45 protein-coding genes (1 of these 45 running past the window's edge) are annotated in these 46,968 nt (G+C 70.8%); 28 read left to right on the top strand and 17 right to left on the bottom strand.

The window, feature by feature from the left end:
• Positions 1 to 6: 6 nt before the first annotated feature.
• The gene (locus ACZK5N_RS06330; RefSeq protein ID WP_459018268.1) at positions 7 to 1,326 is read right to left on the bottom strand and encodes an ISL3 family transposase; all 1,320 of its coding nucleotides are present in this window, start codon (positions 1,324 to 1,326) and stop codon (positions 7 to 9) included.
• 24 nt (positions 1,327 to 1,350) lie between these two features.
• Here ACZK5N_RS06330 and ACZK5N_RS06325 point away from each other — a divergent pair, with 24 nt between their 5' ends.
• The gene (locus tag ACZK5N_RS06325; RefSeq protein WP_463624699.1) at positions 1,351 to 2,019 is read left to right on the top strand and encodes a response regulator; all 669 of its coding nucleotides are present in this window, start codon (positions 1,351 to 1,353) and stop codon (positions 2,017 to 2,019) included.
• Between the two features lie 2 nt (positions 2,020 to 2,021).
• Here the strand turns inward: ACZK5N_RS06325 and ACZK5N_RS06320 are convergent, their stop codons facing one another.
• Both ACZK5N_RS06320 and ACZK5N_RS06315 read right to left on the bottom strand, forming a co-directional pair.
• A complete protein-coding gene (locus tag ACZK5N_RS06320) occupies positions 2,022 to 2,570 on the bottom strand; it encodes a DinB family protein (protein ID WP_459019147.1) in 549 nt (182 codons plus the stop codon).
• 36 nt (positions 2,571 to 2,606) lie between these two features.
• Positions 2,607 to 5,339, bottom strand: a complete 2,733-nt coding sequence (locus tag ACZK5N_RS06315) for an exo-alpha-sialidase (RefSeq protein WP_459019148.1) — start codon at positions 5,337 to 5,339, stop codon at positions 2,607 to 2,609.
• A gap of 113 nt (positions 5,340 to 5,452) precedes the next feature.
• Between ACZK5N_RS06315 and ACZK5N_RS06310 the strand changes: the two genes are divergently transcribed.
• Both ACZK5N_RS06310 and metG read left to right on the top strand, forming a co-directional pair.
• Positions 5,453 to 6,325 (top strand): ribonuclease H family protein, encoded by an 873-nt coding sequence (locus ACZK5N_RS06310; RefSeq protein ID WP_459019149.1) that lies wholly within the window; start codon positions 5,453 to 5,455, stop codon positions 6,323 to 6,325.
• Between the two features lie 10 nt (positions 6,326 to 6,335).
• Complete coding sequence (metG, locus tag ACZK5N_RS06305; protein WP_459019150.1) at positions 6,336 to 8,120, top strand: methionine--tRNA ligase; 1,785 nt, start codon at positions 6,336 to 6,338, stop codon at positions 8,118 to 8,120.
• Positions 8,121 to 8,123: 3 nt separating this feature from the next.
• Here the strand turns inward: metG and ACZK5N_RS06300 are convergent, their stop codons facing one another.
• From ACZK5N_RS06300 to ACZK5N_RS06290, 3 genes are read right to left on the bottom strand one after another with little or no spacing between them, the layout of a single operon-like run.
• Positions 8,124 to 9,938, bottom strand: a complete 1,815-nt coding sequence (locus ACZK5N_RS06300) for a DUF2207 domain-containing protein (protein WP_459019151.1) — start codon at positions 9,936 to 9,938, stop codon at positions 8,124 to 8,126.
• A complete protein-coding gene (locus ACZK5N_RS06295) occupies positions 9,935 to 11,611 on the bottom strand; it encodes a phospho-sugar mutase (protein WP_459019152.1) in 1,677 nt (558 codons plus the stop codon). Before ACZK5N_RS06295 ends, ACZK5N_RS06300 begins: the two co-directional genes overlap by 4 nt.
• Positions 11,611 to 12,420 (bottom strand): purine-nucleoside phosphorylase, encoded by an 810-nt coding sequence (locus tag ACZK5N_RS06290; RefSeq protein ID WP_459019153.1) that lies wholly within the window; start codon positions 12,418 to 12,420, stop codon positions 11,611 to 11,613. Before ACZK5N_RS06290 ends, ACZK5N_RS06295 begins: the two co-directional genes overlap by 1 nt.
• A gap of 45 nt (positions 12,421 to 12,465) precedes the next feature.
• Between ACZK5N_RS06290 and ACZK5N_RS06285 the strand changes: the two genes are divergently transcribed.
• Positions 12,466 to 13,869: an NAD(P)H-quinone dehydrogenase gene (locus ACZK5N_RS06285; RefSeq protein ID WP_459019154.1), complete on the top strand. Its 1,404-nt coding sequence runs from the start codon at positions 12,466 to 12,468 to the stop codon at positions 13,867 to 13,869.
• Between the two features lie 105 nt (positions 13,870 to 13,974).
• Here ACZK5N_RS06285 and ACZK5N_RS06280 read toward each other — a convergent pair whose 3' ends face one another.
• Entirely contained in the window at positions 13,975 to 15,750 is a 1,776-nt protein-coding gene (locus tag ACZK5N_RS06280; protein ID WP_459019155.1) for an acetyl-CoA carboxylase biotin carboxylase subunit, read from the bottom strand.
• Between the two features lie 89 nt (positions 15,751 to 15,839).
• On the opposite strand from ACZK5N_RS06280, the gene ACZK5N_RS06275 reads away from it, so the two are divergent.
• Positions 15,840 to 16,310, top strand: coding sequence for an NUDIX hydrolase (locus ACZK5N_RS06275; protein WP_459019156.1), 471 nt, complete (start codon positions 15,840 to 15,842; stop codon positions 16,308 to 16,310).
• On the opposite strand, the gene ACZK5N_RS06270 is transcribed toward ACZK5N_RS06275, so the two are convergent.
• Genes ACZK5N_RS06270 through ACZK5N_RS06250 form a run of 5 tightly spaced genes read right to left on the bottom strand, consistent with a single transcriptional unit; the run spans position 16,307 to position 20,350 of the window.
• Entirely contained in the window at positions 16,307 to 17,527 is a 1,221-nt protein-coding gene (locus ACZK5N_RS06270) for a mechanosensitive ion channel family protein (protein ID WP_459019157.1), read from the bottom strand. The two genes, ACZK5N_RS06275 and ACZK5N_RS06270, sit on opposite strands and share 4 nt — an antisense overlap.
• A gap of 9 nt (positions 17,528 to 17,536) precedes the next feature.
• A complete protein-coding gene (locus ACZK5N_RS06265) occupies positions 17,537 to 17,950 on the bottom strand; it encodes a hypothetical protein (RefSeq protein WP_459019158.1) in 414 nt (137 codons plus the stop codon).
• A gap of 23 nt (positions 17,951 to 17,973) precedes the next feature.
• Complete coding sequence (locus tag ACZK5N_RS06260) at positions 17,974 to 18,567, bottom strand: Maf family protein (protein ID WP_459019159.1); 594 nt, start codon at positions 18,565 to 18,567, stop codon at positions 17,974 to 17,976.
• Between the two features lie 2 nt (positions 18,568 to 18,569).
• On the bottom strand, positions 18,570 to 18,779 hold the full coding sequence (locus ACZK5N_RS06255) for an acyl-CoA carboxylase subunit epsilon (RefSeq protein WP_459019160.1): 210 nt from the start codon (positions 18,777 to 18,779) through the stop codon (positions 18,570 to 18,572).
• Entirely contained in the window at positions 18,776 to 20,350 is a 1,575-nt protein-coding gene (locus tag ACZK5N_RS06250; protein WP_459019161.1) for an acyl-CoA carboxylase subunit beta, read from the bottom strand. Before ACZK5N_RS06250 ends, ACZK5N_RS06255 begins: the two co-directional genes overlap by 4 nt.
• A 168-nt stretch (positions 20,351 to 20,518) precedes the next feature.
• On the opposite strand from ACZK5N_RS06250, the gene ACZK5N_RS06245 reads away from it, so the two are divergent.
• The 6 genes from ACZK5N_RS06245 to ACZK5N_RS06220 all read left to right on the top strand — a co-directional run bounded on the left by ACZK5N_RS06245 (position 20,519) and on the right by ACZK5N_RS06220 (position 25,245).
• A complete protein-coding gene (locus tag ACZK5N_RS06245) occupies positions 20,519 to 21,307 on the top strand; it encodes a biotin--[acetyl-CoA-carboxylase] ligase (RefSeq protein ID WP_459019162.1) in 789 nt (262 codons plus the stop codon).
• A gap of 31 nt (positions 21,308 to 21,338) precedes the next feature.
• On the top strand, positions 21,339 to 21,836 hold the full coding sequence (locus tag ACZK5N_RS06240; RefSeq protein ID WP_459019163.1) for a PH domain-containing protein: 498 nt from the start codon (positions 21,339 to 21,341) through the stop codon (positions 21,834 to 21,836).
• 21 nt (positions 21,837 to 21,857) lie between these two features.
• Entirely contained in the window at positions 21,858 to 23,018 is a 1,161-nt protein-coding gene (locus tag ACZK5N_RS06235; RefSeq protein ID WP_459019164.1) for a 5-(carboxyamino)imidazole ribonucleotide synthase, read from the top strand.
• Complete coding sequence (gene purE / locus ACZK5N_RS06230) at positions 23,011 to 23,517, top strand: 5-(carboxyamino)imidazole ribonucleotide mutase (RefSeq protein ID WP_459019165.1); 507 nt, start codon at positions 23,011 to 23,013, stop codon at positions 23,515 to 23,517. The genes ACZK5N_RS06235 and purE overlap by 8 nt, the downstream gene beginning before the upstream one ends.
• A 192-nt stretch (positions 23,518 to 23,709) precedes the next feature.
• Entirely contained in the window at positions 23,710 to 24,327 is a 618-nt protein-coding gene (locus ACZK5N_RS06225) for a hypothetical protein (protein ID WP_459019166.1), read from the top strand.
• A gap of 33 nt (positions 24,328 to 24,360) precedes the next feature.
• Positions 24,361 to 25,245 carry a LysR substrate-binding domain-containing protein gene (locus ACZK5N_RS06220; RefSeq protein ID WP_459019167.1) on the top strand — a complete coding sequence of 295 codons (885 nt, stop codon included), beginning with the start codon at positions 24,361 to 24,363 and terminating at the stop codon, positions 25,243 to 25,245.
• On the opposite strand, the gene ACZK5N_RS06215 is transcribed toward ACZK5N_RS06220, so the two are convergent.
• Genes ACZK5N_RS06215 through ACZK5N_RS06205 form a run of 3 tightly spaced genes read right to left on the bottom strand, consistent with a single transcriptional unit; the run spans position 25,217 to position 27,840 of the window.
• Complete coding sequence (locus ACZK5N_RS06215) at positions 25,217 to 25,864, bottom strand: 3-oxoacid CoA-transferase subunit B (protein WP_459019168.1); 648 nt, start codon at positions 25,862 to 25,864, stop codon at positions 25,217 to 25,219. The genes ACZK5N_RS06220 and ACZK5N_RS06215 overlap by 29 nt on opposite strands.
• Before the next feature lie 3 nt (positions 25,865 to 25,867).
• Complete coding sequence (locus ACZK5N_RS06210; RefSeq protein WP_459019169.1) at positions 25,868 to 26,641, bottom strand: CoA transferase subunit A; 774 nt, start codon at positions 26,639 to 26,641, stop codon at positions 25,868 to 25,870.
• Positions 26,641 to 27,840, bottom strand: coding sequence for an acetyl-CoA C-acetyltransferase (locus tag ACZK5N_RS06205; RefSeq protein ID WP_459019170.1), 1,200 nt, complete (start codon positions 27,838 to 27,840; stop codon positions 26,641 to 26,643). Before ACZK5N_RS06205 ends, ACZK5N_RS06210 begins: the two co-directional genes overlap by 1 nt.
• A gap of 264 nt (positions 27,841 to 28,104) precedes the next feature.
• Between ACZK5N_RS06205 and ACZK5N_RS06200 the strand changes: the two genes are divergently transcribed.
• The 10 genes from ACZK5N_RS06200 to ACZK5N_RS06155 are packed head-to-tail and all read left to right on the top strand — an operon-like array spanning position 28,105 to position 38,479.
• Positions 28,105 to 29,100, top strand: a complete 996-nt coding sequence (locus tag ACZK5N_RS06200; RefSeq protein ID WP_459019171.1) for a phosphotriesterase family protein — start codon at positions 28,105 to 28,107, stop codon at positions 29,098 to 29,100.
• A 1-nt stretch (position 29,101) separates the two neighbouring features.
• Complete coding sequence (locus ACZK5N_RS06195; protein ID WP_459019172.1) at positions 29,102 to 30,055, top strand: phosphotriesterase family protein; 954 nt, start codon at positions 29,102 to 29,104, stop codon at positions 30,053 to 30,055.
• 27 nt (positions 30,056 to 30,082) lie between these two features.
• Positions 30,083 to 31,216 carry an FAD-dependent oxidoreductase gene (locus ACZK5N_RS06190; RefSeq protein ID WP_459019173.1) on the top strand — a complete coding sequence of 378 codons (1,134 nt, stop codon included), beginning with the start codon at positions 30,083 to 30,085 and terminating at the stop codon, positions 31,214 to 31,216.
• Positions 31,213 to 32,115: an alpha/beta hydrolase gene (locus ACZK5N_RS06185; protein WP_459019174.1), complete on the top strand. Its 903-nt coding sequence runs from the start codon at positions 31,213 to 31,215 to the stop codon at positions 32,113 to 32,115. Before ACZK5N_RS06190 ends, ACZK5N_RS06185 begins: the two co-directional genes overlap by 4 nt.
• Positions 32,112 to 32,927 carry an MBL fold metallo-hydrolase gene (locus tag ACZK5N_RS06180; RefSeq protein ID WP_459019175.1) on the top strand — a complete coding sequence of 272 codons (816 nt, stop codon included), beginning with the start codon at positions 32,112 to 32,114 and terminating at the stop codon, positions 32,925 to 32,927. Before ACZK5N_RS06185 ends, ACZK5N_RS06180 begins: the two co-directional genes overlap by 4 nt.
• On the top strand, positions 32,924 to 34,615 hold the full coding sequence (locus ACZK5N_RS06175) for a CocE/NonD family hydrolase (RefSeq protein ID WP_459019176.1): 1,692 nt from the start codon (positions 32,924 to 32,926) through the stop codon (positions 34,613 to 34,615). The genes ACZK5N_RS06180 and ACZK5N_RS06175 overlap by 4 nt, the downstream gene beginning before the upstream one ends.
• 2 nt (positions 34,616 to 34,617) lie before the next feature.
• Positions 34,618 to 35,751 (top strand): cupin domain-containing protein, encoded by a 1,134-nt coding sequence (locus ACZK5N_RS06170; protein ID WP_459019177.1) that lies wholly within the window; start codon positions 34,618 to 34,620, stop codon positions 35,749 to 35,751.
• The gene (locus tag ACZK5N_RS06165) at positions 35,748 to 36,575 is read left to right on the top strand and encodes a fumarylacetoacetate hydrolase family protein (RefSeq protein ID WP_459019178.1); all 828 of its coding nucleotides are present in this window, start codon (positions 35,748 to 35,750) and stop codon (positions 36,573 to 36,575) included. The genes ACZK5N_RS06170 and ACZK5N_RS06165 overlap by 4 nt, the downstream gene beginning before the upstream one ends.
• On the top strand, positions 36,572 to 37,231 hold the full coding sequence (locus tag ACZK5N_RS06160) for a maleylpyruvate isomerase family mycothiol-dependent enzyme (RefSeq protein WP_459019179.1): 660 nt from the start codon (positions 36,572 to 36,574) through the stop codon (positions 37,229 to 37,231). Before ACZK5N_RS06165 ends, ACZK5N_RS06160 begins: the two co-directional genes overlap by 4 nt.
• Before the next feature lie 18 nt (positions 37,232 to 37,249).
• The gene (locus tag ACZK5N_RS06155) at positions 37,250 to 38,479 is read left to right on the top strand and encodes an FAD-dependent oxidoreductase (RefSeq protein ID WP_459019180.1); all 1,230 of its coding nucleotides are present in this window, start codon (positions 37,250 to 37,252) and stop codon (positions 38,477 to 38,479) included.
• A 4-nt stretch (positions 38,480 to 38,483) separates the two neighbouring features.
• Here ACZK5N_RS06155 and ACZK5N_RS06150 read toward each other — a convergent pair whose 3' ends face one another.
• Positions 38,484 to 39,590 carry an LCP family protein gene (locus tag ACZK5N_RS06150; RefSeq protein WP_459019181.1) on the bottom strand — a complete coding sequence of 369 codons (1,107 nt, stop codon included), beginning with the start codon at positions 39,588 to 39,590 and terminating at the stop codon, positions 38,484 to 38,486.
• Between the two features lie 119 nt (positions 39,591 to 39,709).
• Between ACZK5N_RS06150 and ACZK5N_RS06145 the strand changes: the two genes are divergently transcribed.
• Genes ACZK5N_RS06145 through ACZK5N_RS06130 form a run of 4 tightly spaced genes read left to right on the top strand, consistent with a single transcriptional unit; the run spans position 39,710 to position 44,480 of the window.
• Positions 39,710 to 41,158 carry an LCP family protein gene (locus ACZK5N_RS06145; RefSeq protein WP_459019182.1) on the top strand — a complete coding sequence of 483 codons (1,449 nt, stop codon included), beginning with the start codon at positions 39,710 to 39,712 and terminating at the stop codon, positions 41,156 to 41,158.
• A gap of 25 nt (positions 41,159 to 41,183) precedes the next feature.
• Positions 41,184 to 42,158, top strand: a complete 975-nt coding sequence (locus ACZK5N_RS06140) for a glycosyltransferase family 2 protein (RefSeq protein ID WP_459019183.1) — start codon at positions 41,184 to 41,186, stop codon at positions 42,156 to 42,158.
• 1 nt (position 42,159) lies between these two features.
• Positions 42,160 to 43,500: a coiled-coil domain-containing protein gene (locus ACZK5N_RS06135; protein WP_459019184.1), complete on the top strand. Its 1,341-nt coding sequence runs from the start codon at positions 42,160 to 42,162 to the stop codon at positions 43,498 to 43,500.
• Positions 43,497 to 44,480 (top strand): DivIVA domain-containing protein, encoded by a 984-nt coding sequence (locus ACZK5N_RS06130; protein ID WP_459019185.1) that lies wholly within the window; start codon positions 43,497 to 43,499, stop codon positions 44,478 to 44,480. Before ACZK5N_RS06135 ends, ACZK5N_RS06130 begins: the two co-directional genes overlap by 4 nt.
• A 3-nt stretch (positions 44,481 to 44,483) precedes the next feature.
• On the opposite strand, the gene ACZK5N_RS06125 is transcribed toward ACZK5N_RS06130, so the two are convergent.
• Positions 44,484 to 45,137 carry a TIGR03089 family protein gene (locus tag ACZK5N_RS06125; protein ID WP_459019186.1) on the bottom strand — a complete coding sequence of 218 codons (654 nt, stop codon included), beginning with the start codon at positions 45,135 to 45,137 and terminating at the stop codon, positions 44,484 to 44,486.
• A gap of 52 nt (positions 45,138 to 45,189) precedes the next feature.
• On the opposite strand from ACZK5N_RS06125, the gene ACZK5N_RS06120 reads away from it, so the two are divergent.
• The 3 genes from ACZK5N_RS06120 to ACZK5N_RS06110 form a co-directional block, all read left to right on the top strand.
• Positions 45,190 to 46,269 carry a mannose-1-phosphate guanylyltransferase gene (locus ACZK5N_RS06120; RefSeq protein ID WP_459019187.1) on the top strand — a complete coding sequence of 360 codons (1,080 nt, stop codon included), beginning with the start codon at positions 45,190 to 45,192 and terminating at the stop codon, positions 46,267 to 46,269.
• Between the two features lie 70 nt (positions 46,270 to 46,339).
• On the top strand, positions 46,340 to 46,585 hold the full coding sequence (locus tag ACZK5N_RS06115) for a WhiB family transcriptional regulator (protein ID WP_459020360.1): 246 nt from the start codon (positions 46,340 to 46,342) through the stop codon (positions 46,583 to 46,585).
• 26 nt (positions 46,586 to 46,611) lie between these two features.
• Positions 46,612 to 46,968: the start of a glycosyltransferase family 2 protein gene (locus ACZK5N_RS06110; RefSeq protein WP_459019188.1), read on the top strand. It continues 2,595 nt past the right edge of the window; only the first 357 of its 2,952 coding nucleotides appear in the window; its start codon is at positions 46,612 to 46,614; its stop codon lies off the right edge, out of view.

Raw genomic sequence — 46,968 nt, 5'->3', positions numbered from 1 at the left:
GGCTCATCACAATCCAGGGTGTAGTCGGGGTCTGAATCCGCCGGTCTCGAGCAGTGATCTGGCGATGTAGTTGGTGAGGTTCCGGAAGCCGAGTGCTGATCCGCGGAGATGTTCCAGGCGGCCGTTGAGGGCCTCGGTGGGACCGTTCGAGGTGCCGGGCCGGTCGAAATAGGCCAGCACGTCGTCGGCTCGCTTCTTCAGCGTTCGGCCGAGTGTGATCACCTCGCTCAACGCGGCGGGGACGCCCTGGCTGACCGAGGCGATCAGGCTGGTCATCAGGGCCCGGCCTCTGGTCCGATCGGGTTCGCGGTAGGCGGCGATCATGCGTTGGTAGATGCCCCAGGTGGCTTCGACCTCGACATGGTCATCGCCGGCGAACAGGGCGGTGAGCCGGTCCTTCTGTCGGTCGGTGAGGAGGTCGGTGCCGGTGTGGAGGGTGCGGCGCGCCGAGTAGAGCGGGTCGCTGGTGCGGCCTCGGTGTCCGTGGATGGCTTGTTGGACGCGTCGGCGGCATCGGTCGAGGGCGTCGCCGGCGAGGCGGACCACGTGGAAGGGATCCATGACGGCGGTCGCGTCGGGCAGCTCTTCGGCGGTGGCGGTCTTGAACCCGGTGAACCCGTCCATCGCGACGACCTCAACTCTGTCGCGCCATGCCTGGTCGCGTTCGGACAGCCACTGCTTGAACGCCTGCTTGGAGCGCCCTTCGACCATGTCGAGCAGCCTGGCAGGCCCTGTCCGGGTGCGGATGCCGGTCAGGTCGATGATGACGGTGACGTACTTGTCACCGCGGCGGGTGTGGCGCCACACGTGCTCGTCCACGCCGATGGCCGTCACCCCGTCGAACCTGGTCGGGTCGTCGATCAGGACCCGCTTGCCTTCGGCCAGGACCGCCGTGTTGGCGGTGTTCCACGACACCCCCAGCCCTTCGGCGACCCGGGCGACGGTGAGGTGCTGCACGACCAGACCCTCCAACGCCCACCGCAGCCCGCGGCGTGACAGCTTCGCCCGCGGCTCCGCGGCGAGGCTGGTGTCTTGCCGCCACACATGCCCGCAGCCGGTGCAGCGGTAGCGACGGATCGTGACCAGCAACGTGGTCGGCCGCCAGCCGAACGGCTCGTGCGCCAACGCCCGCGTCACGGTGTCACGGGCCACGCCTTCGCAGCCGCAGCGTCGGCACCACTGATCCGGCTCCACCACCCGGCAGGCGAGCACCGCACGGCCAGGCTCCAGCAGTTGGCCGGTGACCTCCAGGCCGAGCTCATCGAGCCGACAGAACGAGGTCAGGTCAGGGCAGGCGAACCCCGCCCCAGGGGTAGCATCAGACACGTCGAGGTCTTCCAGATGGGCAGCGTGAGAACTTCCATCATCGGGAGACCTCGACCCCTACCCGGCCCGACGCGCCGAACAGCCTCCTACACCCTCATCTGTGATGAGCCGCGTTCCGGGCTCGAGGCGCTGTTGGGGGGCGCCGCGGGTATCGATGTGGTGGGGGCGGCCGCCTCGGGCGAGGAGGCACTCACCATGGTGGTGGAGACCGCGCCGGACGTGGTGCTGTGCGATCTGCGGCTCGGCCCCGGCCTCGACGGCGTGGGCGTCACGACTGCGCTCCGCTCGCGCCAGGGCGGCCCGGCTGTGCTCATCCTCACCACCTACGACAACGATTCCGACATCGCGCGTGCCGTGCTCGCCGGTGCCGCGGGCTACCTGCTCAAGGATGCGGAGCCCGAGGAGATCATCCGGGGCATCGGTGATGCGGCGCAGGGACGGCTCGTGCTCTCGAGCGACCTCGAAGGCCGCGTGGTGGACCGCATGGCCCAGGGGGTGCCCACGCTCAGCGCACGGGAACTCGACGTGCTCCGGTTGGTTGCCGAAGGCGTGACGAACCGGGGGATCGCCAAGGGCCTGTTCATCTCAGAGGGAACGGTCAAGACCCACCTGGTGCACGCGTTCGCGAAGCTGGGGGCCGAGTCGCGCACCGCCGCGGTCGCGGCCGCGCGCCGGCATGGCCTGCTGCACTGAGGTCAGGCTCCCACGTCGTGCAGGTGGTGCACGAGGTCGTGGGCGAAGTACCTGCCGAGCGAGAGCGTGGTGAACCGCGACCCATTGCTGCGCAGCCCGGTCCACTCCCACTCCGCCCCCTGGGGCTCGGCCCACGCCTTGGCGGCGGCCTGGGCGCGCTCGGCTATGAGGATGCGGGTGGCGTTGGCGTCAGAGAGCCAGTACTCCTCCTCCGCGGCGGCCGCGTCCTGATCCCAGTCCGCGAACTCAGCGCCCGCGCCGTCGCTGTCGAGGATGAGGTGGAGGCGCGCCGTCATCACCTCGAACACGTCGGCCACATGCCGGCCGTACTCGATCACCGACCACGTGGTGGGTTCCGGCCGTGCCTCGGCACCTCGTCGATCTACGGCCTTCTGGAAGCGGGCCGAGGCATCGAGGATCAGGGACGGCAGGTTCTGCGGCGTCACCGTCGTCGCGTCGAACCCGCACTCGGGGCACGGCCGCTCGGTGACCCAGGTCCAGTCCTTGGTGTCCGGAACGGGGGGCTGGGGCGGGATCGGCGACTCGCTCATCGTCCGAGCCTAACCGATCCCGCCCCAGTGCTCGGCTCAGCGGCGGCCCGGCTCGTCGTCCGGCACGGCGCGCGTCACGGACAGCTCGGCCAGGGACACCCAGCGGTCGGCGGGGTTGCCGTAGGTGCTGAGCACACGCAGCCGCACGACCCCTGCCCGTCCGGTCAGCGGGATGACCTGGACGTCGGCGGAGTCCGGAAGGACACCCTCGGCCACCCTGACCAGCGAGTCGACGTCCGAGCCGGCGTGGACCTCGTAGCCGCGGATCCGCCCGTTGGTGCCCGCCTGGCGCGGCAGGAGGGCCAGAGACGCCAGATCCACGGGGTCGCCGCCGACCGCCAGGTCGACATCGAGCGGCAGCGACACGGTGCCGGACCACGGGGTGTGCCACAGCGTGGCCGGGTCGCCGTCGAGCATCCGTCCAGCCTCTTCGCCTTGCTGCGCCTGCACGTCCCCGAGCAGCGTGAGGCTCACCGGTTGGGAGGCGTTCTCGTGGGGCCGCAGCCGGAGCTCCGGCGCGATGCTCCCCGAGGCGGTGCGGTCACCGTCGGTGACCGTCGCCGTGATCCGGTGCGACGCCGGGTCCGCGGTCGCTGGTACCACCATCGACACCTCGACGTCGGCGGACTCGCCTGCCGGCAGGTCCACGGTTGCGGGGGAGACCGCCTTCAGCTCCCAGCCCGTCGGGAGGTGCGGCTCGACGCCGAGCCCGGCGAGGTCGCGGTCCCCGACGTTGGTGAGGGTGTAGGTGAGCGACGTCGTGCCGCGGTGCACCACCGGATCGGCGCCGTTGCCGAGCGTCACGGGCAGTGCGCCGATCCAGTCGAGTGAGATCTGCATGTAGCGCATGGCGTAGCCCGCGCCCTCGTAGAACAGCCCGTAGGTCCCGGGGGCGCTGAGCGGCGTCAGCGTGGAATAGGACATGGCGCCCGGTTCGAACACCTTCGACGCCGACCACGTCTGCCCGTCGTCGAAGGACAGCCGCACGGTGCCGTTCACGCGGCCGGCCGTGCTGGCGGCGTTGGAGAACAGCAGCATCCGCGACCTCGCAGACCCGGCGGGTGCGTCCGGGAAGGCCCGGATGATCGAGGCGTTGTTTCGGGGGTCGATGAGGGTGTGGTCCACGGCCATGTCGCCGTAGGTGACGCCGCCGTCGGCAGAGATCGCGACCTTGCGCGCGAGCGTGGAGTCCGAGGACCGCGAGTTGAGCATCACGTCCCCGTTCGACAGCTCCACCACCTTGTTCTCGTCCATGCCGGAGCCGACGGGGACGCCGGCCCGCCAGGTCAGGCCGTGGTCGTCGGAGTAGACGCTCACCGCTCGCATGACACCGCCGTCGCGCACGGTGTACTGCTGGATCAGGCGGCCGGAATGCGGCCCGTACCGCAGTTGGATGCCTTCGCCGGACGCGGCGAAACGGCTCGTCCAGTCGGGTTCGTCGGTGATGTCGGCCGTGATGACCGCCGGCTCGCTCCAGGTGAGGCCGTTGTCCGTGGACCGCACGACCGCGGCGTGCAGGACGTTACGGTCGTCCGGATCCGTGCCGGCCCGGGACCCGCCCCAGCCCTGGTCGTAGGACTTGACGAAGAAGTTGAAGATGGTGCCGGTCTCCCGGTCGACGACATAGGACGGGTCCGAGTAGCCGTACTTCGGCGCGGCCGTGCGGCCCCCGGCGATGACCGTCAGTGGTCCCCAGGTGGCGCCACCGTCGGTGGAGATGCGCTGCACGATGCTGTTGGCCTGGGGGGCGTCCCCGCATCCGCCGGGGCGGCCGTCCCAGGAGGCCAGCAGCCATCCGTTCGGAGCCTCGGTCAGGGCAGGGATCCGGTGGCACGTGAAGCCGAACGATCCGGCCACTGCCAGGGTCGTCGCGACGCCCTCCCGGAACTCGGGGGCCCCGGGCGCTGTCGTCACCGCGTCGCCCGTGACGACGATGCCGTCCTGCAGGATGACCGTTCCCGCGCGGTCGGCCGTCGCCTGCCAGAGGGTCGTGGGGGTGAAGGAGCCGGCGGCCACATCGTCGGCTGTGACCAGGTGCCATCCTGAGGTGCACGTGGCCGACTGCCCGGGCCGGAGGTCCGCCCACCGGCAGGCGCCGCCGGCGGGGCTCACGGCGACTCCGTCGATGCTGGAGCTCCGCGGGAAGGCCGTGATGGCGACCGGGCCGGTGTTGGTGTACGTGAAGCTGTAGGTCAGGAGCTGGCCCTCGTACACGGGGGCGCCCAGGGTGTCGGTGCGGCTCATCGTCACGGAGAGGTACGCGCCGGGCGTCGGATCGGCGTCGGTGACCGCGATGGCCTTGGTGTGGACGATGCGGCCGGTGGTGCCACCGGTGGCAGGGTCGGTGGTGGTCCAGACGGTCGTGATGTCGGCGCGTCCGGCCGCCGCGTCGTCGGCCGTGACCGTGTAGCTGGGCCGTGGATCGACGGTGCAGTTGTACTTCCCCGTCAGCTGTCCGGGGAGGTTGCGCCAGCTGCACCGCGACGCGTCGGCGACGGTCTCGGAGGTGACGACCACGTTCTGGGTGGCGTCGATCTTCGACTCGAAGCGGTACTGCAGTGAGATGACGTCCCCGGCCGCGTAGGTGGCCCTCGGGCTGATGAGGTCGAGCAGAACTCGACCGGTGGGGCCCTCCGCGACGACGCGCTGGGCCGGGTCCGTGACAGGAGTGGGCTCCTGAGCGCGTGCGGTGGGCATCGTGATGCCGACGAGGGCGAGCACCGCGACCAGCGCGAGCAGCAGAGGATGAGTGGATCTGGACAAGGACATATCTGGACTCCTGGTGGCAACGGCAGTGTTTCCACGACCCATCTCACTGAGAGATTGGATGTCTGACAACCGTTCGGGCAATGGACGTGAGCGATTCGACTAGGCTCGGGCGCGTGATTGTCGCCGCCGCGGATGGCTCCGCCCTGTCGAACCCCGGACCGGCGGGGTGGGCGTGGTACGTCAGCGACGACATCTGGGCGGCCGGCGGTTGGGACCACGGCACCAACAACATGGGCGAGCTCATGGCGGTGCTGGACCTGCTGCGTTCGACGGCGCACCTGGATGAGCCGCTGAGAATCCTGTGCGACTCCCAATACGTCATCAACTCGTTGACGAAGTGGTTGCCGGGATGGAAGCGCAAGGGCTGGAAGAAGGGTGACGGCAAGCCCGTCCTCAACGTCGAGCTCATGAAGGAACTCGATCTGGCCCTCCAGGGAAGATCGGTCCAGTTCGAGTGGGTGAAGGGCCACGCCGGCCACGCCATGAACGAGGCGGCAGACGTTCGGGCCAGGGCCGCGGCCACCGCCTTCCAGCGAGGTGAGCCCGTCGACGCGGGCCCGGGCTTCCCGGCGACGGCACGCCCGGCCGGCCGCAGTGACTTCTCCGTGGGACAGAAGGAGCCGGAGCCGGACCTGTTCTCCCTGGACGCGGAGGCACCCGGTGCGCCCAGGCCAGTGCCGGGTTCCGCCCCGCCGCGCACCAAGGCCGCGCTCATCAGACTCACCCGCGCCGCCGTCGCCGATCCCCCTGCCGCCCCCCTCCACCACGAGTTCGTCGCGCACACCGTCGACGGGACCGTGTCCGCGCGAGCGCCGTGGCCGCCCGGCGACAGCCTCGACCTCCTCGGCGTCGACACCCTGGGCGCAGGGGCCGGGCTGACCCGCTGGCAGGCAGACGGCATCCTGTACGCCGCGCTCTGGTTGGAGCTCCCGGTGGGCTGGCGCCTGCGATTCGCCCAGGCGAGCGGGGTGTCGCCGCGCCGATAGGATGGCGCGCATGAGTCACGTTCTTGCCGCCGTCGCCTGGCCCTACGCCAACGGCCCCCGTCACATCGGACACGTCTCGGGCTTCGGTGTCCCCTCGGATGTGTTCGCACGGTACATGCGGATGGCCGGCCACGACGTGCTCATGGTCTCCGGTTCGGACGAGCACGGCACCGCCATCCAGGTGAAGGCTGACGCCGAAGGTCTCACCCCGCGACAGACGGCCGACAAGTACCACCGGCAGATCGTCGAGGATCTGCAGGGACTCGGCCTGTCCTACGACCTGTACACCCGCACCACGACCCCCAACCACTACCGGGTGGTGCAGGAACTGTTCACCGCTCTGCACGACAACGGCTACGTGACGGCCAAGACGCAGATGGGCGCCATCTCGCCGTCGACCGGACGCACCCTGCCGGACCGGTTCATCGAGGGCACCTGCCCGTTGTGCGGCTACGACAACGCCCGCGGCGACCAGTGCGACCAGTGCGGCAACCAGCTCGACCCCGCGGACCTGATCAACCCGAAGTCGAAGATGAACGGCGAGACGCCGCAGTTCGTCGAGACGGAGCACTTCTTCTTGGACCTGCCCGCCCTGGCGCCGATGTTGGGTCAGTGGATCGACAGCCGTGAGGACTGGCGCCCCAACGTGCTGAAGTTCTCCCACAACCTGCTCGCCGAGATCCGGCCGCGGGCCATCACCCGCGACCTCGACTGGGGCGTCCCCGTGCCGCTCGACGGCTGGCGCGACGCGCCCATGAAGCGGATCTACGTGTGGTTCGACGCCGTCATCGGCTACCTCTCCGCGTCCGTGGAGTGGGCCAGGCGCACCGGGGACCCGGATGCGTGGCGCGCCTTCTGGAACTCACCCGCGGCACGCTCCTACTACTTCATGGGCAAGGACAACATCGTCTTCCACTCCGTGATCTGGCCGGGCATCCTGCTGGGCGCCAACGGTCAGGGCGTGCACGGCGGCACGATCCGCGACACTCTGGGGGAGCTGCAGCTACCCACGGAGGTGGTGAGCTCGGAGTTCATGACCATGAAGGGATCGAAGGTGTCCAGCTCGCGGGGCGCCTCGATCTTCGTCGGCGACTTCCTGGCCGAGTTCGGCCCGGATGCGCTGCGGTACTACATCGCGGTGGCGGGCCCGGAGAACCAGGACACGGACTTCACCTGGGACGAGTTCGTGCGGCGGATCAACTTCGAACTGGCCAACGAGTGGGGCAACCTGGTCAACCGGTCACTGTCCATGGCGCACAAGAACGTCGGGGCCATCCCGGCGGCGGGCGAGCTGACAGAGGCGGATCACGCACTTCTCAGCGGGTCGGCTGCCGCCTTCGAGGTGGTGGGGGAGCACATCGCCGCTCGCCGCTTCAAGGCCGGCATCACGGAGGCCATGCGGATCGTGGGGCTGGCCAACAAGTACCTCTCGGACCAGGAGCCCTGGAAGCTCAAGGAGGACGTGGCCCGCCGCGACACCGTCCTCCACGTCGCGCTCCAGGTGGTCTCGGACTGCAACACGCTCCTGACGCCCTACCTTCCGCACTCGGCGCAGAAGGTGTTCGAGGCGCTCGGCGGCGAGGGGGTGTGGGCGGCGCAGCCGCAGATCGTCGACGTGACGGAGGAGGATCTCACCTATCCCACGCTGCAGGGCGAGTACGGCGCTCAACAGGCCGTCTGGGAGTCTCGTCCGATCGTGGCGGGAACGCCCCTGGCCAAGCCGTCGCCGCTGTTCACCAAGCTGGACGAGGCGCTCGGCTCCACCGGGCCGAGCTGGGCGCCGATCGCAGGCTGATCCTCACCAGGAGCCGCCGCCACCGCCGCCGAAGCCGCCGCCACCGCTGAACCCCGAGAACCCGCTCGAGCCGCCGGTGGACTGGCTCATGCCGTCCATCCGGGCGGCCTGCATGGCGTCCGACATCGAGTGGGTGAGATTGTTCATGGCGCTGGCGAAGTAGTAGCCGTGCATGAGGTCCGCGCCCACGTACCAGCCGGTGTTGGCCTGATAGAGCCCCTGCGCGCCGAGATCCGCGAACAGCTTGGACCAGCGCTCGGCCACGCCGAAGACCATGGCGTAGGGAAGATACTTGCTGAAGATGTCCTCGCCCTCCTCGAACTGCAGCGTGTCCGCCTCGGCCGTGCGGAGGTACAGCTCGAAGCCCTTGGCCTGCGCCAGGTAGGCGGATCCGGTGGCCGTTCGCTTGCGGAACTTGCCCGACATCACGATCAGACCCAGGCCGAACACGGCAAGCGGGATGCCGATGAGACCCCAACCGACGCTGGCCGCGACGAAGGTGACCAGCAGCCCACCGCCGATCATGAGGGCGCCCAGGACGATCGGGACCATCTGCGCCGTCGTTGGGTTGCCCTTGAACCAGCCCTTGCGCACGACGGAGGCGTAGAGGCCGTTGCGGGCCTCAGGCAGCACCTGGGCGAACTTGGCCTTACTCAGCTCTTTCGAGGTGCGCACGCTGCGTCCCTGGAACAGGTCGCGCAGCAGCTTGTCCTCGAACGGCTCCAGCGGGCCGGGAGGGCCGTTGAGCGCTTCGAGTGTGAAGTCCCTCTTCGACTGCGAGTGGATCCGCAGGTACCCGCGCACGGCCAGGTCCACGATGGTGGCGGATACGTCGACGTTGTCCGCCGTCGTATCCATCAGCGTGCCGATCTCGCCGGGCGTCGCCCCCTTGGGTGGGTGGAACTGCACCGTGACCGGGAACTTTCCACTGCTCTGCCCGATCCGCTCCTCCTGCCCCGACAGGGGGGTGAGGCCCGGTGTGAGGCCCAGGTAGACGTCATCACGGGCGTGGCGACGACGCACAGCGATGAGCCCCGCCACGGCGGCGACGAGGCCGGCGCCGGTCACCGCGCCGGTGCCGGGCGTGAGCTCGAACGCGTTGTCCACGGTGACGCGGCGCGCCTTCTCCTGCACCACACCTGGGAAGGTCCCTGCGGGGAAACCGGCCACGACCTGCATCGAGGTCCGGGGGGGCAGCGCGTCCAGGGCGAACGTGGCCGTGTTCCCCGACTGGTCGGCTTCGCAGGGTGTGGTGACGCTCGGGCCGTAGAAGCACGCGACGTCCGCCAGGTCCGCCGGCCCGGTCACGTCGACGGTGATGTTGGAGAATCGGGACTGCCAGGCGGGGCCGATGACGTCCCAGTTGAACTCGTCCAGCCCGCTCTCCGGGTGGTCCGTGGCGATGAGGCCCGTCACGTCGTAGGAGACTCTGTAGTCCTCCGGAGTCGAGTTCCAGATGTTCTCATTGCCGACGCGAAGGCTCAGCATGTCGTTGGAGTTCTCGACGAACACCTCGGTGTTGGCGCCCGTGTCCGAGCTGACCTGGATGCCGGAGTAGTCGAACACGTAGTTCTCGTCCGGGTTGGCGCCGTCCTCCTGCAGCGTGGGCAGCAGGATGTACGGCCCGCGCGCCCGCAGGACGGAGAAGTCCATGGTGAAATCGATGGTGACGCTCGCCACCCCCTCCTCGGCGAGCTGCACATCCACGTCGTAGCGGGTGATGGGGGCCGATTCCTCGGCCGCCGCCGGCATCACCCCAAGCCAGGCGGCCCCGAGGGCCAACAGTAGTGCGAGAAGACCGGAGCGCAGCTTCGTCATACGTCAACTGTATCCATGACACCGAGCGCCGCCGCCATCTCCCTCCGCAGCTCGGCCAGGCGCCCCGCCGCGACCGTGCGCGCAGCCGCGACGTCGGCGGACTCCTCGGGGTCGAGGCGCACTTCCAGGTAGCACTTCAGCTTGGGCTCGGTGCCCGAGGGCCGCGCGACGACGTGCACCCGGTCACCGGTCAGCTCGACGGCGTCGGTGGGGGGCAGTGCCTCCGATCCCTCCGCGAGATCGGTCACCGCGACAGGTGAGCCGAGCAACGTCGCGGGCGGGTTTGCCCGCAGCCGCGCCATGGCGTCGGTGATGAGGGAGAGGTCCGCCACCCGCACGGCCAGCTGCGACGTCGCGGTGAGGCCGTACCGGCGCGCGATGTCGTCCAGCAGGTCCGCCAGCGTCCGGCCGGCGGCCTTGAGGTCCGCGACGATCCGCAGCACCGTGACGGCGGCCGTGATGCCGTCCTTGTCCGGCACCGTCCCGGAGTCCACGCAGTAGCCGATGGCCTCCTCGTAGCCGAAGGCCAGGTCCGGCACGCGTCCGATCCACTTGAAGCCCGTCAGGGTGGTCACATGGGCTCTGCCGGCCGCCTTCGCCATGCGCGCCAGCAGCGTCGAGGACACCACCGAGTTGGCGAACGTGCCGGGCACCCCGCCCGCGATGGCGTCGTGGCCGAGGACGGCGCCCAGCTCGTCGCCGGTGAGCATCCGCCACCCACCGTCGACGACGGCGGCCACCGCGCAGCGGTCCGCATCCGGATCGTTGGCGATCACCACGTCCGCGCCCTCGGACGCTGCGAGCTCCAGCGCCAGGTCGATGGCGCCCTCCTCCTCCGGGTTCGGGAACGCGACCGTGGGGAAGTCCGCGTTGGGCTCGGACTGCTGCGTCACCTCGACGGGGGCGGGTAAACCCGCTGCCTCGGCGACGCGGCGCATGGTCTTGGCCCCGACGCCGTGCAGGGCGGTGTGCACCCACACCAGGTCCCGCGGGGACCCGGCCGGGTAGAGCGCGGCCGCGCGTTCCACGTACGCATCGAGCAGCTCTGCGGTCACGTCGCGGCGGGCATCCGAGCGGGGAAGGGTGGCCCACCCTCCTGCTGCGACGGCAGCGATCTCCGCCGCGATCCCGGCGTCCGCCGGTGGCACGATCTGGGAGCCGTCGCCGAGGTAGACCTTGTAGCCATTGTCCGCGGGCGGGTTGTGGGAGGCGGTGACCACCACCCCGGCGACGCAGCCGAAGTGCTGGATGCCGAAAGCGACCACCGGCGTGGGGATGGGCTCACCGGTCCACATCACCTCGAACCCCGCGCCGGCGAAAACCTCCGCGGTATCCAGCGCGAATTCTTCCGACTTGTGCCGGGCGTCGTGGCCGACGACGACCCGCCCGCCGCTGTGACCGTTGGCGGCGAGCCACGCTGCGAAGCCGGCGGCGGCCTGCGTCACCACCACCCGGTTCATCCGGGCGGGCCCGGGGCCGATGGGGCCGCGGAGACCCGCCGTGCCGAACTCGAGCGGGCCGGCGAAGGCGGCGGCCAGGTCCGCGAGAGCGGCGGCGCGGATGGCGTCGTCGTTGGCCTGGGCGCGCACCACCACCTCGTCGAGCTCAGCGGCCGTCTCAGGGTCCGGGTCCGCGTCGCGCCATGCCTGCGCGATCGTCAACAGCTCGCTCATCACAGCTCCCCGACGATGCCTGAGAGCAGGCGGGCGAGCCGGGGGCCCGCGTCGCGCCCCGCCTGAAGCACCTCCGAGTGATCGAGTGCCGACCCGCTGAGGCCGGCGGCCGCGTTGGTGACCAGGGACAGCCCCAGCACCTCCATGCCCGACTCGCGGGCGGCGATGGTCTCCAGCGTGGTTGACATGCCCACGAGATCTCCGCCGAGCACCCCGGCCATCCGGACCTCCGCCGGGGTCTCGTACTGTGGACCGCTGAACTGCACGTAGACGCCCTCCGGCAGGGCCGGCTCGACGCGCCGGGCCAGATCCCGCAGGCGCCTGGAGTAGGCCTCGGTCATGTCGATGAACGTCGCACCGCGCAGTGGCGTGGCGCCGGTGAGGTTGATGTGGTCCGCGATGAGCACGACGGTGCCCGGCACCCAGGCGGGGTTGAGCCCCCCGCACCCGTTGGTGAGCACCAGCGTCGGGGCGCCCCAGGCCGCCGACGTGCGGATGCCGTGGACCACCGGGTCCACCCCGCGGCCCTCGTAGAGGTGGGTGCGCCCGGTGAACGTGGCGGCCACCTTTCCCGACGACGTGCGCGACAACAGCAGCTGACCCCCGTGGCCGCTGACCACGGGCCTGCTGAAGCCGGGGACCGCGGCAAGCTCGATGCTGCCCAGGGGCTCGCCCAGCTGGTCGGCTCCCGAGGACCACCCGGAACCCAGCACCAGTGCCAGGTCGATGCGGTCCAGGTCGAATCGGGAGCGGAGGAAGTCTGCGGCCTCGGCCGCCAGGTCGAAGGGTTCACTCACCCGGTCCAGCATAGGCGAGCGCCGTTCGGGCCAGCGGCGCTATGGGAAGATGGGGCCGTGACCAAGGTAGTGATCATCGGCGGAGGCCCAGGCGGCTACGAGGCGGCCCTCGTGGGCAATCAGCTCGGCGGGGAGGTCACCCTCATCGAGCGGGACGGGCTCGGGGGAGCCGCCGTCCTCAGCGACTGCGTGCCCTCGAAGACCCTCATCGCCACCGCCGAGATCATGGTGCGCATCGAGAGCGCCCGGCAGCTGGGGCTCCACATCGCCGCCCCCGACGTCAAGGACATCGTCCGGGTGGACCTGGGTGAGGTCAACGAGCGCGTGTTGAAGCTCGCCCGGGCCCAGTCGGCCGACATCGCGCAGCGCCTGCGGCAGGACGGGGTCCATCTCGTCAGCGGCACCGCGCGCCTGGACGGGCCCACCCGCGTCGTCGCCTCCACCGAGTCCGGGGAGCAGGTCTTCGACGCCGACGTCGTGCTCATGGCCACCGGCACCACCCCCCGGGAGCTGCCGGATGCGCAGTGCGACGGGGAGCGGATCCTCAACTGGAAGCAGGTCTACAACCTCACCGAGGTGCCGGAGCGGCTCATCGTCGTGGGTTCCGGCGTCACGGGGGCCGAGTTCGCCTCCGCCTATGACGGCCTCGGCTGCGACGTGGTCCTGGTGTCCTCCCGCAGGCAGGTGCTGCCCGGGCAGGACCAGGACGCGGCTGCAGTGCTGCAACGCGCGTTCGAGCGCCGCGGCATGGAGATCATGAGCGAGTGTCGCGCCTACGCGGCCCGGCGCGACGGTGACGACGTGGTGGTATCGCTCGAGGACGGCCGGGAGGTGCGCGGTTCCCACTGCCTGATGGCGGTGGGGGCCATCCCGAACTCCGCCGGGCTCGGGCTGGAGGAGGCGGGCGTCGCGATGACGCCGTCGGGCCACATCTCGGTGGATCGGGTCTCGCGCACCAGCGTGCGCAACATCTACGCGGCCGGTGATGTGACCGGTGTGTTCGCGCTGGCCTCCGTGGCCGCGATGCAGGGCCGCATCGCCATGTGGCACGCACTGGGCGACGCGGTGACGCCGCTGGACCTTCGGCGCGTGTCGTCGAACGTGTTCACCACCCCGGAGATCGCCACGGTGGGCATCACCCAGGAGCAGGCGGACTCCGGCGAGGTGCGGGTCGCGTCGGTGCTGCTGCCGCTCGCCTCCAACGCGCGCTCCAAGATGCAGGGCTTCACCGACGGTTTCGTCAAGCTGTTCTGCCTGCCCACGACGGGCATCATCATCGGCGGCGTCGTGGTGGCCCCCCGCGCGTCGGAGCTGATCCACGCGGTGTCGATCGCGGTGGCGCAGAAGGTGACCGTGGAGGACTTCAGCCAGGCCTTCACGGTCTACCCGTCGATGTCCGGGTCCATCGCGGAGGCCGCACGCCGCCTGCACAGCCGCGACGGCGCGCTCCTCACGAACTAGTCGTCGAACAGGCCCATCAGCAGGGAGAAGCCGCCGGGGTCGTGGCCGGTCTGGACGCGCGACACGAGGCGTGCGCGATCAAATAGCCCCGGCCCCAAGGCGACCTCACTCCGCGTCGACGATCTCGCAGAGCACCTCACCCGCGCTCACGGCCTGCCCGGCCTCCAGCTTCAGTCCGACGATGACGCCGTCACGGTGCGCGTTGAGCGGCTGCTCCATCTTCATGGCCTCGATGACGGCGATGGTCTCGCCCTCGCCCACCTGCTGACCCTCCTGCACCGACACCTTGACGATGGTGCCCTGCATGGGCGTGACCAGTGCGTTCCCCGACGGGGCCGACACCCTGCTGCCCCCACGATCGCGCTTGGCGGGCTTCTTCACGGCCTTGGACGCCGCCGGACGGGCTCCGAAGCCGCCTGGCAGCTTGACCTCCACGCGCTTGCCGTTGACCTCGACCGTCACGACCTCCGGCTCCGGCAGGTCCTCGGCCTCGCCCAGCACACCGGTGTAGGCGGCGATCTCGCCTGTGAACTCCGTCTCGATCCAGCGTGTGTGCACCGCGAACACGCCGTCCGGCGCGGTGTAGGCGGGCTCGTTCAGCACGGCCTGATGGAACGGGACGACGGTGGGCATGCCCTCGATCTTCAACTCGGCCAGGGCGCGACGCGAGCGGGCCAGGGCCTGATCGCGGTCCGCGCCGGTGATGATCACCTTGGCCACGAGCGAATCGAACGCCCCGGGGACGGTCATGCCCACGTGGTAGCCCTCGTCCACCCGGACGCCCGGGCCCGACGGGGCGTGCCATTTCACCAGCGTGCCAGGGGCGGGCATGAAGTTGCGGCCGGCGTCCTCGGCGTTGATCCGGAACTCGATGGAGTGCCCGATCACCTCCGGGTCCGTGTAGCCCAACTCCTCGCCGGCGGCGATGCGGAACATCTCGCGCACCAGGTCGATGCGGGTGACCTCCTCGGAGACCGGATGCTCCACCTGAAGGCGGGTGTTGACCTCGAGGAACGAGATGGTGCCGTCGAGGCCGACGAGGAACTCGCAGGTGCCGGCCCCGACGTACCCCGCCTCCTTGAGGATGGCCTTGCTCGACTCGTACAGCCGGGTCACCTGGTCCTCGGTGAGGAACGGCGCGGGGGCCTCCTCCACGAGCTTCTGGTGTCGGCGCTGCAGGGAGCAGTCGCGCGTCGACACGACGACGACGTTGCCGTGGCTGTCCGCCAGGCACTGGGTCTCCACGTGCCGGGGCTTGTCCAGGTAGCGCTCGACGAAGCACTCCCCACGACCGAACGCCGTGACCGCCTCGCGGGTGGCGGACTCGAACAGCTCCGGCACCTCCTCCATGGTGCGGGCCACCTTGAGGCCGCGACCGCCGCCGCCGAAGGCGGCTTTGATGGCGATGGGGAGGCCGTGCTCGCGGGCGAAGGTGAGCACCTCGTCGGCGTTGGCCACCGGGTCGGCGGTACCCGGCACCAGCGGCGCCCCCACCTTGTGGGCGATGTGGCGTGCCTTGACCTTGTCCCCGAGCGAATCGATGGCGGCGGGCGGCGGGCCGATCCAGATCAGGCCGGCGTCGATGATCGCCTGGGCGAAGCCTGCGTTCTCGGCGAGAAAGCCGTATCCGGGATGCACGGCGTCCGCGCCGGAGCGCTGAGCCACATCCAGGAGCTTGGGGATGTTGAGGTAGGTGTCCGCTGGGGTGGCACCGTTGAGGGCGAACGCCTCGTCGGCCAGCTTGACGAACAGGGACTCTGAATCGGAATCCGCGTACACCGCAACCGACGCTATGCCCGCGTCCCGGGCGGCTCGGATGACACGGACGGCGATCTCCCCACGATTGGCGATCAGAACCTTCGAGATGGCGACGTTGCCCACTCTGGACCCTCCTGTATTCGGCTTTGACGCGAGTGTATCCGCGCGGCAGGTGCATGGACGCCGCGTCCACAGCCTGTGACACTGGGCCCATGCCGGTTCCGCCCTTCATCGCCCATCTCCGCCGCCACATCGGCACCGCCCAGCTCTGGCTCATGGGCGCCAACGTCGCGGTGCTGCGCGACGGCGAGGTTCTGCTGGTTCGACGGGCCGACACCGGTGAGTGGGCCCTCATCAGCGGCATCGTCGATCCCGGCGAGAACCCGGCCGAGACGGCCGCCCGGGAGGCGCTGGAGGAGGCCGGTGTGCGCATCGAGGTGGAGCGGATGCTGTGGCTGGTGGTCAACGAGCCGCTGACCTACAGCAATGGCGACCGCTGCCAGTACCTGGACCACGGCTTCCGGGCCCGGTGGATCGGCGGCGAGGCGCGGGTGGCCGACGACGAGTCCACGGAGGTGGCCTGGTTCCCGGTCGGCGCGCTTCCCGAGCCGCGACAACCGCGTCTCGAGTCCATGGTGCGCCTCGCCCTGGATGACCCCCGCGACGTGGCGCTGACTCTCTAGTCCACGCCTCGCTGGTCCCGCAACGCCTGGAACCAGGACCGCGGCATGGGCTTGGGGGAGTCCTGCGTGATCGGAGGCATGACGACGGTCTCCTTCGCCGACTCCTCGAGCGCCTTCTCCTGCTCCCACTCGGTGAGCACCTGCTCGACGTATTCCTCCCTCTCCTCGATCGACGGCGCCGTCGTGGTCTCGGGCTCCAGCCGGGTGCGCGGCAGCGCGTAGACGGCGTGCCGCTGCACCCAGCCGATGAGCTCTTCGCGCACGTGGCAGCGCAGATCCCACAGCTCGCCGGACGAGGATGCCGAGACGACGGCGCGGATGCGCACCGGCCCCCCGACGGCGTCGGTGACCTGCAGGTTGACGCTGCGGCCGTCCCAGAGGGCGCTGGCCTGCACGATGCGGGTGAGTTCCACGCGCATCGCCTCCACCGGCACCAGCCAGTCGAGGTCCAGCTCCACGGTGCCCAGCATCTGCGCCTCGCCGCGCGTCCAGTTCTCGAACGCCTTCGTCGTGAAGGCCGTGCTGGGTACGATCCACCGCCTGTCATCCCAGGTGCGCACCACCACGTAGGTGAGGGTGATCTCCTCGACGGTGCCCATCTGCGTGTCGAACACCACCAGGTCCCCCACGCGCAGCGCATCGCTGAAGGCGATCTGCATGCCGGCGAACACATTGGACAGCGACGACTGCGCCGCGAGCCCCGCGACGATGGAGAGCAGGCCCGCGGAGGCGAAGAGGGAGGCCCCGATGGCGCGGAACTGCGGGAAGGTGAACAGGGCCCAGGCGACGGCGCAGATCCACAGCACCGCGATGAGCACCTGGGTGATCACCTGCATCTGCGTGCGGACCCGCCGGAAGTGGGGGGTCCCCTCGTCCGCGCGTGCCCGGGCGACGATCGCGTCCTCCACGGCCTTCATCGCACCCGTGGCCAGATAGGCCCCGGCGAGGATCATGACGATGAGGAACCCCTGCATGAAGACCGGGCGCCACTCGGGGGCGGCGTGCGTGGGCGTCGTCGCGGTGGCCAGCCCCACGCCGATCCCGGCGCCGAGCAGCGTGAGGAAGAGACGCTGGGGCACCTTGAGGCGCCGCGACACGAACCCGAGCCCCGTCCTGCGACGCACGACGAAGCGCATCGCCACCGAGATGATGATCGACAGCACCGCGCCCGCGGTGAACCCGGCCGCGGCGTACGCGGCGAGTGTCAGCAGTTCCATGGGGTCAGCCTACGAGGCGCGGTCTGTGCGGAGGCTGAGCGCGGCCAGGTCACCAGTGGCGGTGAAGGCGCCGTCGTGGCCGGCCGATTCGAACAGCAGCGATCCGTTGGCGTCCGCGGTCACGGTGAAGCCCATGGCGGGCAGCTCGCGGCGCAGGTAGGCGATGATCTCCGGCGCGCCCGGCGAGGTGAGCATGACGGTCACGTTGTTGGGGCTGTCGATCCGCTGCTCGACGGCGGCACCGGCGGGGAGGGAGAACCCGGGGGGAGCGTTGGTGAAGCCGAGATCCGACAGGAGCACGCCGTCGGGCGGCGCCGACGCCACCGCGACGGCAGTGGCCGAGGGCGCGGGGGTGGTGGCCTGGGACGCGGTGCAGCCGGTGAGAGCGAGCGCGCACGCCAGGGCGAGAGCGATCCGGTTCACGCCCGCCACTGTACCCGCAGGGCTCAACGCCACAGGGACTGCCAGGGCACCCCGGCGTCGATCACCATCTGGCGGAACATGGGCAGCGAGACGCCCACCACGTTGTAGGGATCCCCCTCGATCGACGTGACGTACGCGCCACCGCGGCCGTCGATGGTGAAGCCGCCGGCCACGCGCTGGGGCTCCCCGGTGGCGGCGTAGGCCCTGATCTCGTCGTCGGGAAGGTCCGCGAACCGCACCAGGGTCGATCCCACCCGCGTGTAGCGGATGTCCTCGGCGCCGCGCCGCACCGCGACGAAGTGGCCGGTGTGCAGCAGGCCCTCCCGGCCGCGCATCCGCTGCCAGCGTTCGACGGCGGCCTCCTCCGAGCGTGGCTTGCCGTGGGAGCGGCCCTCGAACTCGAGCACCGAGTCGCAGGCGAGCAGCACGAAGTCGCCCTCCAGGTGCGGCAGAACCGCAGTGCCCTTGCACTCGGCCAACCGGCCGGCCAGGGCGGCGGGGACGGGGTCGGCGATCTGCCGCTCGTCGAATCCGGAGACGATCACCTCAGGTTCGAGGCCGGCGCGGCGCAGGACCGTGAGCCGAGCCGGCGACTTCGAGGCGAGGATCAGCCGCATGGTCACATGCGGTGGTAGGTGCGCCACGCGTCGCGCCCCCCGACCAGCGGTGAGCGGACCGTGCGGTAGTAGGACGTCCAGCCGCCCGCCGTGGGGCGTGCGTCAGCCGAATGCAGCTGCTCAGGGCCCGACGAGGCGGTCATCACCGCCACGACGGCGGCGATCTCCTCCTCGGTCAGGTTCGCGCCCCGGAACTCCAGGTGCCCGGTCACAGCGGGATGTTCCCGTGCTTCTTCGGCGGGAGGACCTCGCGCTTGGTCCGGAGCAGCCGCAGCGCGCGGATCACCTGGGCCCGCGTCTCGTGCGGGTAGATGACCTGGTCGATGTAGCCGCGGTCCGCCGCGACGTAGGGGTTGGTGAGCTCGTCGTCGTACTCCTGGACCAGCCGGGCGCGCTCCACCTCCGGGCTCTCCGCGCCAGCGAGCTGCTTCCGGTAGAGGATGCTGACCGCGCCCTGCGCGCCCATGACGGCGATCTGCGCGGTGGGCCAGGCGAGGTTGATGTCGGCACCCAGATGCTTGGACCCCATCACGACGTAGGCGCCCCCGTAGGCCTTTCGCGTGATCACGGTCAGCAGCGGCACGGTGGCCTCCGCGTAGGCGTAGATCAGCTTGGCGCCGCGGCGGATGATGCCCTGGTGTTCCTGGCCGACGCCCGGCAGGAAGCCGGGCACGTCGACGAACGTGAGCACCGGGATGTTGAAGGCGTCACACGTCCGGACGAACCGGGCGGCCTTCTCGGCCGAATCGATGTCCAGGCAGCCCGCGAACACCGTCGGCTGGTTCGCGACGATGCCGATCGAGCGGCCCTCGATGCGGCCGAAGCCCACGATGATCGAGCCGGCGAACAGGGGCATCACCTCGAGGAATTCGTCGTCGTCGAGGACGTTGCGGATGACCTCGCGCATGTCGTAGGGCTGGTTCGCCGCGTCCGGGATGAGGAGGTCCAGCTCGCGGTCGTGGTCCGTGATGGTGAGGTCCGCGTGGTCGTCGTCGAAGACGGGGGCGTCCTCCAGGTTGTTCTGCGGCAGGTAGGTGAGCAGCTCGCGCACGTACTCGATGGCGTCGTTCTCGTCCGCGGCCAGGTAGTGGGCGTTGCCGGACCTGGTGTTGTGGGTGCGGCCGCCGCCGAGTTCCTCCATGGAGACGTCCTCGCCCGTGACGGTCTTGATCACCTCCGGGCCCGTGATGAACATCTGCGAGGTCTTGTCCACCATGATGACGAAGTCCGTCAGCGCCGGGCCGTACACGTGGCCGCCGGCCGCCGCGCCCATGATGAGCGAGATCTGCGGGATCACGCCCGAGGCACGGGTGTTGCGCTTGAAGATCTCGCCGTACAGGGCCAGCGAGACCACACCCTCCTGGATGCGCGCGCCGCCGCCCTCGTTGATGCCGATGATCGGCACTCCCGTCTTGAGCGCAAAGTCCTGGATCTTGACGATCTTCTCGCCGTACACCTGGCCGAGGGCGCCGCCGAAGATGGTCACGTCCTGGCTGAACACGCACACCGGGCGGCCGTGGATGGACCCGGTGCCGGTGATGACGCCGTCGCCGAACGGGCGGCGCGCGTCCATCCCGAAGGCGGTCGTGCGGTGACGTGAGAACTGGTCGAACTCGGCGAAGCTTCCTTCGTCGAGGAGGGCCATGATCCGCTCTCGGGCGGTCATCTTCCCCTTGGCATGCTGCTTCTCCACCGCTTCGGCCGAACCGGCGTGCACGGCTTCGTCGATGCGCACTCCGAGATTGGCGATCCGACCGGCAGTGGTGTGGATGTCGATCTCCATGCCGACACCATAGCGGCGGAACCGGTCAGTCCCGGTGGCCGCTCAGATTGTTGGATGGCTGGGGGTGAATCGCCCCAGGTTTCGTGCCGCTCCCATGTGGGGTGCTGCCCTCGTTGAGGAGGTCGTCTCGTCCCCGCCGGCCCTGTGCCCCCGGGCTACGATGTGGCGGTGACTCCCACCTTCTCCGACGCCGGCCGCATCGTGGCGTTGCTCCCCGCCGCGACACTGTGGCGCTCCGTCGACGTGGTGGAGACCACCGGCTCCACCAACGCGGACCTCGCGGCGCGGGCGCGTGCGGGGGCGACGGAGGGTGCCGTCCTGGTGTCCATGGAACAGACGGCCGGGCGCGGGAGGCTGGACCGCCAGTGGGTGAGCCCGCCGGGGGCGTCGATCTCGATGTCGCTGCTGCTGACCCCTCAGCCGGAGTTCCCACAGTGGGGCTGGCTCTCGCTGCTGGCGGGCATGGCCGTGTCGTCGGCGGTGGCCGAGCTCGCCGACGGCGCGGCGCCGGTGTCGCTGAAGTGGCCCAACGACGTCCTCATCCGCGGCCGCAAGGTCTGCGGCATCCTCTCGGAGCGGATCGAGCACCCGGAGGGGGCGCGTGCCGTCGTCGGCATCGGGATCAACGTGGACCTGTCGGCGGACCAGCTTCCCGTGCCCAACGCGACATCGCTCGCCCTCGAGGGACTCCCGACGGACCAGAACCGCATCGTCGCCGGGGTGCTGAGCCACTTCGAGCGGCTCTACCGGTCCTGGCAGCTGCGGGGCAACCTGCGCGCGGAGTACGAGGCCCGGTGCGCCTCCGTCGGGGCGCAGCTGACCGTCATCCTCGACGGCGACCGCCGCGTCTCAGGGACCGGCAGGGGCGTCGATCAGTGGGGGCGGCTGCAGGTCACCACAGCCACCGGCATCGAGACCTTCGCCGTGGGCGACGTCGTGCACGCGAAGCTGGGCTGATTCGTCGGTGGCGCGTGCCAGACTGGGCGCTATGGCTATCGACAAGGACCAGCTCGGGCGCGACGAGGTGGTCATCGCCTCCATGCACACCCACGTCAAGGCGCTGATCGGCCCCGCGCTGATCCTCATCCTCCTGGGGGCCGGGCTCGGCGTGTCCATCGCGCTGCTGCCGCCCGCGTGGCAGCCGTGGGCCACGTGGGTGGCGATCGCCGTGGCGCTGGTGCTGTTCCTGTTCCTGGTGCTCATCCCGTTCCTGCGCTGGATCACCTCCAGCTACACCATCACGGACCGTCGGATCATCACGAGGCACGGCATCATCAACAAGCTCGGCCACGACCTCCCGCTGCGCCGCATCAACAACGTCAACTACGAGCGCTCGCTGACTGACCGCATGCTGGGCTGCGGCACGCTGATCCTGGAGACGGCGGCCGGCCAGCCCCTGCGGCTGCCCGACGTGCCGGACGTCGAGCGCGTGCACGTGACCATCACGGAGTTGCTGTTCGAGGAGCAGGACGACAGCGACGAGTAGCCGCTTGGGTATGCTGCCCCGGTGACTCGTCGCTACGCAGTGGCCATCGCCGGCGGTGGGCAGCTGGCCCGCATGATGCACCAGGCAGCCATCCCGCTCGGCATCGACGTCCGCCTGCTCGCGGAGGGGCCGGACGTGTCCGCCGCGCAGGTGGTCCGCGGCGCCGTCGTCGGAGACTACCGCAGCCTCGACACGCTGATGTCCTTCACCGACGGCGTCGACGTGCTCACCTTCGACCACGAGCACGTACCCACGCGGCACCTGGCTGAGGTGTCGCGGAAGGTGGCCGTGCGCCCCGGCCCGGACGCGCTGGTGTACGCGCAGGACAAGGCGCTGATGCGCGAGAAGATGGCCGAGCTCGGCGTGGACTGCCCCGCGTTCGCCGTATGCGACACCGTCAACGAGTTGTCCGCCTTCGGCGAGCGGCAGGGCTGGCCCATCATCGCCAAAACCTCCCGCGGCGGCTACGACGGCAAGGGCGTGTGGAAGCTCGACGACGACTCGCAGGCCGAGGCTCCGTTCGACGGGATCGCGCACTCGTCGGCGGGGGAGCGGGTGCGCATCGTGGCGGAGGAGTTCGTCGACTTCGCTCGCGAGCTCTCCGCCATCGTCGTCCGTTCTCCCTCGGGGCAAGTCGTGGCGTACCCGATCAGCGAAACCGTCCAGACCGACGGCATCTGCGTCGAGACCGTCACCCCCGCGCCCGGGCTGGACCCTGACCGCGCGGCCGGGCTGCAGCAGATGGCCATCCGGATCGCCAACGAGCTCGGCGTGGTCGGCGTGCTGGCGGTCGAGTTGATGGAGGCCCGCGACGGCCGGATCGTGGTCAACGAACTGGCCATGCGCCCCCACAACACCGGCCACTGGACCATCGACGGCGCCCGCACCAGCCAGTTCGAGAACCACATCAGGGCCGTGCTCGACCTGCCGCTGGGGTCGCCGGAGCTGCGCGACGACGTGGTGGTCATGACCAACGTCCTCGGCGGCGCCGAGAAGGACCTCACGGGCGCGCTGATGCACGTCTTCGCCCGGGATCGCGAGATCCGCGTGCACCTCTACGGCAAGGAGGTGAAGGCCGGCCGCAAGGTGGGTCACGTCACCGCCCTCGGCACCAGCCTCGACGACGTCCGCCGCCGCGCGCACCACGCCGCCGGCTACCTGATGGGAGACCCGAATGCCTGAACCGCTCGTCTCGATCGTGATGGGGTCGGACTCCGACTGGCCGACGATGTCTGCCGCCGCCGACGCGCTCGCCGAGTTCGGCGTGCCCTTCGAGGCCGACGTCGTCTCGGCGCACCGCATGCCCGACGAGATGGTGGCCTTCGGGCGGGGCGCGCACGAGCGCGGTGTCCGCGTCATCATCGCCGGCGCGGGGGGCGCGGCGCACCTGCCGGGCATGCTTGCCGCTCTCACGCCGCTGCCGGTCATCGGGGTGCCCGTGGCGCTGAAGTACCTCGACGGCATGGACTCGCTGCTGTCCATCGTGCAGATGCCCGCCGGGGTGCCGGTGGCGACGGTGGCCATCGGCAACGCCCGCAACGCCGGCCTGCTCGCCGTGCGGATCCTGGCCGCCTCGGACGAGGCGCTGATCCAGCGCATGCTGGACTTCCAGGAGTCGCTGCGCGACGCCGCCCGGGCCAAAGGCGCGGTCGTCCGCGAGGCGTCCGGCCAGCAGCCGTAAAGGGGGCGAATCCGGGGAGACGGGCCCCGATACCGGCCAGGTCCCGGGATTCCCACTGCGGAGAGGCCAGCTATCGCGATCCCGACTCAATCGGTGCCGTCGGGGTCTTAATGATGTATTGACCTGGGGTTTTGCTGTTCCTACCGTGGAACTATGCCGCGCGACGACGCGCTGGAGAGCCCAAGGAGATCCATGTCAAACTTCGTCAAGGGCACGTTGGTCGAGGCCATCCTCGGCGCCGTGCTGATCACGCTGCTGCTGCTTCCGTTCCAGATCCTGCTCCCGCAGTACGCCGCCTACACGCCGTTCCTCATCGTCCCCATCATCGTGTTCTTCGCGCTGCAGCTGCCCCTCGGCGGGCTCGTACCGATGGTGCTGAGCTTCCTCGCCGGCGTGGTGTGGGGCTTCCTGTTCGCGCTGGTGGCCGGCCCGATGCTGGCGGCCGACCCCGCCTCCGCGCCGCTGGTGCTGGGAGTGGGCATCACGCTGGTGATCTTCCTCATCCTCGCCGTCCACCCGACCGTGCTGGGCAAGACGCCGCTCGCCATGGTGCCGGTGGTCCTGCTCGGCTTCGTCGAGTCGCTCATGGTGATGATGGTGCTCAGCCAGATCGGCGACAACCCCGGAGCCCCCGCCGCGCTGGTTCCCCCCGCGGGGCTCCTGGCGATCGCCGGGTTCTTCGTCTACGGCGCCGTGATGACCGCGATCATGGTGGTGGTCAGCGGGAAGGCGGCCGACGCCGTCGCCGGGCCGGGCTGGAACCCGCGCCGCGGCGCGCCCCAGCAGGCACCGGTGGGCGCCAATCGCTGACGGACCCGCCGTCGAGGTGCCAAGCTGACCGGTATGGATCTGCGGCGCCTCAAGTACTTCGTTGTGCTGGCCGAGGAACGCCACTACGGCCGCGCGGCCGCCCGGCTGTTCCTCGCCCAGCCCGCCCTCTCCCAGCAGATCAAGTCCCTCGAGAGCGAGCTCGGGGTCCAGCTGTTCAACCGCTCCACCCGGCGCGTCGACCTGACGCCCGCGGGGGAGCGGTTGTTCGCGCGGGCCACCGAGATCCTCAGCGTCATCGATGTCACTGTCGACGAGGTGCGCCGCGTCCACGCCGGCGAGGAGGGCACCGTCCGCCTGGCCTTCATCGGCTCGTCGACCTATGAGCTGATGCCGACACTGGCCCGGGCCCTGGCCACCGAGCTGCCGAACCTCCGTCTGGAGCTGCAGGGCGACCTGCTGAGCCCGGAGGTCGAGCGGTCGCTGGTGGAGGGACGCAGCGACATCGGCGTCCTGCGCCCGTTCCCGCGCACCGATGGAGTGGGCTCCAAGGTGCTGCGCCGCGAGCCGCTCGTCGTGGCGGTGCCGGTCAACCATCGGCTCGCCGGCGAGGAGCCCGTTCAGCTGGCGTCCCTGGCGGGCGAGGCCTTCGTCGGCTACCCGCGGAAGGCGTCGGCGACGGGTGACGCGGTTCTCGCGGCGTGCCTGGCGGCCGGCTTCGAGCCGGAGATGCGCTCGGTGGTCCGGGAGACGTCGACGCTGGTGGCGTTCGTCGCCGCCGGGCTCGGGGTCGCGCTGGTGCCCGAGGGCGTGCGCAACGTCCAGATCCCGGGGGTGGTCTACCTGCCGCTCGCCGACGAGCCCGGCCCGACGCTGGACCTGGTGGCGGCGTGGCGCGAGGCGGCGCCGTCGGGCGTGGTCCAGCAGGTGCTCACACGGCTCGAGGCGCTGGTGCGCTGACGGGGGCGCCGGTGGCGTCCACCACCTGTTGCAGCGTCACGCCCGGCGCGAGTTCGACCACCTCGAAGTGGGTGCCGCGGACGTCGAATACGCCCAGATCGGTCACCACGCGCTCGACGATGCCCTGTCCGGTGAGCGGGAGGGCGCATTGCGCCAGCAGCTTGGGCGCGCCCGCCCTGGTGGTGTGGTCCATGACCACCACGACGCGTTTGGCTCCGTGCACGAGGTCCATGGCCCCGCCCATGCCCTTGACCAGGGCGCCGGGGACCATCCAATTGGCGATGTCGCCGTTGCAGGCCACTTCCATGGCGCCCAGCACCGCCACGTCGATGTGGCCGCCGCGGATCATGGCGAAGCTGGTGGCCGAGTCGAAGAACGAGGCACCCGGTTCGACCGTGACGGTCTCCTTGCCGGCGTTGATGAGGTCAGGGTCCACCTCGTCGTCGTACGGGTAGCGGCCCGTGCCGAGGATGCCGTTCTCGGACTGCATCACGATGTGCACGCCCTTGGGCAGGTGGTTGGGGATCAGGGTGGGCAGCCCGATGCCGAGGTTGACGTACTGGCCGTCCGACAGCTCGAGCGCGGCGCGGGCGGCCATCTGTGCGCGGGTCCAGGGCATGGCTCAGGCCTCCAGGTCGGGGCGGACTGTGGTGGTGCGCTTCTCGATCATCTTCGCGACCGCCTGCTCCGGAGTCAGGGCCACGACGCGGGCGACGAAGACGCCGGGCAGGTGCACGTCCTCCGGGTCGATGGCGCCGGCCTCCACCACCCGTTCCGCCTCGACGATGGTCAGCCGCCCAGACATGGCCGCGGGCGGGTTGAAGTTCTGCGCGGCGGCGTGGAAGCGGCAGTTGCCGTGGCGGTCTACGACGGCGGCGCGGATCAGTGCCACGTCCGCGACGATGCCCTCCTCCAACACCATCGGCTGCCCGTTGAACACCCGAACCTCCTTCGGCGGCGACGCCAGCGCGACGGACCCGTCGGGGGCGTAGCGCCAGGGCATCCCGCCGTCGGAGACCAGCGTGCCGACGCCCGACGGCGTGAAGAACGCCCCGATCCCGGCGCCGCCCGCGCGCAGCCGCTCGGCGAGCGTGCCCTGCGGGGTGAGCTCCACCTCCAGCTCGCCGGCGAGGAACTGGCGAGCGAACTCCCGGTTCTCGCCGATGTAGCTGCTGATGGCGCGGCGGATGCGACGGGCCTCGAGCAGCTTGCCCAGGCCGGCGCCGTCGACGCCGAGGTTGTTGCTGACGATCTCGAGGTCCGTCGCGCCCTGCTCCAGCAGCGCGTCGATGAGGATCCAGGGGATGCCGGCGAGCCCGAACCCGCCGACGGCGATGCGGGAGCCGGACGCGATGTCGGCCACCGCCTCCGCGGCCGAGGCCACCACCTTGTCCATCAGGCCACCCGCTCGAACACCGCGGCCAGGCCCTGCCCGCCGCCGATGCACATCGTCTCCAGCGCGTAGCGGCCCCCGGAGCGGCGCAGCTCGTGGGCCATCGTCGCGAGGATCCGCGCCCCCGTGGCGCCGACCGGGTGGCCGAGCGAGATCGCCGACCCGTTGGGGTTGAGCCGCTCGTCGGTGGGGGAGAGCCCCCATTCGGTGAGCACCGCCAGCGCCTGCGCGGCGAAGGCCTCGTTGAGCTCGATGAGGTCCAGGTCCGCCAGGGTCAGGCCCGCCCGGCCGAGCGCGGCGGCCGACGCGGCCACCGGCCCGATGCCCATCCGCTCCGGCTCGACGCCGGCCAGCCCCCAACCCCTGAGCTCGAGCATCGGGGTCAGGCCGCGCCGCTCGGCCTCCTCCATGGTGGTGACGATGCACGCGGCCGCGGCGTCGTTCTGTCCCGACGCGTTGCCGGCGGTCACGGTGGCCTGGGGGTCGGACCCCGCGAGGATCGGGCGCAGCCGGGCCAACGCCTCCATCGTCGTGTCCGGCCGGATGTGCTCGTCGGAGGCGACGGTGGTGACCCCGCCCCGCCGCGACACCTCCACGGGCACGATCTCCGCGTCGAAGAGCCCCGCGGCCTGTGCCGCGGCCGCCTTCCGGTGCGAGGCCAGCGCGAACTCGTCCTGCGCCTCCCGGCTGATGCCGTACTCGCGCCGGAGGTTCTCCGCGGTCTCGATCATGCCGCCGGGGATGGGATGGTCGCGGCCCCCGGCCGTGGCACGGGCGCGGGCAAGGCGGTCGGTCAGCTGCACCCCGTCGCCCTTCACGCCCTGCCTCAGCAGCGCGTAGTGCTCCACACCGCTCATCGACTCGGCGCCGCCGGCGATCACCAGTCGGCTCACGCCCGCCTGGACCTGCATCGCCGCGGTGAGCACCGCCTGCAGCCCGGATCCGCAGCGCCGGTCCACCTGCTGGCCAGGCACACCGACGCCGAGGCCGGCGTCCAGCGCGACGACGCGGCCGAGCGCCGGGAACTCGCCGGAGGGGTTGCAGTTGCCGAGGATGACGTCGTCGACCGAGTTCTCCCCGAGCCCGGCGCGGCGGGCGACCTCGCGCACCGCGACGGTGCCCAGCTCGGCCGCGGACAGGCTCGACAGACCGCCCAGGTAGGCGCCGACGGGCGTGCGGACGGGCTCACAGATCACGATCATGCATTGAGCTTCGCACGCCGTACCCATGCGAAGTCCAATACCTAGATGCGTCGGATTGATAAGCAACCCGGTCAACATTTCCGTTGACCTGACCGCCACCCCACGGGATACAGTTCATCAACGCCACCCACACTGCAGTGGACTGCGGCCCGTCAAGCGGAGACGCGGCTTCCTGGTTCACCTGCACGTCGCTGTCACCCGAACAGCGCTCCGCACCCTCTCCCGACGCCGTCCCCGGCGTCCCCTGACGACGAAAGGTGTGCCATGTCGGCAACCCCCGGAACCGCCAACACGGTGCTCGGCGCCATCCCCGCCGACGAGCTCGGCGTCGTCGCGATGCACGAGGCGCTGCTCTCGGTGCTGCCCGGCGCCCAGTACGCGCCCGACATCACGATCGACCGGGCCGAGATCTTCGACATCCTCGCGGCCCGGCTGACCGAGTTCCGCGCCGCCGGCGGGGGCGCGATCGTCGACAACACGGGCATGTTCCACGGCCGCGACCTCACCCTCTATGAAGCCCTCTCGCGGACCACGGGCGTCCACATCGTCGCATCGACGGGCATGGGCCCCGAGGAGCTGCTCGGGGGCTACTTCCTCACCCCGCAGACCAACCCGCCCACGCCCTGGCCGGCAGACCGGTTCGGCGCGCTGTTCGCGGCCGAGGTCACCGACGGCATGGTGGTGCCTCGGCTCGAGCGCCGGGCCGCCGCGGGCCTGGTCACCACCACCGCCACCCGCGAGGGGATGACGCCCACGGACGAGAGCCTGGCCCGAGGCGCCGCCCGCGCCGCCCGCGACACAGGGGCGGCCGTCTCGTTCCGGTTCGGCCGCGATGCCGCCGCCGAGCTGGCCGTCCTCCTCGACGAGGGGTTGCCCGCCGGGCGGGTGCTCGTCGGTGGCCTGGACCGCAGGGACGCCGTCTCCGCTGGCGCGCCCGCGGAGGTGGCCCGCCTGGGCGCCTTCGTCGGCATCGACCACGTGGGACTCAACGACGACCCGGCCCACCTCACCGACCGCGAACGCGCCGCCCTGGTCGCGGACCTGGTGCGGGCCGGCCACGCGAACCGGATCGTGCTGTCCTGCAACGCCGTCGGCGTCGCCAAGGGCCTGCCCGCCCACGACCTGCCCTACAGCACAGTGCTGACCGCCTTCGTCCCGAGGCTCAGGGACCTGGGCATCGGTGACGACGACCTCCGCACCATCCTCGAGGCCAACCCGCGCGAGCTCCTGACCATCGACGACGACACCAGAGGTGAGTGACATGTCCAGGGTGAACACAGTGCTGGGACCGATCCCGGCGGAGGCGCTCGGTATCGTCGCCGTCCACGAGCACATCGGATACGGCATGCCCGGCAGCGAGCTCGACTCCCGCTGGTGGAAGACGCCCGAGGAGCGCTACGCGGAGACCGTGCCGAAGCTGCGCGCGTTCCACGAGTACGGCGGCGGGACGTTCGTGGACGCCACCGGCATCTGCAACGGCCGCGACATCGACTACTACAAGTCGCTCTCGGCCAAGACCGGCATCAACATCGTGGCCTGCACCGGGTTCGTCGGCGGTGACACGGCGCTGCCCCACTTCGCACGCGCCTCCGTCGAGTACCTGGCGGAGGTGTTCGTCCACGAGATCACCGTCGGCATCGGCGACACGGGCAGCAAGGCAGGCGTGATCAAGGTCGGCGTCAGCCGCGGCGGCCGGATGACGGAGCTGGACAAGCGGATCTACCGCGCCGCGGCCCGCGCCGCGAGGCAGACCGGGGTGCCCGTCCTCACCCACCTCGCCATCGACGCCGAGAACGCGATCGCCATCTTCAACGAGGAGGGCCTTCCCCTGGACCGGGTCCTGTTCGGGCACGCCGACGACGGCGTCAACGCGTCGAAGACCCGCGACACATGGATCGCCGAGCAGGGCGGCCGCGTCGGCTTCGACACCTTCGGATACGAGACGGAACTCGAGGACCCGCCGTTCTGGGCCCGCCCACGCAAGGAGCGCCTCGACCACTTCCTGCGCTTCCTGGCGGCCGGGCACCTGGACCAGGCGATGGCCGGCGTCGACGCCAACTGCAGCCCCCTCGGCTGGCCCGGCGTGAAGGGCCACACCGTCAATTACCTCTTCGAGGACCTCATTCCCGACCTCCGCGACGCAGGCGTCGACGAGGCCACCATCCACACCCTCTTCGTCACCAACCCGGCCGACTTCCTGTCGATCCGCAGCTGACCCACCCCCCACGAAAGCGAGAGAACAATGCAGTCCTCCGACCTCAAGAACCTCAAGATCGCCATCGTCGGCGGCGGCTACGGCGGCGCCGCGGCAGCAAAAGCGCTCAGCCTCCTGGGCGCCCAGGTGGACGTCTACGAGCAGGCGAGCAGCATCCGGGAGGTGGGCGCGGGCATCGGGCTACGCCCCTCAACCATGGACCTGTTCCGCCAGTGGGGCATCTTCGACGCCATCGCCAAGGTGAGCTCCCCCAGTGACTACTTCGAGATCCTCACCGCCGACGGGCACACGATCATGCAGGACTCCTGGCCGGGCATGGACGACTACGAGGTGAAGACCCACACCCACCTCATCCACCGCGGCGACTTCATCGAGGCGCTCGTCGGCGTGCTGCCCGAGGGGATGGTTCACCTCGGCCACAAGCTCGAGTCCATCAAGGACCTGGGCGATCACGCCGAGCTGACCTTCACCAACGGCACCACCGCCACCGCGGACCTGGTCATCGGCGCCGACGGCATCAAGTCCACCGTGCGCACGCAGTTGTTCAGCGACCAGCAGCCGGTCTTCGCCGGCGAGCACGCGTACCGCGTCGTGGTGGACGCCGACGCCGCCCACGGCCTCGTCGTCGACGACAACCTGCGCATGTACCTCGGCCGCGGCACCAAGGTCTACGTCCTCCCGCTGCGCCACCGTGGTCAGCTCTCCTTCGACGTCACCGCGCTGGCCCCGGACAGCACCTGGACGCCCGCGGTGACCCAGGACGACATGCTGCGCACCGTCGAGGGCTTCGACGAGCGCATCGTGGCCACCGTCCGCGACCTCGACTGGGACAAGGTCATCGTCCGCGCCGTCTACGACATCGACCCGGTCGAGAACTGGCACTCCGAGTGCGTCGCGCTGCTCGGCGACGCCGCCCACTCGATGTGCCACCACCAGGGCCAGGGCGCCAACTCGGCCATCATGGACGCAGGCGGTCTCGCCGACGCCCTGCTCCAGGCGGACTCGGTCAAGGAGGCGCTCGAGCTCTACCAGGCCACCCGCAAGCCGGTCACCGACGAGCTGCAGCGGATCTCCCGCCAGGGCTGGAGTGAGGACGAGGTCAACGACGTGTTCCCCGGCCAGAAGCCCGCCACCATGCGCGAGGAGGAGCCCGCCCGATGACGCTCCACCCCAGAATCGCCGAGGTGCTCGCCTCCCTGCCCGCCCCGCCGGAGGGGCCGATCAACCCGGCAGCCATCCGGGCGGGCGAGCAGGCCCAGGTGCCGCCGACGGACCAGCGGCTGCCGCTGCACTCCGTCGACGACCTCGCGGCGGGCGACGTGCCGGTGCGCGTCTACCGCGCCCATGACGGCGATTCGGGCGGGGTGATCGTCTACCTCCACGGCGGCGCGTTCTTCCTCGGCAGCCTGGACACCCACGACCACGTGGCCCGCGAACTGGCCGCGGCCACCGGCTGGACCGTCGTGGCCGCCGGCTACCGGCTGGCGCCCGAGAACCCGTTCCCGGCCGGGCTGGAGGACTGCTACGCCGTGGTGAGGTGGGTCGCCGATCAGCCCTGGAGCGGCGGGCGGCTCGTCGTCGCCGGCGACTCCTCCGGGGCGGGCATGGCGGCAGCCGTCGCCGGCATGGCCGTCGACGACGGTTTCGACCGGATCACCGACCAGGTGCTCTACTACCCGTCGGTGGACCTGGGCTTCGACGAGGATCGCTACCCCTCGCTGAGGGAGAACGCCACCGGCTACGGGCTGGAGACGGCCCTCCTCGAGCCGTTCAACGCGTTCTACGTCGACAGCGGCGCCGACCCGGCCGACCCGCGAGTCTCGCCGATCAGGCGCGAACACCTCGCCGGCCTGCCCAGGGCGCTGATCGTCACCGCCGAGTACGACCCGCTGCGCGACGAGGGTGAGCTGTACGGACGCCGCCTCGCCGAGGCAGGGGTGGAGACGGTCGTGAGCCGCTACGCGGGCGCGAACCACGGCTTCGTGGCCAACTTCTCCTGGATCCCCGAGTTCCACCGGGTGTTCGACGAGACCACCGCGTTCCTGGGGCGGCGGCCATGACGGTCGGTGTCCACCCCCTGGTCTCGCAGTGGGGGCGGTTCAGCCTCTACAGCTTCTTCATCGACGCCCCCGAGCCGGCCATCGTCGACACCGGCATCGCCTCATCCCCGGCCGAGGGCATGGCGCCCGCGCTGGAGGCGCTCGGCCGCCGGATCGAGGACGTGCGCTGGATCCTGCTCACCCACGGCCACATCGACCACGTGGGCGGCGCACGCGCGCTGTGGGAGCTGACCGGTCGCCGCGCGCGGGTGGTCATCCACGAGGCGGACGCCCACCACCTCGACCCGGGGGAGTGGACGCCTGTGCTGGTCCGCGACGGTGACTCCCTTCCGCTGGGTGGTGGCGTCGAGGTGGCGGTGCACAGCATCCCCGGGCACACCGCGGGATCCGCGGCCTACGTGGTCGATCGCGCGGCCTTCGTGGGCGACGCCGTCCAGATCCACGGAGCGGCCAGCGGGTTCCCCGGCTACGGGGACCCGGATGCGTACCGCGCAAGCCTCACCCATCTCCTCACCGAGGTCCGCCCCGAGCGGATGTACCTCGGCCACCCGTACCGGGGCGCCGACGGTGTGGCCCACGGGGTCGAGCTGGACCGCGCGCAGGCCCGTCAGGCACTTCAGGAGAGCATCGACCTCGAGGCACGCATCCGCGAGGTCGCGGTGCGCCATGGGCAACGGCCCGACGAATCGATCTACTCGCCTTTCGCCCCCGTCGCCGATGAACTCGGCTACACGGGCGACCCGACGCTCGAGCCGTCCCCGTTCTTCACCACGCTGCACGGCTACGCGCAGCTGAACAGGAGCCACCCATGACCATGCGCATCCGCAAGCACCTCCGCGCACCCATGCGCGACGGCGTCGAGCTGGCCCTGGACGTGTACGAGGGCGCCGACGAGACCCCGCGCCCGGCCCTGGTGGCGCTCAGCCCCTACGGCAAGGAGCTGCAGGCGCTGGCCCTGACCACGCCGCCGCAGCGGCGACCGTCACCGATGTGGGACGGGTGCATCGAGGCGGGCGACATCGACCGCGTCGTGAGCGCCGGCTACGCCCACGTGATCGGCGACCTGCGCGGCACCGGAGACTCCGGGGGCGAGCACATCGGCAACTACAACGCCGGGGGAGTGTCGCTCGGGCAGGACGCCTACGACGTCATCGAGTGGGTCGCCGCGCAGCCGTGGTGTGACGGCAACGTCGGCATGATCGGCATCTCCTACTTCGGCTCCATGCAGGTGCTGGCCGCCGCCGAGCGGCCCCCGCACCTCAAGGCCATCTTCGTCAGCGGTGGTCACTTCGACTTCTACGAGACCACCTACCACGGGGGCGTGATGTGGTTCATGCCGCGCGCGGCGCGCGAGGGTCGCGGCGGGGACTCGGGCTGGGCGTTCACGGACCGCGTGAAGTCACGGATGCTGGAGACCTACCCGCCCGACGAGATCAGGCGACGCGTGGCGGAGCGGCTCGAGGACCCCGACGTGGCCGCCTGGCCCAACCTGGTCCACGTCCTCAACTACCCCGTCAACCACGAGGCCTGGTTCGACATCGTGATGAACGAGCTCGACGGTGAGTGGTACGAGGAGCGAAACCCCGTCAACCTCGCGGAGTCCATCGACATCCCCGTCTGGCTGCAGATCGACAACGGCCGCGGCTGGACCATCGACGGCACCGTCGAGCTGTTCAACCGGCTCCAGGGCCCCAAGAAGCTCGACATCGGCCCGTACCCGCCCATGCAGTCGCGGCCCTTCGTCGAGGAGCACGACACGATGCTGCGCTGGTACGACCACTGGCTCAAGGGCATCGACACCGGCGTCATGGACGAGCCCCCGGTCACCGTCTTCGTCGAGGGCTCACGCGAACGAGTCACCGGGGAGCAGTGGCCGCCGAAGGACGTCGAGTACCGCAGCCTCTACCTGCGGCCGCGACGCGTGCTGTCGCCCGAGCCCGAGCGGATGTCCGCGCAGCACGCGGCCCCGGACGGCTTCTACCAGGCGCCGCTCAGCGTCACCGACGAGGTGGTGATCCTCGACTGGTCCACGGCCCCCTTCGAGGAGGCGACCGAGATGATCGGCACCGGCGCCGCGCACCTGTTCGTCGAGATCGACCAGCCCGACACCAACCTCATCCTGAGGCTCTGGGACGTGGCGCCCACAGGCAAGCGGCAGATCGTGACCACCGGCTACCTCAAGGCCTCGCACCGGGAACTCGACGAGCGCACCACCGAGGGGAGCCCGCACCACCCGCACACCCGCGCCGTCCCCGTCGAGCCGGGTGCCATCGAGGAGTACGTGGTGCGCCTCTACCCGTTCGCCACCACCTTCCTGCCCGGTCACCGGCTCCGGGTCGAGCTGTCCAACGCCGAGCCGCTCGTCGACGAGCACAACTCGCTGCTGCCCCCCGACGCGTTCCACCTGCCCGTGGGGCGCCCCGTCACCCACAAGATCTACCGCGACGCGGACCACCCGTCGCGACTCGTCCTGCCCTACACGGCGCCCACGAAGGAGTGACCATGCCCAACACCCACCCCACACCGGTCCGGCTCGAGGCCAGGGATGCGCCCAACCAGCCGCCGGTCACGCCTGAGCTGATCGAGCTGTATCAGGGTTTCGAGGAGGAGATGCTGATCCCGCTGTGGTACGAGATCGGTGACCTGATGCCGTTCGCGCCGCAGAGCAAGGCCGCGCCGCATCTGTGGCGGTGGCGGAACCTGATCAGGTTGGCCGAACGGGCCGGTGAGATCGTCGAGGTGGGTCGCGGCGGGGAGCGGCGGGCCATCGCGTTGGCCAACCCGACCCTGGGTGGCCGCCCGTACGCGACGCCGACGTTGTGGGCCGCGATCCAGTATCTGTGCCCGGAGGAGATCGCGCCTTACCACCGGCACACCCAGAACGCGTTCCGGTTCGTCGTGGAGGGCGAGGGTGTGTGGACGGTGGTCAACTCCGATCCGGTGCCGATGCGTCGGGGTGATTTCCTGCCCCAGGGCGGCTGGAACTGGCATGCGCACCAGAACCCGTCGCAGCATTCGATGGCGTGGATCGACGGCCTGGACATCCCGTTCCAGTACGAGATCGAGTCCACGTTCTTCGAGTTCGGTCCGGAGGAGCTCGACGCCATGGAGACCCCCGACGTGTCGCGCGCGGAGATGCTGTGGGGACGCCCCGGGCTGTCGCCGCTGCGGCTCCTGGGCCCTACGCCGAAGTCGCCGCTGCTGGCCTACCGCTGGGAGTACACCGATGCGGCGCTGCGCGACCAGCTGCAGTTGGAGCGGGCCGGGCACGACGTGACGGTGGAGCCCGGTCATGCGGCTGTCCGCTACACCAACCCCACCACCGGCCAGGATGTCCTGCCCACCATCCGCACCGAGATCCACCGCATCGCGGGCGGAGCGGAGACCGCGCCGGTCAAGGAGACCGGGTCCTCGGTGTTCCAGGTGTTCGACGGCGCGGGCACGGTCAGCGTGGGTGACTACACGTGGACCGTGGAGCGCGGTGACATGTTCGTGGTGCCCAGCTGGGTGCCGTTCACCGCGAAGGCCGACGCCGGCCAGGACGGCTCCGACTCGAACGCGCTGGACCTGTTCCGGTTCTGCGACGCCCCCATCTTCGAACGACTCGACCTGGCACGAATGGAGGTGGCCCGATGAGACTGGCCACGCTGCGCACCCCCGAAGGAACCCGTGCCGTCCGGGTCGACGGGGACACGCTCGTCGACCTGGGCGCACCGGACGTGGGCGCTTTCCTCGCCCGGCCCGACTGGGCGGAGGCCGCTGCGGCCGCGACCGGCCCGACGTACCCGGCCGGGGGCGCAGAGTTCGCGACCCTGGTGCCCACCCTGTCGAAGGTGGTGTGCGTGGGCCTCAACTACCGCACCCACATCACCGAGATGGGACGCCCCATCCCCGAATACCCCACCCTGTTCACCAAGTTCAGCGACACCCTCATCGGCGCCACCGACGACATCCACCGCCCCGCCGAGACCGACGAGTTCGACTGGGAGGCCGAACTCACCCTCGTCATCGGCCGGCCGGTGCGCCGCGCCACCGGGGAGGAGGCCGAGGCCGCCATCGCCGGGTTCACCGTGATGAACGACGTCACCTGCCGCGACTGGCAGTTCCGCACCCGCGAGTGGACCCAGGGCAAGAACTGGGACTCCACCACCCCGGTGGGCCCGTACCTGGTGACCCCCGACGAGCTGGGCGGGGTCCGCCCGTCGCTGGCCATTTCCACCACCGTCGACGGCGAGACCATGCAGTCCGACAGCACCGGCGACCTGGTCTTCGACCCCGTCGCGCTCGTGGAGTACGTCTCCACGATGATCCGGCTCAACCCGGGCGACCTCATCGCCACCGGCACCCCCGGCGGCGTCGGGCATGCCCGCAAGCCACCGGTCTACCTGCGGGCCGGGCAGCTGGTCACGTGCACCATCGAGGGCATCGGGTCGGTCAGCAACCGCGTGGTGGCGGGATGACCCGCACGCTGGCGGACGCGCTGCGCTGGGTGGAGGAGGGCACGGCCATCGTCCACAGGGAGGTGGAGTCGATCGGTTCCGAGCCCGACGCCTGGGAGCGCTCCAGTGGGCTGCCCGGCTGGAGCCGCGCCTACCTGCTCAGCCACCTCACCAACAACGCCCACGCGCTGCGCAACCTGGCCCGGTGGGCTCGCACCGGCGTCGAGACCCCGATGTACGCCTCCCCGGAGCAGCGCACCGCCGACATCGTCGCGGGCGCGGCCAAGCACCCGGCCGCCCTGGTCTCGGACTTCAAGGCCGCGGCCGACGCGCTGGCCGCGGACTGGGCCGAGCTGGCGGTGGAGCAGTGGGCCGCCCCGGTGCGCACGGCGCAGGGCCGAACGGTGCCCGCCTCGGAGGCGCCCTGGCTGCGGGCCCGCGAGGTGATGGTGCACGCCGTCGACCTCTCCGCGGGCGTGACGTTCGGCGACCTCCCGGAGGACTTCTGCCTGGCGCTGATCGACGACATCACCGCCAAGCGTTCCACTGCGGAGGGCGAGCCCCCCGCCGTCGCCGGACCGCCCGCCCAGGTGGCCGCCTGGCTCGCCGGCCGCCCGTTCGCTGGTGTGACGGCGGCCGGCGGCGGACCCGCCCCAGACCTCCCGCCCTGGCTCTGACAAGGAGTGACACGCCCCATGAGAAGTGACGTCATCATCATCGGCGGCGGCATCGGCGGCCTCGCCGCCGCCACCGCCCTCAGCCGCCAGGGCCTCACGGTGAAGCTCTACGAGCGGCAGCACGAGTTCGGCGAGGTGGGCGCGGGCATGCAGATCGCCTCCAACTGCACCCGGATCCTGGACGGCCTGGGCCTTCTCGACGAGGCCAAGCGGCTCGGCGTGGTGCCGCGGTGGATGCGGATGCGCGATGCCCTCGACGCCCGGGTCCTGCTGGAGCTGGACCTGGAGCGCGTCGAGGAGCGCTACGGCTTCCCCTACATGGTGATTCACCGCAGCGACCTGCACGGCATCTTCCTCCGTGCCGCGCAGCGCCAGGGCGTCGAGCTGATCGGGGGCCGCAAGTGCGTGGCGTATCAGAACGCCGACGGCGGCGCCCGCGTCACGTTCGCCGACGGCAGCACCGACGAGGCGGACGTGGTGATCGCGGCCGACGGCATCCACTCGGTGGCGCGGCGCAGCATCGTCGACGACGAGCCCGTGAGTTCCTCCTACGTCGCCTATCGGGGGGCGGTGCCGATCCACCTGGCCGAGGCCAACGACATCGACCCCACCGCCGTGCAGGCCTACGTCGGGCCCGGCTGCCACTTCGTCCAGTACGCGCTGCGCGGCGGGGAGATGTTCAACCAGGTGGCGGTCTTCGAGTCGCCCAAGGCGCTGCGCGGCGAGGACGACTGGGGTACCCCGGACGAGCTCGACGCCGCGTTCGCCGGCACCTGCGAGCAGATCCAGAAGGGCCTGCCCCTGATGTGGCGCGACCGCTGGTGGAGGATGTTCGACCGCGACCCGATCATGGATTGGCGTGACGGCCGCATCGTCCTGCTCGGCGACGCCGCCCACCCGCCCCTGCAGTACATGGCGCAGGGCGCCATCATGGCCATCGAGGACGGCTGGGTGATGGGCGAGCACGTCGCCCTCAACAGGGACGGTTCCGGCGAAGTGGCCTGGGACGCCGTGCTGGACGCCTACAACGCGGTGCGGCCCGAGCACTGCAGGCGAATCCTCACCACCGGTCGCGCCTGGGGTGAGCTGTGGCACCTCGGGGGTCGGGAACGCCTGCAGCGCAACGCCGTCTTCGACTCGATCGACCCCCATGACTGGGCCTTCACCGACTGGGTCTGGGGCCCCACTGCCTTGTACCCGGACGACGAACCCGAGATGTTCACCCCGATCCCGATGAAGGGACGGTAGGCCTTCAGCTCTGGTACTTGTCCAGGTCCGAGGTGTCGCCTGAGGCGATCGCGGCGAACACGGCGCTGCTGGCGTCCTCGTCCCACCGGACGACCGAACCGACGCCGTCGACTGTGTCGGTGCCGGCCACAGGGACCGTCATGCTGATGCCGGCTCCGGTGGTGGCGGCCGCGAACCCCAGGCCCACCGCTCCCATGTCCAGCAGCCCGGTGTCCTCGCCACGCGACAGTGACTCGGCGGCAGCCATGTTGAGCCGCCAGTACCGCAGGGGGTTGATGAGGCTCGCGGGCGAAAGCGCCTCCTTCATGATGGCGGCGATCACCTCGCGCTGCCGCTCCACGCGCCCGAGATCGCCCTTCGGGTCCGACTTGCGCATCCGGGAGTAAGCCAGAGCGGTGGTGCCGTCGACCATCTGACAGCCCTGTGACAGGGTGAGGTCGGCGAACGAATCATCGATGTCGAACGTCGGGCACACCTCGATGCCACCCACCGCGTCCACGACCTGGACCACGCCGTCGAAGCCCACCTCGAGGTACCCGTCGACCCGCACCCCGGTGTTCTCCTCGACGGTCGCGACGAGGAGTTGGGGTCCACCGAAGGCATAGGCCGCGTTGATCTTGTTGCGGTTGCGCCCTGGGATGGCCACCAGCGAGTCCCGGGGCAGCGACATCAGGACAGGTTTGGCGGCCACAGGCACGTGGAGGAGCATCATCGTGTCCGCTCGGCCGGCGTCGCCCTCGCGCGCGTCCGACCCGACCAGCAGCACCGTGGTCCCCGGCTGCTCGCCGGGCCGCTCCCCGTCCGGCACCGCGTCGACCTTGGTCGTGACCGACCACGCGTATGCCGGCGTGCCGAGCAGGAATGCCAGCCACAGCGCGACCAGGGCGGCCACGGTGCGGAGCACGGGATGGCGACGACGCCGCGTGCGGACACTGCCGCGGGCAGCCGGCGGAGCGATCGGGGGCGGCGAGGTGGGCACCCGTCCGCTCTGAGCGGAGGACTGGTGCGTCGGATAGGCCTGCGAGGTTTCCGGGGAGAGGATCGCGGTGTGCTCAGGCTCGTCCCGGGGATCCTCGCGGTACAGCCATTGCAGGTCATCGTTCTTCGGCACCAGAGCCTCCTGTTCGACCGACAGGATACCCAGGAACCTCGACAGCGCTGGCGTGGCGAATTTGTGGGGGGCGACCCTCCGGGCGAGACTGGGGCGAGCCACCGATGAGGAGCCCGACGTTGACCCCGACCCGACCCACCGACGCGCAACGCATCCAGTCCCGTCGCGCTTTCGGATTCGTCCTCATGTCGGCCCTGCTGCCGGGATCCGTGCAGATCCTCGCGGGCAGTCGACGGGTCGGGCGTGTCGCGACCCGCGTGTTCGGGGCCGCCGCCCTGCTCGCCGGGTTGGTGCTCGTGGGACTCCTGGTGCTGCGGGGGCCCACCGTGGGCCTCCTGCTCCAGCCCTGGCTGGCCATGACGCTGCGCGCCGCCCTGTGGCTCCTGTTCGTGTTCTGGCTGGTGCTTCTGCTGGACGCCTGGCGGATGGCGCGCCCACTGAGGCTGGAGCGCCGCGCTCGCCTCGCCCTCTCGATCACGGCGTTGGTGACGGTTCTGGCGGTGGCCGCCGTGACCAGCACGGCGACGGAGGCCCTGGTCGCGGCGCGCAACGTCGGGCAGGTGTTCGGCGGAGGTGGGGATTCCCGGCTCAAGAATGGCCGGCTCAACATCCTGCTGCTCGGTTCGGACTCCTCCGAATCCCGCGAGGGGCTTCGGCCGGACTCGATCAACGTGGCGTCCATCGACGCCCGCACCGGCCGGACCATCCTGTTCGGGCTGCCGCGCAATCTCCAGCGCGTTCCCTTCCCCGACTCCTCCCCCCTCGACGAGCTGTACCCCGACGGGTTCGAGTGTGAGGACGGGGCCTGCATGCTCAACGGGATCTGGACCCTCGGCGAGGAGAACGCCGACCTCTACCCGGGGCGTCAGGCGGGGCTGGAGGCCACCAAGGAGGCGGTCGAAGAGACCCTCGGCCTCGAGCTCAACTACTACGTGCTGGTGGACATGCAGGGATTCCAGTCCCTGATCGACGCCATGGGGGGCATCACGCTCGACGTCGGGCGTCGCATCCCCATCGGGGGGGCCAACGGTGTCAAGGTCACCAAGTGGATCGAGCCCGGCGAGGACGTGCTCCTCGACGGATACCACGCGCTGTGGTTCGCCCGTTCGCGGTCGGATTCGAGTGATTACGAGCGAATGCTCCGCCAGAAGTGCGTGATGTCGGCGATGGTCGCGCAACTCGATCCCATGACGCTGGCCACCAAGTTCGTCAGGCTGAGCGAGGCAGGCAAGGATCTGTTGCGCACAGACATCGGGACGGGCGCGATCAACGACCTGGCCGAGTTGGCGCTCCTGGTCCGCGACCAGGGGATCACCTCAGTTGATTTCGTCCCTCCGCTCATCGTGGCGGCGGAGCCGGACTTCGACCTGATCCGCACCCGCGTAGCCGGGCAACTGGCCGACGAGCCGGCGGCTGAGCCGACCAAGTCGCCCGAGGCCACTGCCGGCCCGAGCACCGCGGCCCCGGCATCGTCCAGGCCCGCGGCTCCCGAGACCTCGCCCGGCCCCACGTCGGCCTCCCCCCGTCCACAGGCAACCGATCTGGCACCCGTGTGTACCGTCGGCTAGGTTTGCCCCGGAGGAAGGAGATCCAGTGCAGCCTGTGAGCGTGGTGATGCCACTCCGGGACGAGGAGAAGCATCTTCGCGCCGCCGTGCAGCGCGTGCTGGATCAGCACTACCCGGGTGAGCTTGAGTTGCTTCTCGCGGTGGCGCCCAGCGCGGACCGTACCCGCCACATCGCCGACGAGTTGGCCGCCGCGGACCCGCGCATCGTGGTTCTGGACAACCCCACCGGGTACACGCCCACCGGACTCAACATCGCCATCGATCACGCCCGCCACGACGTGATCGTCCGGGTCGACGGACACGGCGAGCTGAGCCCCGGCTACATCGAGACCGCGGTGCGGCTGCTGGACGAGACGGGGGCCGCGAACGTCGGCGGCCTCATGGACGCGCAGGGCACCTCACCGCTCTCGGAGGCCGTAGCCGCGGCGTACAACTCCCGGGCCGGCCTGGGTGGCGGCGGGTTCCACCTCGAGGACACCCCGGACGGACCGGCGGACACCGTGTTCCTGGGCGTTTTCCGCAAAGCGGCGCTCCAAGCCGTGGGTGGCTATGACGAGTCGCTCCACCGCGCCCAGGACTGGGAACTCAACTACCGTCTGCGGCGCGCGGGCCACCTCGTCTACTTCACCGCGCGGCTGCGGGTGGTCTACCACCCCCGTGACAGCTACCGCGCCCTTGCGCGGCAGTTCTACAGCACCGGACAGTGGCGACGTGAGGTGGCCCGTCGACATCCGGACACGTTGTCCCTGCGGTACCTCGCGGCGCCGCTCGCCGTCATGGGCATCGCCGGCGGACTCGCCGGCGGTGTCGTGGGCCTCGCGGTGCGGAGCCGGGCGCTCAGCGCCCTGTTGCTGGCGCCGGCCGCCTATCTCGCGTTCGTCGCCGCAGCCAGCGGCGCCGTCGGCGGGCTCTCCCCGGCCGCTCGCCTGAGGTTTCCCTTCGTGCTCGCCGTGATGCACCTGTCCTGGGGGGCCGGCTTTGTCCGCGGCCTCCCGCGCTGACATGTCCTCGGCGGAGACGGCCAGCGAACTGCTCCTCCAGGCTCAACGGCTGGCGGACCGGGTCCGGCAGGAGGCCGAGGACGATGTGGCCGGGTCCAGGTCCCAGCTGGCGGAGCTGGCCCGGCAGCGCGACGAGGTGCAGGCGGATCTGGAGTTCGCCAGGCACCGGCTCGAGGAGGCCCGTTCCGACGCTCAGCGGGTGCTGACGGACGCCGCCCACCAGGCCGGCGGCATCACGGAGATGGCCGAGCGCACGGCCGACGAGTTGATCGCAGATGCCCGGTCCGAGGCCGAGGGCGTCGTCGCTGCCGCTGGTCGCGAGGCCGAGGCGCTCCTCGCCGCAGCGCAGGCCGACGCCGGCACGGTCCGCGCCGAGACGGCCCGCTGGCGGGCGTCCGAGGAGGCCGCCCTGGGTCAGGCCCGCGCCGAGGCCGAGGCGGAGTCGGACCGCGTGCTTGCCGCCGCCCGGGCGGAGGCGGAGTCCCTCCGTGCCGAGGCGGAGGCCGAGGCACAGCGGATACGGGCGCAGGCGGGGGCAGAGGGCGAGCAGGCCCACTCGGCCGCCGTCGAGCTCCGGGAGAACGCGGCCCTAGCGGCAGACATGGCGCGCGAACAGGCGGCCGCCCAGGCGGCGCGGCTCATCGACGACGCGGAGAGCCGCGCCGGCGTACAACTGGCCGACGCCGCCGAGCAGCTGGCCTGGGCCCGTGCCACCGTGGCGGCCCTCCTCGACGGGGCGAAGGCGGACATCGCACGCATCACCCGCGACGCCCACCTGACCAACGCGACCCGCGCCCGCGACCTCCGGGCCAAGCTCTCCCGCACCCTCGAGCGTGCGGTGGCCCTGGCGAGGCAGCGCCTCCGCTCGGCAGAGGTGGACGCCGCCGACGTGCGCGCGAGGGCGGACGCCGAGCTTGCGGCCGCGGCCGGGCACGCCACGCGGACCAGGGAGGATGCCGACGCGCGGGCCGCGGACATCCTGGAGCGCGCGCGACGCGAGGCGGAGGCCGTCGTGGGTCGCGCCCAGGAGCGGATCTCCGAGGCCGAGAGCACTGCGACGGCCGTGCGGGAGCGGCTCGCGGCGGATCTGGAGCGCTCGCAGCGCGCGTCGTTCGAGCGGGCCCGGGCCACCCGCGACGAGGCGGTGCGGCTTCTCGCGGACGCCCGGGTCGAGTCCGAGGCCGTGCGCGCGAGCACGCGGGAGACCGTGGAGGCGGCTCGGGCCGAAGTGTCTCGGCTGACGCAGCGCCGCGACACCATCACCTCCCAGCTCAGTAATCTCTCCGGCGTTATCGAAGCCCTCTCCGTACCAGGAACCCCCACCACCAGCGAGGAATCATGACCACACAGAACTTCCGTACCGTGCTCCGCGGCTACGAACCCGCCCAGGTGGACGCGGAGATCGCCACGCTGCAGCAGGCGCTCGACGCCGCCCGCGCCGAGCTGGGTGAGCTCAGCGTCCGGGCGAAGGAGGCCGCCCAGGAGCGCACCGCCGTCGAGGGGCGTCTCGTCGAGGCCCAGAAGCGCGCGGACGAGGCCTCCCGCGTCCAGCAGGCGGCCTCGCGGCCCACGTTCGAGGAACTGGGACAACGGGTGGGGCAGATGCTGGCGCTCGCCGAGGAGGAGGCCGACGACATCCGCCGCTCGGCCCAGGACGAGGCCGCCGTACTGCTCGAGGATGCGGCCCGGCGCGCGCAGGCGATGGTCGCGGAGGCGGATCGCTATGCCGTGGACACGCGCTCCTCTGCCGAGGCCGACGCTGAGGCGAGGTTGACCGGCGCCCAGCGCCGCGCCGACGAGATCCTGGACCACGCGGACCGTGAGGCCGCCACCCGCCGCGAGGAGGCCGAGGCCGTCTACGAGGTTCAGCAGGCCCGCGCGGCCCAGGCGGCCGCGGACTTCGAGAAGACCCTGGCCGAGCGGCGCGACGCGGCCGCCGGGGACTTCGCCGTGGCCATGGGGCAGCGGGAGGATCAGCTGCGAGCCGCCGAGGAGAACCTCAGCGCAGCCGAGACCGAGGCCAAGCGCATCGTCTCCGACGCCACCTCGCAGGCCGAGGCCGTGCGCGCGAAGGCCGAGCGTGAGGCCGAGGAGCTGGTGGGCGAGGCGCAGGCCCGTGCCGAGCGCATCCGCCGCGATTCGGACCGCGAGCTGGCCGCCGTCACCCAGCGGCGCGATTCCATCACCTCGCAGCTGTCCAACGTGCGCCAGATGCTCGCCACCCTCGGCGGAGGAGCCGCTGTGGCTGTGCTCGCCGATCCCGTTGTGGACCCGGCGGAGGAGCAGGCCGCGGAGCTGCCGCAGGAGGACGGCACCGACTGAGCCTCAGGCCAGGACGGCGCGCTCGGCCGCGGCGATCTCCGCGGCCCGCCCGGGTCCCAGGCCCACCGCGACCACCGTCGATCCGCTGCCCAGGACCGGTGACACGAGGGCCTGGGCCACCGTGGCCCAGCCCGCGGGCGGGTCCACCAGCAGCAGGCGGGTGTCCCGGGGGGCCACCTCGGGAGAGGGGCGCCCTGCCCACACCGTCGACTCGCCGAGCGGGGACAGGTCGTGCGCGTCGGGTTGTGCCATCACCTCGCGGTAGTCCAGCGCGTCCTGCGGTGTGACGCGGAAGCCCAGCCCCAGCGGGTGCAGCGAGCAGGCGACGGTGAGCGTCGCCCGGCGAGGGTCGTCGGGCCCCACCACCAACAGGTCCGCGCCCGAGACCCCCGGCACGACGGGGCAGCCCCGTTGCCAGGCCGCGGCCACCCACACCAATGTCACCCAGTGCGCCGGGTGCGTGTCGGCCAGCGCCAGGTCGATCGGCTCGCCATCCTCGTGGCCGAGATCCTCGATCAGGTTGGCGGTCTTGTCCACCCAGTTGGCGAACGTCACCGCCGAGAGCTCGGTGCGCGACCCGTCCCGGCCGTCGTAGTGGGTGAGCAGCGGCTGCGTGCCCTGACGGGCCACGCGCCGGCGGAGGGCGCCGATCAACATGGTGCCGATCCTATTCCGGGCACCGGCACGCCCGATTCGCTAGCCTCCTCGCATGCGTTACGTCGTCATCATGGCCGGTGGCTCCGGCACCCGTCTGTGGCCGTTGTCGCGTCAGGGCCGGCCCAAGCAGCTGCTCGAGTTGCTGGAGGGCACCTCGCTGCTGCGGCTCGCCTACGACCGGCTTGCCGGAGTGGTCCCCCCGGAGGCGATCCTGGTGTGCACGGGCCGCGCCTACGCCGAGGACGTGGCGCGGCAGATCCCCGAGCTCGCCGCGGGCAACATCCTCGGGGAGCCGGAGGGTCGCGACTCGCTCAACGCCGTGGCCTGGTCCGCAGCCGTCGTTGCGGACCGGGACCCGGACGGCGTGGTCGCCATGGTCACGGCGGATCAGGTGATCACGCCCGTGGACGCGTTCCGCAGCAGCCTGACGCTCGCCTTCGACGTGGCGGAGGCCCGCCCGGACGCCCTGGTGACGCTCGGGGTGGTGCCCACGAGCCCTCACACCGGCTACGGCTACCTGCGCCGCGCCCAGGCCCTCGAGGGTTTCCCCGGGGTGCACCGCGTGGCCGAATTCAGGGAGAAGCCCTCGAGGGAGGTGGCCGAGCAGTACCTGGCCACGGGGGAGTACTGGTGGAACGCGGGCATGTTCGTGTGGCGGGCCGCGACACTCCTGTCCCAGCTGGACCAGCTCCTCCCGGACACCGCCGCCAAGGTGCGCGCACTGGTCGCGGAGCCCGACCGCCTGGACGAGATCTTCCCGACGCTGCAGAAGATCTCCGTGGACTACGCCGTGATGGAACCCGTCTCGCAGGGTCGCACCGACGCGGAGGTGGTCAGTGTGGGCCTGGCCATCGAATGGCGCGACGTGGGGGGCTTCGCCTCGCTGGCCGAACTGCTCGCGCACGACGAGCACGGCAACGCCGTCGACGGGCAGAGTGTCACGCTGGACTCGTCGGGGTGCGTGCTGGTCAATGCCGTGGGGCCGCACCACGTCATCGGCACCATAGGGTTGCGCGACTCCCTGGTGGTCGCCACCCCCGCCGCGACACTCGTCGCCCCGCTCTCCGATGCCGAGCGGATCAAGGAGTTGGTGGCCCTCGTCCGGGCACAGGCAGGGGACGAATTCGCCTGATCCGCTTGACCGATCAAAATCACTCGTGTGTAATTCGCTACAACGGGAGGAGGCAGGCGTGAGCGAGAGCATGGATCTCTGGGGCGACGACGACGGTGCCTTCGCATGGCAGGCCGACGCGTTGTGCGCACAGACGGATCCGGAGGCCTTCTTCCCCGAGAAGGGCGGATCCACCCGCGAGGCGAAGCGCGTGTGCCTCAACTGCACCGTCCGCACCGAGTGCCTCGAGTACGCACTCGGTCACGACGAGCGCTTCGGCATCTGGGGCGGGCTGTCCGAGCGTGAGCGGCGTAAGCTCAAGCGCGCAGCCGTCTAGCCCCTGACGGCGCGCTGGAGGACAGTTTGACCGACGAACCGCAGCATGGCCGCCTGGAGGACCTCTGGTCCTGGATCGAGAACGAGGATCCCGCCGGCGAGACCCCGGACATCGACCCTGCCACCGTGACGGCCGTCATGGTGGTGCACAACGCCGCCGAGTGGCTGCCCCGCCAGCTCCTCGCGCTGGCGGGCCTGGATCCGCGGCCGGGCCGCGTCGTGGCCGTGGACGCCGGATCTGCCGATTCTTCGCGCGATCTCCTGCTGCGCGCCACGGCCGAAGGTGTCCTCGACGAGCTCATCGACGGCACCGCGGACGCGCCGTTCGCCGAGTCCGTCGCCCTCGGCGTCGGCGACGCCGTGCCGGACTGGATCTGGCTGCTG

It is taken from the genome of Tessaracoccus pujii (assembly GCF_055326215.1).
Note: the sequence above shows the minus strand (reverse complement) of the source record. Positions and strands in the feature narration are given on the sequence as shown.

Bases quoted from the DNA above. Each gene is read 5' to 3' on its own strand.
- ACZK5N_RS06315 (WP_459019148.1), bottom strand. From the start codon at position 5,339: ATGTCCTTGTCCAGATCCACTCATCCTCTGCTGCTCGCGCTGGTCGCG.
- ACZK5N_RS06185 (WP_459019174.1), top strand. From the start codon at position 31,213: ATGACGCTCCACCCCAGAATCGCCGAGGTGCTCGCCTCCCTGCCCGCC.
- ACZK5N_RS06120 (WP_459019187.1), top strand. From the start codon at position 45,190: ATGCGTTACGTCGTCATCATGGCCGGTGGCTCCGGCACCCGTCTGTGG.
- ACZK5N_RS06320 (WP_459019147.1), bottom strand. From the start codon at position 2,570: ATGAGCGAGTCGCCGATCCCGCCCCAGCCCCCCGTTCCGGACACCAAG.
- ACZK5N_RS06170 (WP_459019177.1), top strand. From the start codon at position 34,618: ATGCCCAACACCCACCCCACACCGGTCCGGCTCGAGGCCAGGGATGCG.
- ACZK5N_RS06115 (WP_459020360.1), top strand. From the start codon at position 46,340: ATGGATCTCTGGGGCGACGACGACGGTGCCTTCGCATGGCAGGCCGAC.
- ACZK5N_RS06290 (WP_459019153.1), bottom strand. From the start codon at position 12,420: ATGCTGGACCGGGTGAGTGAACCCTTCGACCTGGCGGCCGAGGCCGCA.
- ACZK5N_RS06210 (WP_459019169.1), bottom strand. From the start codon at position 26,641: ATGGACAAGGTGGTGGCCTCGGCCGCGGAGGCGGTGGCCGACATCGCG.
- ACZK5N_RS06175 (WP_459019176.1), top strand. From the start codon at position 32,924: ATGACCATGCGCATCCGCAAGCACCTCCGCGCACCCATGCGCGACGGC.
- ACZK5N_RS06155 (WP_459019180.1), top strand. From the start codon at position 37,250: ATGAGAAGTGACGTCATCATCATCGGCGGCGGCATCGGCGGCCTCGCC.
- ACZK5N_RS06125 (WP_459019186.1), bottom strand. From the start codon at position 45,137: ATGTTGATCGGCGCCCTCCGCCGGCGCGTGGCCCGTCAGGGCACGCAG.
- ACZK5N_RS06195 (WP_459019172.1), top strand. From the start codon at position 29,102: ATGTCCAGGGTGAACACAGTGCTGGGACCGATCCCGGCGGAGGCGCTC.
- ACZK5N_RS06215 (WP_459019168.1), bottom strand. From the start codon at position 25,864: ATGCCCTGGACCCGCGCACAGATGGCCGCCCGCGCCGCGCTCGAGCTG.
- ACZK5N_RS06200 (WP_459019171.1), top strand. From the start codon at position 28,105: ATGTCGGCAACCCCCGGAACCGCCAACACGGTGCTCGGCGCCATCCCC.
- ACZK5N_RS06160 (WP_459019179.1), top strand. From the start codon at position 36,572: ATGACCCGCACGCTGGCGGACGCGCTGCGCTGGGTGGAGGAGGGCACG.
- ACZK5N_RS06270 (WP_459019157.1), bottom strand. From the start codon at position 17,527: ATGGAACTGCTGACACTCGCCGCGTACGCCGCGGCCGGGTTCACCGCG.
- ACZK5N_RS06130 (WP_459019185.1), top strand. From the start codon at position 43,497: ATGACCACACAGAACTTCCGTACCGTGCTCCGCGGCTACGAACCCGCC.
- ACZK5N_RS06135 (WP_459019184.1), top strand. From the start codon at position 42,160: ATGTCCTCGGCGGAGACGGCCAGCGAACTGCTCCTCCAGGCTCAACGG.
- ACZK5N_RS06250 (WP_459019161.1), bottom strand. From the start codon at position 20,350: ATGGAGATCGACATCCACACCACTGCCGGTCGGATCGCCAATCTCGGA.
- ACZK5N_RS06180 (WP_459019175.1), top strand. From the start codon at position 32,112: ATGACGGTCGGTGTCCACCCCCTGGTCTCGCAGTGGGGGCGGTTCAGC.
- ACZK5N_RS06275 (WP_459019156.1), top strand. From the start codon at position 15,840: ATGCCGGTTCCGCCCTTCATCGCCCATCTCCGCCGCCACATCGGCACC.
- purE (WP_459019165.1), top strand. From the start codon at position 23,011: ATGCCTGAACCGCTCGTCTCGATCGTGATGGGGTCGGACTCCGACTGG.
- ACZK5N_RS06295 (WP_459019152.1), bottom strand. From the start codon at position 11,611: ATGAGCGAGCTGTTGACGATCGCGCAGGCATGGCGCGACGCGGACCCG.
- ACZK5N_RS06240 (WP_459019163.1), top strand. From the start codon at position 21,339: ATGGCTATCGACAAGGACCAGCTCGGGCGCGACGAGGTGGTCATCGCC.
- ACZK5N_RS06165 (WP_459019178.1), top strand. From the start codon at position 35,748: ATGAGACTGGCCACGCTGCGCACCCCCGAAGGAACCCGTGCCGTCCGG.
- ACZK5N_RS06220 (WP_459019167.1), top strand. From the start codon at position 24,361: ATGGATCTGCGGCGCCTCAAGTACTTCGTTGTGCTGGCCGAGGAACGC.
- ACZK5N_RS06300 (WP_459019151.1), bottom strand. From the start codon at position 9,938: ATGACGAAGCTGCGCTCCGGTCTTCTCGCACTACTGTTGGCCCTCGGG.
- ACZK5N_RS06190 (WP_459019173.1), top strand. From the start codon at position 30,083: ATGCAGTCCTCCGACCTCAAGAACCTCAAGATCGCCATCGTCGGCGGC.
- ACZK5N_RS06260 (WP_459019159.1), bottom strand. From the start codon at position 18,567: ATGCGGCTGATCCTCGCCTCGAAGTCGCCGGCTCGGCTCACGGTCCTG.
- metG (WP_459019150.1), top strand. From the start codon at position 6,336: ATGAGTCACGTTCTTGCCGCCGTCGCCTGGCCCTACGCCAACGGCCCC.
- ACZK5N_RS06225 (WP_459019166.1), top strand. From the start codon at position 23,710: ATGTCAAACTTCGTCAAGGGCACGTTGGTCGAGGCCATCCTCGGCGCC.
- ACZK5N_RS06205 (WP_459019170.1), bottom strand. From the start codon at position 27,840: ATGATCGTGATCTGTGAGCCCGTCCGCACGCCCGTCGGCGCCTACCTG.